We start from the raw sequence: 43501 nt of genomic DNA on the forward strand, positions 1-43501 counted from the left end.
TAAGACTGAAACCGGACCACCCTATGGGGTCAGGCCACATGCACGGCGCATCAGTTCGGCCACGACCGGTGTGATGCCGGCGCGCTTGGCGATGTCCATGGTAGCCAGGGGGTCGCGAAGGTCTGCCAACTGGTAGAGCGGTAGTCCCGAACCCTTATGGGCGAGAAGAACCTGCATCGGCACACGGGGCTGAACGATGCATCCGTCCTCGGCGACCGCCACCAATGCGCGTAGAGGGTGGCCCTCGGGCACCCGCGAAGGGTCGCCGTCACGATGGAAAATGACGGGGACGACGCGATGCGGGTTGGGCATGATGCTCTTCCAGACCTGGAATGTGGCGAGCGCTTCGCTGGCGATATCGGGGCGGGCGGATGCGGGCACGAGCACCAGGCAATGGGATTCCATCGCCGCCACGCGATCAGGAATATTGAGCATGTCGATCACATAGCCCAGACGGTTCAGGCTTGCTGCGGAGGTGTCGTAAACGACGGTTTCGTCCTTATGCTTGGCAAGCCGGCGGAGCGCGGTATCGAGATCCTCATGCACCTCGATGTCGGCCACAGGGTTGTGGACCACCTCTTCGGTGGCGGCGAGCTTGATACGGTTCACCTTTCCGTAGGCTCCCAGGATGTCCTGACGGTCATTCTCGAAGATTTTGAGTGTACGGCCCGCGCGGACGGCCGCATCGATGATCAATGTTGCGGTCCAGGTCTTGGAGGTACCTCCCGAAATCTGGGAGACAATAACCAGTCCCGGTGCAAGGTCGATCTGATTGGGCAGGGGAAAGTGGAGGGCATCCATATTGTTGATCCTTGAGTCGGTTGGAGACCAGGTCGGTCCCTGCTCGAAAGATCGGCGTACAGGGGTGATGGCGCGACAGGCCCAATCCCGGATTTGCTTGCTAGGACCTGATTTTTTCATGGCCGTTGATCTGGCCTAAGGCGCGTCGTCGGCGACGAGACGTTTGCGTGCCGCGCGCGCTTGAATAGAGCGAGATACGTCCTGCAATCCCTTATCGCACGGCTTGTCGGATCCGGCCGGGACGGCAAAAATGGGCGTGGCCGCGGTTGCGGCAGGCGGATTTTCGGCGGTGTTGATCTCTTTGAGTGAAGCCTTGCCGGAATGGCTGCGGCCTGCGGGCTTCAAAGCCGGGATAGCGTCCCCGAGCATCTTGCGGTCCCGATGATGATAGACGCGCAACTTTTCGGTCACCTCGATCGGATCCGAAGACGATTGTCCACGTACGTCGATAAGCACGGTCGCAATGTACTTGAAGGGGACGCCATCCGCGCGCAGGGCCCGGATTTCCGCATAGAGGGCTCTGACATGGTGGGCCAGGGGCCTGATACCAGCTGCGCTGGCCCGTTCGAGTGTCGCGCGCTCGCGAAAATGCTCGTGGGTAATCAAGGTTGGTGCCTCGAATGAAACGAGCCGACAGGGTGCAACTCTCGGGTCCGACGCGCTACTTGGCCAATGCCGGATTTGGTGGTGGCAACATGGCACGACGCTAAATCTTACCTTAACCCGTCAGGGCTAGACACTGGACCGAAGCGGTTGAGAGATTCATGAATCAGTGGTCGGCCTACCTCGTGGCAAGCGTAATGTCAGAGCAGGCGGGGCGCCCTGATGTCGTTCTGGACGTACCTCCGGACTTGCTGGAAAAACAGCGCATGCCGGTATTGAGGCGCTATCTCTCCGAGACACAGGCGCAAGACGTTGAAGATAGGGTTATGACATGCCTGGCCATGGGCTCGTCGCTTCTGGTCAAGAGAGTGGCGCTCAAGTTCATCAGACCCTCGGAGTTGTCCACGACCCACTTGACGACGTCTGCGGCCAGGGTCGACTTTGCCCAAAACCGTCCGATTGTCAGCGTCCAATATCGGCCTAGGTTGGGCAAATCGGGCAGATCAGGCCGCCCCGACCGGACGAGCGCGAAAGGCCAATTGATTGGGGCAATAGCCATGACCGTGGCAAGGCTCGATATGGCCTGGAGCATGGCGCCAGAGCAATTCGAACAGGATGCATTTCTGGCGATCGAGAGAAGACTGGAAGGAGTTCTTGGCACGGTCGCTTCACTCTTCAACATCAATGCGAGCCACTACCGGGCTTCGGCTACGCCCATTGCCGATTACTGCCGAAATCAGGGTCCGGCCCTGCTCGCTGCCCATTACAGGCGGGAGATTTCGGACCTGAACCGTCTCTATGCCGCAGAAGTGGGCAGACGTGGCTTGGAATGGGCCATGGGGGACGAATGGCGGATGTTGCAGGGATTGGTTCATCTTTCATCCGCTCTCGAAACCCAGCGCACGGGCGAGACTTCAAGAACGGACAGCCTGTCCCGCTTTGCGCGCCGGAATGGCACGACAATCGAAAAACTCGAGGGGACTCCGCCACGCATGCACAAGTCGGTCCGCGATAACCTTGTCCTGGAAAGCTGGCGCAACATCGTCAATCCGAGCTTGCTGCTTAAGGCAAGTATGCGTTTCGGTCTGGAAGCGGTTGAGATATTTCCCTCTCGGCAATATCTCTTGCCTCTCTTGCGGGCGGCTGCGGCCGCGGGGCAACTTGCCCTACGCAAGCAGACCGTCACGATCGATACCCTTCTCCTTGCGGGGGGTATTACCGCCTTGTTCGAAAACGCGCCAGTTCGAGATCGGCTGGATGACGATCTGGAGCGAATGTCGTCCTATGTCAGGACTGTTTTTCTATCCGGATTGGACGGGCGAGCGCCGTTTGCAAATGCCTCAAATGTGCTGCACCCGTCTCCGGGCGAACCGGCCCTGTTCGAGCCTCGGCCTGGGGGCGGAAACATCAACATCTCCTGACGCGTCCCGGCGCATCCCGTGTCGTCAATTCCTCAATCTGACCTGTCCGCTCCCAGGGCGCACTCCAGATAGAGGGAAATGTTCCGCGCCGCTTGACAGGAAAGCCCGCATGACTGCCGGGATGTCGATGCGTGAGCGCTCGGAGTCATGGATTCTCAGCCGGTGCGCCGGACGGGGATCGATGGCTTCAGCCCCGCCCGCGCCCGCGGACATATTCGGCCATGGCGGCCAATTGCGCCTGTTCGGCTTGGAAGACGTTTCTGAATGCGGCTAGAACCTTGGCCTCGCTGGCCTGCAGGCCGCTTTCGATGTCGATCACTTCCGCGATCTCCTGGCCCAGCCGGGCCTTTCGCGCCTCGAGCGCGGAATCGAGGTCGGTTGGCGGCACCAGGCCGGCGAAGCGAACCAATAGGCGGAGATGCTGCCCCTCGGGCACTTGCCGGAGCAGGGCGCGCGCCAATTGCGGCGCGAGTTTGCGGCCGGCCGGGGTCGGGGAATAGACGATCTTTGCCGGGCGCCCGTCCTGGGGCAGGCGATGGGGGGACACAGCCCCCCGCGCCTCGAGCCTGCGCAGGGAATCGTAGATCGTCGCCTGGCTAGCCTTGAACGCGAAGCGCAGGCTTCCCGCACGGCTCGCTTTGAAAATATCGTACCCGCTTGCCGGCGATTCGATGACGAAGGCCAGGCAAGCAAGGTCGGTGGCCGGGCTTTTCATCGCGCCGGATCGGTTTCCGGTGCCACCGGATGGGCCTCGACATCGTCGGGCGCCCGGGGCAGGAACCGCCGCGTGAAGCCGCTGAACGCGTCGATATAGGTGAGCAATACCGGCACCACCACCAGTGTCAGGGCGGTCGAGCTGATCAGCCCGCCGATCACCGCATGGGCCATCGGGGCGTTCTCGCCGCTGCCCGCATGCAGGTTCAGCGCCAGCGGCAGCATGCCGAAGATCATGGCCAGCGTGGTCATGATGATCGGGCGGAAGCGGGTGGCGCCGGCTTCGACCAGCGCGTCATAGAGATTCCAGCCTTCGCGCACATGCTGATTGGCATTGTCCACCAGCAGGATGGCGTTCTTCACCACCAGGCCCATCAGCATGATGAAGCCGATGGCGGAGAACATGTTGAGCGTCGAGCCGCCCACCAGCAGGCCGCCCATCACCCCGATCAGGGCCAGCGGCAGCGAACCCATGATGGCGATCGGCTGCAGGAAACTGCCGAACTGGCTGGCCAGAACCAGGTAGATGAAGATCACCGCCAGAAGCAGGGCCGAACCCACGGCGCCCATGGTGTCGGCGATCTGCTCGACATCGCCGCCAAAGGAGCTGCGATAGCCCGTAGGGAAGTCGATATTGTCCACCGCCTGCTGCAATTGGGGCGTGATGGCGCCGAGCTCGACCCCTTCGAGGAAGGCCTCCACGGTAACGCCTCGCTGCAAATCCTGGCGGTTGATCGTGGCCGGGCCGGTGCTCTCGACTACTTCGGCCACCTGGCTCAGGGTGATCATCTGGTTCGACCCCGTCGCGCCGGACTGCGCAATCGGCAGGCTGCCAATGGCGTCGACATCGTTGCGCAGGGATTCGGGCAGGCGCACGACCACCGAATAGACTTGGCCGTTCTGCGCGGTCCAGTCGGCCACCTCTTCGCCGCTGATCAGCGGTCCGAGCGTTGCCGCGATCTGACCCATGGAGACGCCCAGATTGTCGGCGAGATCGCGGTTGATGCGGATGCCAACGACCGGCTGCGCTTCGTCGATGCTCGAGCTGATATTGATCAGCCCCGGAATCCGCGCCAGCTCGGCTTCGAGCTGGTCGGACAGCCGGCTCAGGACTGAGAAGCTGTCTCCATAGAGCGTGATGGAAACCGGTGCGCTGGCTCCACCCAGACCCGATGCGGACGAAACCTGGAAATTGGCACCTGGTATCGCCTGCAAGGCTTGGCGGATGACAGGCATGAATTCCTCGGGCGTCACATCGCGATTGGCCTTGTCCACCATGGTCACCGTCATGCTGCCGGAATTGGCGCCGGAAGCGGCAAGGCCGCCGGCCACGGTGGAATAGGTGCGGTCCACGACGGGATAGGTGCGGATGATGTTTTCCGCCTGACGCAGCTTGGCCGCCGTCGCCTCCTTCGAGGAGCCGGCCGGTGTCTCCACCGAAACGGTGAAAATGCCGTTATCGGTGACCGGAATGAATTCGACGCCCACCCGCCCGAACAGGAAGAAGGATCCCACGAAGGAGAGCAGGGCGATGCACAGTACCGTCTTGCGGTACTTCAATGCCCAGCGGATGAGGCCGCGATAGCCCTGAGTGATCCATTCGAACAGACGGTCGAATTGCTGGACGGCGCGACCGATCGGCCCGCGCTTGGCACCCGGATGGGCCGCCGGATCGTACCACACGCTGGACATCATCGGGTCGAGCGTAAAGGCCACGAAGAGCGAGATCAGCACCGCCACGGATACGGTGACGCCGAATTGCAGGAAGAAACGGCCCATGATGCCGTCCATGAAGGCCACTGGCAGGAATACCGCCACGATGGAGAGCGTCGTGGCCATCACGGCGAGACCGATTTCGTTGGTGCCGTCGAAAGCCGCCTGCCGATGCGATTTGCCCATATGCAGGTGTCGCGTGATGTTCTCGCGCACAACGATGGCGTCGTCGATGAGAATGCCCACGGCCAGCGACAAGGCCAGCAGCGTCATCATGTTGAGGGTGAAGCCGAGGAAATTCAACGCCACCATGGTGCCGATGATCGAAATCGGCAGGGTGAGGCCGGTAATGACTGTCGAGCGCCAGGAATTGAGGAACAGGAACACGATCACCACCGCCAGGATGGCGCCTTCGATGAGCATGTTCTGCACGGCGTGGAACGAGTCCTCCACCGGCTTGGCATTGTCGACCACCACCTCGATATGCACCTGGTCGGCCGGCAATTCATTGGCCAGCAGGTCGGCGATGGTGTGCCTGATCTGTTCGGCCACGCCTACAGTATTGGCGCCCTGGGTCTTGAGAATGTCGATGGCGAGGGCCCGTTCGCCATTGAGGATGGCGAGGCTGCTGGCTTCGCCCGTGCCGTCCACGATGGTCGCGACGTCGCGCAGGGTGACCGGTTGCCCACCCTGATTGCCCACGGTGACGTCGTAAAAATCCTGCTCGTCTTCGAGCCGGCCGAGCACCTGGATGGACTGAACGATGCTGCCCTGCGTGATGGAGCCTGCGGCGAGATCGCGATTGGCGGCCTGGAGGGCCGAGATCACGGCATTGGGGCTGATGTTGAAAGCGGTCAGCCGGTCGGGGTCGATCTCGATATTGAGCTGGCGCGGCACGCCACCCACGACGCTGGCGCTGCCCACGCCGTCGATATTGGAGATGCGCTTGACGATGACGTCTTCGGTGAGGGCAGTCAGGTCGCGTTCGGACAAAGTATCCGAGCTCACCGCCAGAGACATCAACGGCAGGGCGCTGGGATCGAAGCGCAGGATCAGCGGATCGTTGGCGCCCGAGGGAAGCGAGGCGCGGATTGGATCGATCTTGTCGCGCACGTCCTGGAGCTTCTGCTGGGAATTGGCTTCGAGGTTGAAGATCATCAGCACCATCGCCTGGCCGGACTGGGCCGTGGACTGGATGGTATCCAGGCCGGCAATGGTATTGACCGCTTCCTCGATCGGCTCGACCACGTCGGCTTCCACTGCCTCCGGAGAGGCGCCGGGATAGCTGAGGACGACGGCGACCACGGGGAAATCGACGTCCGGCAATTGCTCGACCGGCAGGCGCTGGTACGAATAGATGCCGAAGACCATGATCGCGATCATGACCATGGTAGCGAAAACCGGATGGTTGACGCTGATGCGTGTGAGGAACATGGATTACCCTTCCACGAGCGTATAGGCGTCGCCGGCATCGAGGTCCGGCAGCGGCGCGGAGACGATGACGTCACCATTGGCAATGCCGGTGACCTCGACCATGCGGCCACGATTCCATTCGCGCGCCGGTTCGACGGCCTGGCGCACCAGGGTGTCATCGACCAGCTTCAGCACGAAGCGGCCTTCCGCGTCCTCGCGCAGGGCGGAAGCGGGCACCGCCAGGGCATCGTTCTGCTCGGACACGACGATATAGCCGGTGGCGAACATGCCGCCGCGCAGGGCGCCTTCGGGATTGTCCAGCGCAATATAGATGGGCACGGTGCGGGTGCCGCTCACCGCGACCGGGTTGACCCGGCTCACCTCGCCGGTGAATTCCCGGCCGTCCAGACCGGTCACGCTGACGGTGACGGACTGACCGGCGGCGACGCGGGCGCTCGAATTGACCGAGGCGGCCGCCTCGAACTCCATCTGTTCGAGATTGACGATGTTGAAAAGGGGCGTGCCGGCCTGGATCGTCTGGCCCGGATCGACCGAGCGCGAGGCGACGATGCCGGTGAGCGGGGCTTTCACCGTGGCGTTGGCCAGGGCGAGCTCGGCGCTCGCCACGGCGCTGTCCAGGGCCGCAAGGTTGGCTTCCAGCGCTTCGGTCGAAGAGCGGGCCTGTTCCAGGGCCGAGGGGCTCGCCAGGCCCTGGCGCGCGAGTTCCTCGGTGCGTTCGAGCTGCTGGCGCGAGGAAACGAGCTGCGCCCGCGTAGCGTCAGCCGTGGCACGCTGCTGGTTGAGCTGCAATTCGAGCGGGGCGCGATCGATCTGCGCCAGGACATCGCCTTCATTGACCGCATCGCCCGGCCGCACCATGACGGCCATGACCCTGCCGGAGGCCTGGGAGGCCACGTCGGCCTGATGCCCCGGCACCAGGGTTCCGGTCACCTTGACCGTTTCGCGCAAGGTCTCCGGCGCGATCGTTGTGGTCTCAGACTGGCGGATCTGCTTGGCCACGGCCGCGGTCTCGGCGACTTCCTCCACGGGTTCGGGGGCAGGGCGCAGGAAAACCATCGCGGCCACACCCACCGCGATGATCGCCAGAATGATCCAGGGCCAGATTCGGCGCCTGGGCTTCAGACCCTGGGCGATCCGCTGGGCATTGTCTTTCTCGCGGCGGCTTTGGGCCCATTCCGGCTTTGCGTGTGCCTCGCTCATTGGCGATCCTCTTGTAGTGCTTCCTCATCGCGAAGGGTTTTGGACCAGTCGCGTAGAATGATTGCCGATTTTTCAAAAAAGCTGGTCAGGTCGTCCGCGCGGCCGGCCGCGGCAGGGTCCTCGGCCCGCATCCCCGATACATGCCGACCCAGCGACTGGCCGTGGCGGGCAAAGCGGTCCGCAAGGTCTTCGAGCATGGCGAAAAACGGCATGGCCGCCAGCTCATAATAATCCCGCCGATTGTCGGCATGCGCAGTAAGCCTGATAACGCCCCGCCGGAGCAGCAGCCGTGCATTGGTGCTCACGCTGGCCCGGCTGACGCCGAGTCGCTCGCTGATCTCCGCCAGGCTGAGTTCACGCCCCTCCACGAGCAGCAGACCGACTATGCGGCCGGATATGCGGGAGTCCCCGCCCTCCTGCGAGATCAGTCCCAATTCGTCCACGAAGCGATCGACGGCCGACATCTGCTCTTCCTTTGGCGTTCAGTACATACTGAATGAACAATACGCAGTAAACAGTCTGGATGCGCCGCGGCGGCGGCCATCGTGTCGCAGGGCAGGCCAAAAGAAAAGCGACTTTCGACGACGCGCGATTGGAGCTTTCCACAGTCCGAAAGGCCGCCCCCCGGCTTTCCTGCCCGATTCCCTGGCGGGGCTTGACAGCATCATGCAATCGATTTCATCATCTATGGGATCGGTCCCACAAGAGGCCGGTGGGAGGAACCAGGCGGGATGGTGACCATTACCGACGTATCCAGGCGCGCAGGCGTGTCTCGCTCCACCGTATCGCGGGTAGTGGCGGGCAATGGATATGTCTCGGAAGCCAACCGCAAGGCCATCGAAGCTGCCATTGCCGAACTGGGATACCGTCCCAACACGCTGGCCCAGGCGCTGCGCTCCAATCGGTCCAATGTCATCGGCGCTGTCTTCGTCGACGTCGGCACACCCTATTTCGCCAATATGATCTATGGCCTGCAGCGCGCCGCGCGCCCCGCCGGCAAGGCGCTGATGGTCTCGTCGGGCTATGCGGATCAGGACGAGGAAGCGCGCGCGGTCATCGAGCTGATCGACCGCTCCTGCGATGGCATCATCGTCTATCTCGAACGTCCCATGCGGGCCGATGTCGTGGAAATGCTGCGCCGCTCCCAGATTCCCGTAGTTTCCATCGGCCATAAACCGAGCCCCGTGTCGCGCGGCCAGGTCATTCTCGACAATTTCGGCGGCGCCCGAGCCGCCATGCGCCATTTGCTCGAACAGGGTCACCGGCGCATCGTGCATCTCTCCGGGCAGGCCGATTTCGGCGACACCATCGCCCGCCGCGACGGTATGGTTGCCGCCTTGAACGAGTTCGGCATGAACATGGATGATCTCCATATCGTAGGCGGCGAGTTTCATCAGGAGTTCGGCTACAGCGCCACGCTCGACCTGCTGAATGAAAGGCGCGATTTCACCGCCGTCTTCGCCGGCGACGACGACATCGCCGCCGGCGTGCTGCTGGCCCTGCGGCAACGCGGCATACGCGTCCCCGAGGATATCTCGGTCATCGGCTTCGACGACGCCTTCCACGCCAGGCATATGTGGCCGCCGCTCACCACTGTCCGCCAGCCCATGGATGCCCTTGGCGACGCCGCGGCTCGGCTGCTGCTGGAACTGCTGGCGCGGCCCGATTCCGGCCCTCTGGAAGCGCGCATTGATACCGAATTGGTCGTGCGGTCCAGCGTCGCCGCGCCGGCCATGCAAAGGGAGGACGCCTGAAAGACCTTGGGGCCCTGAGGAGAGCCCCAATCAACGGCACGAGACATGACCCAAACACGAATATGGGATCGTTCTCACAGCATCCGCGAGGAGGAGACGAAAGTGGAGGAGAAACATATGAGCAATCTGAGAACCATGGCCTTGGCTACGGCCGGGCTGACCGCATTGGCATTGGCCATGCCAGCGCTGGCACAGGAGGAGGTGATCCTGCGCCTCCTGCCGCATCACACCGATGCGATGACCGAGAACTACAATCCCAATAATCCCACCGGCCCCCAGCAGCGCATGCGCGACTTCGCCTATGAGCCGCTCTGGATCGACAATCTCTGGCATCCCGGGGAGAACGAAGCGGCCTTGGCCGAAAGTTTCGAGATCGCCGAGGACATGCTCTCGATCACCTACAAGCTGCGCCAGGGCGTCAAGTGGAGCGACGGCGAGGATTTTAACGCCGACGACGTCGTCTTCAGCTTCGACTATGCCAAGGCGCACCCGGACTATCCGATGGGTGTCGACGTCTATAACGGCGAAACCGGCAACGTGGTCAGCGCCGAAAAGATCGATGACCATACCGTCAGGTTCACGCTCAACGAGCCCGATGCGCTGGTCCGTTATGGCTTGGGTGGCCTGTATCCTCTGCCCGAACACATCTGGAAGGATGTCGAGGATCCCAAGAATTTCGCCAATACCAATCCGGTGGCTACCGGGCCCTGGACCGAAGTGCGCAATTTCTCGCGCAACGGCTTCGAACTCTGCCGCAACGAACTCAGCCGCTACAATGCCGACAACGCCATCGACTGCCTGAACTTCCCGCAGATGAACGGCAACGAGCAGACGGTTGCCGCTCTGTCCGCCGGCGATCTCGACTGGCTGGGCGACGGCCTCACCGACCCGGATGTGACCTTCCTGCCGCAATCCGAATTCAACAATTACTGGCTGCCCGCCGGCGCCGACGTCAATCTGCAGCTCAACACCACCAAGGCGCCGTTCGACAATCTCGAGTTCCGCAAGGCCATGTCGGTAGCCATCGACCGCGACACGCTGGTGGATATCGCCACTTTTGGCCTCACCACGCACACCAAGTATCCGATCGGCACCGGTGAATTGTTCAACACCTGGTACGAGCCGGAAGAGCTCGAACCCTATGCCTGGCTGATGCAATATGATCCCGACAAGGCCATGGAAATGCTCGACGAAGCGGGCTTCGTCGATGCCGATGGTGATGGCTGGCGCGACAATCCTGATGGCACCCCGATTGCCTTCGGCATTTCCATGCCTTCCGGCTGGACCGATTGGGTGAATACCGGGCAGACCGTGGCCGAGAACCTGCAGGATATCGGCATCAATGCCAGCCTCAGGACCATGGATCAGGGTGCCTGGTTCGACGCGGCGCCTCAGGGCAATTTCGACGTCTATGTCATGTGGACCAATGCCGGCCCCACGCCGCACAGCCAATACCACCCCATGTTCAACCCCCGCCTTATGGTGCCTGGCCAGATCGATTTCCAGGCCATGCACCAGTTGGCCTTGCCGGAGGCCCATGAGTTGCTGAACGCGTTCCGCGCCTCGCCCAGCCGTGAGGATCAGCAGCGGCTGCTGACCCAGGTGCACAAGCTGGTGGCCGAGAACGTGCCGGTCATCTCGCTGTTTGCGAACCCGACCTGGTACGAATATTCCACCCGCCGCTTCACCGGCTGGGTCACCGAGGAAAATCCCTTCGTGCGTCCCCAGGTCCATGACGGCACGCGTGAGCGCGTTCTGCACGCCCTGGCCCTGAAGCCGATCCAGAACTGATGGCGATTGTCCGGGGGGAGTGTTCAGCGCTTCCTCCGGACTGGTCATCCAGGATTTGGCCTGGCCCGACCGGTCGGCGCTCCGGCGCCGCGGACCAGGCTGAAGCGTCGCGGCGGGGTCTGTGTCTTCCCGGTCCCCGCCCGGCACAGGAGCAAAGCAGAGGACGAAAATGGTATTCCTGCTGAGGCGGCTCGCCTTCTACGTGGCGGCCCTGTTCGTGGCGATCACCCTCAACTTCTTCATACCCCGCCTCATGCCGGGCGATCCGTCCGCGCGCATCATCGCGTCTTTCCAGGGGCGGCTGAATGAGGCGCAGGTCGAGGCCATCCGCAAGTCCTACGGGCTCACGGGCTCGCTCTGGGAGCAATATGTCACCTATCTCGGCAGCGTGGCGCGGCTGGATTTCGGCATCTCGACGGTGCAATTCCCCGAGCCCACGGCCTCGCTGTTGTTCTACGGCGCCACCTGGACTCTGGTTCTGGTCGGGATCGCCATCTTCTTCGCCTTCATCATCGGCTCGATGATGGGCATTCACGCCGCCTGGAACCGCGGGCGCTTCTTCGACAGCGTCTTCACGCCCATCAATGTCATGCTCAATGCCTTCACACCCGCCGTGGTGGCGCTGCTGCTCTTCTATGCCTTTTCCCTGCAGCTCAAATGGTTTCCGTTGGGGCGCGCCCACGATCCGAGCCTGATGCCGGGCTTCGATCTGCAGTTCATCGGCAGCGTGCTCTACCACGCCACCCTGCCGGTGCTGTCCATTTTCCTCGTCAGTTTCGGCGGCTGGCATCTGGGCATGCGCAATGTGATGATCAATCTGCTCAACGAGGACTTCGTCATTCTCGCCCGGGCCAAAGGCCTGAGCGACCGGCGGGTCCGCTATCGCTACGTGGCCCGCAACGCCATCCTGCCGCAGATCACATCCCTGGCCCTCTCGGTCGGTTTCCTCCTGGGTGGAGCGCTGGTGACCGAGCAGGTGTTCAACTATCCGGGCCTGGGAAAATTCACCTTCACCGCCATCCAGAGCCGGGATTTCTCCTTCATCCAGGGCCAGTTGCTGCTGCTCACCATGTCGGTGCTGGTGGCCAATCTGTTGTCCGACATCGCCAATGTCATTCTCGATCCGCGGCTGAGAAAGGGCTGACCCATGAGCGACATCATCCAAGCCAAGCCTTTCAGCCTGACCGAGGCGCTCGACCGCGAAGCCATGGCCTCGATGGCGCCGAGCCAGGCCGAGCTGATGGAAGAATTACGCGTCAAGCCCAAGCCGGGCTGGACCAGCCGACTGCCCCCCAGCCTGGCGGCCTTCGTCACCAATCCCAAGGGTATGGCCGGCGTCGTCATCCTTTTGGCGCTGGTACTGTTCTCGGTCTTCGGGCCGATGATGTCGGACTACAATCCCAATCGCCGGGCCGGAAAACCGCATGTGGCACCGGGCTATGAGCATGTCCTGGGCACGACCCGCATGGGCAAGGACGTCTTCACCCAGCTCGCCTATGGCGGTCGCATCAGCCTGACCGTCGGCTTCGGTGCGGGGATCGCCGCTGCGCTGATCGGCCTCGCCATCGGCATTTCCGCTGGCTATTTCGGCGGCCGCGTCGACGATGTGCTGACCTTTTTCGTCAATGTCATCCTTGTGCTGCCGGGCTTGCCGCTCATTATCGTCATCGCCACGCTGGTGGAGCAGGCCAGCCCCCTTGTCATTGGCGTGGTGCTGGCGCTGACTGGCTGGGGCTGGCCGGCGCGCACGATCCGAACCCAGACCCTGACCTTGCGCACCCGGGAATTCGTGCTTTCCGCCGAACTGATGGGCGAAAGGAAGTGGCGCATCGTTCTCAAGGAAATCTTCCCCAATATGCTGAGCTTCTTCGTCGGTGGCCTGGTGCTCGGCACTATCGCGGCCATCCTCGCCGAAGCAGCGCTGGAATTCATCGGCCTGGGCGATCCCAATGCGGTCACCTGGGGTACGATGCTGTTCTGGGCGCAGAGCAATATGGCGCTGCAAAGCGGCGCCTGGTGGGAGATCTGGCCGCCGGCCTTCGCCATCATGGTGACGGGCGCCGCGCTGGTCCTGGTCAATTTCGCGGTCGACGAAATCACCAATCCGCAATTGAAGGCCGGCCGCAAGATCAGCCTGATCCGCAAATTCCTCAAGCGTCGGGGGAGAAGCGCCGATGTCTTCTGATCGCGCCATGATCGAGGTGCGCAACCTCACCGTCGATTATATCGGCGAAAACTCCGTCGCCCGTGCCGTCAACGGCATCGACTTCGATATCAGGGAGGGCGAGGCCTTCGGGCTCGCCGGAGAAAGCGGCTGCGGCAAGTCCACCGTGGCCTTCGCGCTGGCGCGGCTCACCCGGCTGCCCGGCCTGGTCTCGGGCGGCCAGGTCCGCCTCAATGGCGAGGACGTGCTCAATTTCGACAAGGCGCGCCTCAAGGCCTATCGCTGGAACGAGGTCAGCTTCGTTTTCCAATCGGCGATGAATGCGCTCAACCCGGTCATCCCGGTCTCCGAGCAGATCATGGACGTGATCCAGACGCATAAGCCCGAATTGGGCCAGCAGGGGGCGCGTGAACGCGCTGTGGAATTGTTCGAGCTGGTCGGCATCCCGCCCCGGCGTCTCGATGATTTTCCCCACCAGTTTTCCGGGGGCATGCGCCAGCGCATCTGTATCGCCATTGCCCTGGCGCTCAATCCCAAACTCATCATCATGGACGAGCCGACCACGGCGCTGGATGTCGTGGTGCAACGGGACATCATCGAGCAGATCGTCGAGCTCAAAAGCCGGCTGGGCTTTTCGGTCTTGTTCATCACCCACGACCTTGGCCTGATGATCGAGTTCTGCGACCGCATCGGCGTCATGTATTCGGGGGAATTGGTGGAGGTGGCGCCGGCCGAATCCATCCTCACCAATCCCCAGCACCCCTATACCCGCGCCCTGGGCAACAGCTTCCCGCCCTTGACCGGCCCGCGCGTCCGCCTCGAAGGCATTGCCGGCACGCCGCCCGACCTGCGCGCCCTGCCGCAAGGCTGCCGCTTTGCGCCGCGCTGTCCCCACGCCATGGACCAGTGCCGCGTCCAGCCCCCCGAATTGCGTTATTATCCTCAACATCGAAGCGAGGCCGCATGTCACTTGCTGAACTAGACGCCCCCGCCGTGCGACAGGCCAACGACGCGCCGGTGATCGAGATGGACAATGTCGATAAGGAATTCGTGCTGGGCGGCGCTTTCCTCAACCAGACCTTTCTCAAGGCGCTGTCGGGCATAACGCTGAAGCTGGTGCGGGGCAGGGCGCTCGCACTGGTCGGCGAATCCGGTTCGGGCAAGTCCACCTGTGCCCGCATGATCGCCGGCGCCTACGAGCCGACCGGCGGCGCCATTCGTTTTCAGGGCGACGACATTGCCCATTTCCGCGGGCCCCGCCTCCAGCGCTATCGTTCCGAAGTGCAGATGGTGTTCCAGGATCCCTTCGGCTCGCTCAACCCGACCCAGTCGATCGGTTACCACCTCGAGCGGCCTTTGCGCCTGCATCGTCCTGATCTCAGGGGCCGCGAGATCCAAGCCGAGATGCTGGCCCTTCTGGAAGGGGTCGGCCTCCGCCCGGCTGCCGATTATCTCAAGCGCCGCCCGCATGAATTGTCCGGCGGCCAGCGCCAGCGCGTTGCCATTGCCCGTGCGCTTTCGGTGCGGCCGCAGGTGCTGCTGGCCGACGAACCGACCTCCATGCTCGACGTTTCCGTCCGCCTCGGCATTCTCAACCTGCTCGAGGATCTCAAGCAGCAGCGCAATCTCGCCGCCCTCTATATCACGCATGACATTGCCACGGCCCGCTATTTCGCCGAGGACACGGCGGTGATGTATGCCGGCCATCTGGTGGAACAGGGCCCGAGCCAGGAGATCACCGACAATCCCCGCCACCCCTACACACGGCTCCTCATCGATTCCGTGCCTAATCCCAGCCGCAAGATCGCCACGGCTCATAAGCGCCGGGCGGCGGACATCCCGCTCTGGACCCGCCAGAGCCGTGGCTGCCCCTTCGTATCGCGCTGCCCGCGAGCCCTGCCAATTTGCTCGGAGACCATGCCGGGGCCGACGCCGCTGGGGGCGGGGCATTTCGTGCGCTGCCACAACCTTTAGGACTCCCCCGGCCGCCGAACTGCGCTATGACCGATAGCGGCCGCTCGCGGGGCGCGGTGGCCGCCAGACAGGGAGGCGCGGAGTGCACTTCTTCATCACCGGCACGGCCGGCTTCATCGGCTTCCATCTGGCGCGCCGCCTGCTCGCCGACGGTCATGCGGTGACGGGCTATGACGGCGTCACCGACTATTACGATCCGGCGCTCAAGCGCGCCCGCCTGGCCGAGCTTGCCGCCTTCGGCGGGTTCCGACAGGTCGAGGGGTTGCTGGAGGATGCCGCGCGCCTTGAGGCGGCGCTTCTCGACAGCGGGGCCGAAATCGTCGTGCATCTGGCCGCCCAGGCTGGTGTACGCTACAGCATCGAGGCGCCGCAGAGCTATGTCCAGTCCAACTTGGTCGGCACCGGCAATGTGCTCGAGGCGATCCGCAAGGCGAAGCCGCGCCATTTCCTTTTCGCCTCGACCAGTTCCGTCTATGGCGGCAATACCAGCATGCCCTTCGCCGAGACCGATCGGACAGACGCGCCCCTGTCTCTTTACGCCGCCACCAAGAAGGCGGGGGAGGCGATGGTCCATTCCTACGCCCACCTCTTTGCCATTCCGGCGACCTGTTTCCGCTTCTTCACGGTCTATGGTCCCTGGGGCCGGCCGGACATGGCTCTGTTCAAGTTCACCGACGCGATCCTTTCTGGCCGCGCCATCGACGTCTATGGCCACGGCCGGCTGCGGCGGGACTTCACCTATGTGGACGATCTGATCGAAGCCATTGTCCGGCTCGTCGACCGCGTGCCGGAAAGCGGCAATCCGGTGTCCGGCGATAGCCTTTCGCCGGCCGCGCCGTTCCGCATGGTCAATATTGCCGGCGGCCAGCCTACCGAACTCATGGATTTCATCCGCGCCATCGAAAGTGCGCTGGGTCGAACTGCCCAGCTCAACCTGCTCGACCGCCAGCCCGGCGAAATGGTCTCCACCCAATCCGACGTGTCTTTGTTGCGCGAGCTGATCGGCACCCTGCCGGCAACATCCATCGAAGAGGGGGTGCCCCGTTTCGTAGCCTGGTACAGGCAATATTACGGCCTGTAGGATCGCGGCCCTCCCTGGCGCCGCTTCGACGTCAACGCCCGTCGTCCTCGCAGACGACCACTTCCAGTCCGGCCTCCTTGAGGGCGGTCTTTATGCTCGCGCCGTCGGGCAGGCGGTCGGTGAACAGGCAATTGACCTTGTTGAATGGGACCACGCGCACCGCAGCGTTGCGGGTCCATTTGCTGACATCGGCGACCAGAAAGGTAGTGCGCGAATTGGCGATCAGCGTGGAGGTGGTCTGTGCTTCGCTATAGCTGAAATCGAGCACGCCCTTGGACGCATCGAGCGCGCCGGCGCCGACAATGGCGTAGGAGGCATAGAATTTCTCGAAGAAGCCGAGCGTGTCCGTACCAACCACGTCGCGGTCATTGTGGCGCAATTGGCCGCCGGTCATCAGCACTTCGATCTGCGGCGCCTCGCAGAGCATCAGCGCCACATCGATATTATTGGTGACCACGCGCAATCCGTCGTGATCGCGCAGCGCCTGCGCGACGAATTGCACCGTGCTGCCGATGCCCATGAACACGGTCGAGCCGGGCGCGATCTCGGCTGCCACCCGCCGGGCTATGCGCTGCTTGGCCAGACTGTTGAGCGCGGCGCGGGCATTGATGGAGATATTGCGTGCTTCCACGGGCGCATCGACCCCACCATGGAAGCGGCGGGCATAACCCAGGTCGCACAGGGCATTGATGTCGCGGCGGATCGTCTGGGTCGTCAGGCCATAGCGGGCGGCGAGGGCTTCGATATATTGCGCCCCCTCCGCCTCGATGAGTGTCAGGATGTCGCGTTGCCGGCCAGAGAGCATCTGCGGCCTGTCCTCTCTTTATGCGAGGAAAATCGCGGGATTGTCGGTGATGACGCCAGTGAGGCCTGCATCCCAGAATGAAACGAGCTGCACGGGGTCGTTGCAGGTCCAGGCGCGCACCTTGATGCCGCGCTCGCGCGTCCGCTCGAGCAGGCCGATGCTGAGCGTCTTGTAGTGCATATGAATGGTCGTGGCCGGAATGGCGGCGAGGCGCTGTTCCCAATCCTCGGGCACCATGCCCCAGAGCATGGCCATTTCCAGTTCCGGCTCCAGCGCGTGCATGGCCTTGAGCGCTTCGGCATCGAAGCTGGAGATCATGATGCGAGTGCCCGCCGCCCGGCCGGCAATGTCGGCCTGGACGGCCCGCACCAATTGATCGAGCGACTTGTGGTGCGCGTGCTGCTTGATCTCGACATTGGCGCTGAGCCCGAATTCGCCTAGGGCCGCGATGGTTTCGACCAGCGTGGGGATACGCTCCCCGGCAAAGCGGTCGCCGAACCAGGCGCCGGCGTCGAGGGCGCCGATCTCGGCCTGCGTGAGTGCTCCGAGCGATCCCTTGCCGGACGAGGTGCGGTCGACGCTGTCGTCGTGGATAACCACCAGCCTACCATCGGCGCTGAGCGCCACGTCGAGTTCCACCCATTTCGCTCCGGCCTCGGCGGCGGCGCGAAAGGCGGCAATGGTGTTTTCCGGGGCAATCGCGGAAGCGCCGCGATGGGCCTGGACTTCATCCGGCACCGGGCCGGGCAGGGCAGTGAGCGTCATGATCTGTTCTTTGGTTCGCTCTCAGGGATTGTCGGCGCGCCGGCCGGTCTGCGCACTGAACGGATGCAGGTCGGCGAGGCGGGCATGGACCACGATATCCGATACCTCGGCAATTTCCGGACGTCCGGGCACGCTGAGCACGATCGACTGGCCGGATGAATTCAGGCGCACATGCAGATGGCTCTCGCCCCCGATGGGCTCGAGCAGTTCGACGCTGGCCTCCAGCGCCAGCGACGGTTCGGCCGGCTGTTCCAGAACGAAGGCGTCGGGGCGGATGCCCACGATGTCGGTTCCGCTGGGCAGGCCGGCGGAAACCTCGTTTCCGGACAGCGAAGAAACCGGAATGAGATTCATCGGCGGCGAGCCGATAAAGCCGGCCACGAACAAGGTGGCGGGGCGATCATAAACTTCGGTCGGCGTGCCGATCTGCTCGACGAGCCCGCTATTCATCACCACCAGCCGGTCCGCCAGCGTCATGGCCTCGAGCTGGTCATGGGTGACATAGAGGCTGGTGGTCTTGAGGCGCCGCTGCAGCTTGCGGATTTCGACGCGCATCTGCACGCGCAGCTTGGCATCGAGATTAGAGAGCGGCTCGTCGAAGAGGAAGGCGGCCGGTTCGCGCACGATGGCGCGGCCCATGGCGACGCGCTGGCGCTGACCACCCGAGAGCTGGCGCGGCTTGCGGTCGAGCAGAGCGCCGATTTCGAGGATATCGGCCGCTTCCCGGACGCGGCGATTGATCTCCTCGCGCGGCGTGCCGCGATTCTTGAGGCCATATTCGAGATTCCCCCGCACGGTCATATGCGGATAGAGCGCGTAATTCTGGAACACCATGGCGATGTCGCGCTCGGCCGGCTCGGCCTTGACCACGTTGCGGCCGCCGATCTCGATACTGCCCGAGGTTACGGTCTCAAGGCCGGCGACCATGCGCAGCAGGGTGGACTTGCCGCAGCCGGAGGGACCCACCAGCACGATGAGCTCGCCGTCGGCAACGTCCAGATTGACGCCTTTAACCGCCGGGATGTCGCCGTAGCTCTTCATGAGATCGATGAGGCTGATCGTTGCCATGGCTTATTTCTCCGTTTCCACGAGGCCTTTGACGAACAGGCGCTGCATGAAGATGACGACAAGGACGGGGGGCAGCATGGCCAGGATCACGGCGGCCATGACGAGGTGCCAGAGCGGTTCGGAATCGGCGCTGGCGGCGAGCCGCTTGATGCCCATGACGATGGTGTAATAGCGGCTGTCAGAGGTGACCAGCAGCGGCCACATATATTGCACCCAGCCGAAGATGAAGAGGATGACGAAGAGCGCGGCGATATTGGTGCGGCTGAGCGGCAACAGGATATCGCGGAAGAATTTCATCGGTCCCGCGCCATCGACCCGCGCCGCTTCCATCAATTCGTCCGGGATGGTGAGGAAGAACTGGCGGAACAGGAAGGTGGCCGTCGCCGAGGCGATCAGCGGCAGGATCAGGCCCTGGTAGGAATTGAGCATGCCCAGATTGGCCACCACCGCGAAGGTGGGGATGATGCGCACCTCGACGGGCAGCATCAGCGTGATGAAGATGATCCAGAAGGCCAGCAGGCGGAACGGGAATTTGAAATAGACGATGGCATAGGCCGAGAGTAGCGAGATCGCGATCTTGCCGACCGCGATGGCCACGGCCATCAGCAACGAATTCATCATCATGACCCAGATCGGCGGCGCGCCGGAGCTGGACAGGCCTTCGTTCCAGATCGTGCTGTAGTTCTCGACCAGGTGCGGACCGGGCAGCAGCGGCACAAGGCCACTGACGAACTGCCCCGGGCCATGGGTGGACGCGATGAAGGCCAGATAGACCGGAAAGACGACGATAACGACGCCCGCTATCAGCACCAGGTGGGTGAGGAAGGTGAGAAAGGGTCTGTTTTCAACCATTTCGGATCAGCCCCTAATACTGCACACGGCGTTCCACGAAGCGGAACTGCACGATGGTGAGAGCGATGACAATCAGCATGAGAATGACCGATTGGGCGGCGGACGACCCGATGTTCAGGTTCAGCACGCCGTCGGTATAGACCTTGTAGACCAGGATATTGGTGGCCTGTGCGGGGCCGCCGCTGGTCGTCGCATCGACAATGCCGAAGGTGTCGAACATGGCGTAATTGATGTTGATGATCAGCAGGAAGAAGGTCGTCGGCGAGATCAGCGGGAAGATGATGGTCCAGAACCGCTTGAACGGGCCTGCGCCGTCGATGGCCGCCGCTTCATTGAGCGATTGTGGCACCGATTGCAGTCCAGCGACGAAGAACAGGAAATTGTAGGAAATCTGCTTCCAGGCTGCGGCGATGATGATGAGAATCATGGCCTGGTTGCCGTCGATGCGATGGTTCCAGCTGATCCCCAGACCGCGCAGTATATAGGGCGCAAGACCGATGGACGGATTGAAGATGAACCACCAGAGAATACCCACCACGACCGGGGCCACCGCATAGGGCCAGACCAGGAGCGTGGTATAGACCTTGCCCGAGCGCAGCAGGCGGTTGACCGCCACGGCCAGCAGCAGGGAAATCGCCATGGACAACAGCGTCACCGAGATGGCGAAGATGGCGGTGCGGCCCAGCGAGCTCAGGTAATTGGGATCGGCGAAGATCCGCCGATAATTGTCGAACCAGATGAAGGTGGTGCGGAAGCCGAACGGGTCCTCTCGTTCGAACGAGGATTTTACCGCCTGAAGGGCGGGCCAAATGAAGAAGATCAGCGTGACCGCCAATTGCGGTGCCAGCAGGATATAGGGCAGCAGCTTGCTTGGAAAAATGGTGCGTTTGGTCTGCATGGGTCCTCGCACGGGCGGCCGGTGGAGGACCGGATGGGTCATCCATAGCGCAGCGCATGAAAACGGGGCCGGAAAGTCTTCCGGCCCCGCAGAGCGTGATTATTGATTGGTGGTTTCGAATTCGCGCAGGATCTCGTTACCGCGGACGACCGCGGCGTCGAGGGCCTCCTGGGCGCTCTTCTGGCCTGCGAGCAGTGCTTCGAATTCTTCGTCGATCACGGTGCGGACCTGGCTCAGATTGCCGAAGCGGATGCCCTTGGAATTGGCCGTCGGCGTACCGCGGGTGATCTGCTCGATGGCCACGTCCGAACCCGGATTGGCTTCGTAATAGCCCTGTTCCTTACCCAGTTCGAAGGCGGCATTGGTGATCGGCAGATAGCCGGTGAACTGGTGCCAGTCGGCCTGGACTTCAGGCTGGCTCAGATAGGTGAAGAATTCGGCCACGCCCTTGTATACGTCGTCATTGTGGCCGTTGAGGACCCAGAGGGTGGCGCCGCCGATAATCGAGTTCTTCGGATCGGTGGTTTCGTCGTCGTAATAGGGCAGGGGCGCGAAGCCGACCTCGAAGTCCTTGGAATTGGCGATGACGCCGGCGCGCGAACCCGAGGAGTTCATGTAGATCGCGCATTCGCCCGAATAGAATTTCGGTGCCGCATCAGGACCACCCACCGGGCCGCCATATTGATAGAGGCCTTCGTCCGACCATTTCTTGAGATTTTCCCAGTGCTTAGCCTGGATCGGACCGTTGAAGGTGAACTCTGTGCCGAGGCCGCCGAAGCCGTTTTCCAGCGTGCCATAGGGCTGGTCGTGGATGGCCGAGAGGTTTTCGAGCTGGATCCAGGACACCCAGGCGGTGCTCAGGCCGCAATTGGCAGCGCCCGAATCCACGATCTGGCGCATGGCGGTTTCGACTTCGGCCCAGGTCTTGGGTGGGGTTTCGGGATCAAGGCCGGCTTCCTCGAAGGCGGTCTTGTTGTAGTACATGATCGGCGTGGAGGAGTTGAACGGCAGCGACAGGATATTGCCGTCGGTATCCGAGTAATAGCCCACGACCGGCGCGAGGAACGCGTTCGGATCCCAGGGCTGGTCGTTTTCGGTCATCAGCTCGTAGACCGGCTTAACGGCGCCCTTGGCGGCCATCATCGTGCCGGTGCCGACTTCGAAAACCTGAACGATTGCAGGCTGTTCGTTGGCGCGGAACGCCGCGATGGCGGCGGTCAGGGTCTCGGGGTAGGAGCCCTTGTAGGTGGTGACGACCTTGTATTCCGACTGGCTGTCATTGAAGCCCTGGGCGATCGATTCCAGCTTCTTGCCCAGTTCCGCATCCAGTGCGTGCCACCAGGAAATCTCGGTCTGGGCAAAGGCGGCACCAGCCGACAGCACAGCGGCCAGCCCGACGGACAGGCCCAATACGTTCTTGAACATGCTCACTCCCTTGATATTGCGCCGGGACTTTTTCGTCCCGTGCTTGGCAGCATATGACAGCATCGAATCTTCCTTTGCAAACAGGAAATGTTCATTTGAACATCGGAGGAGAAAAGGCCGACTCTTTAGCGACCCGGAGAGGGTTCTAGATCAGGTACTTAGCAGTTTTGTGACAGTCGCCGCAGCCCGCCGTGCCTGTGCATATTCGCGGTGGAATGTTGTTATCGTTCAAGTGAACACGGGCCTCGCAGCCCTCATGCGCGGGGGATGAAATGACGGCATGCCGTTTCAATGGCTTGGGCGTCGATCTCGAAATGGCGGTAGAGGTCGGGGACCGTGCCGGTCTGACCGAAATGCTCGACGCCCAGGGCGATGGTGCGGTGGCCGAGAACGCTGCCGAGCCAGCCCAGGGTAGCGGGATGGGCGTCGATGGCGGTGACGATGCCGGTACGGTGGGGAATTTCGGAGAGCAAATCCTCTATATGGCTCAAGGACTTGTCGCCATGCAGCCGCGCCCGCTGCGCCGCCTGCCAACCGGCATTGAGCCGATCGGCCGAGGTGATGGCGAGCACGGCGACATTGCGCCGATCGCCCCCGAGGCGGGCCGCGGCCGCGATGGCCTCGCTGGCGAGGACGCCCTGATAGGCGATGACCACGTCGCATTCCGGCGTTGGTTTTTTGAGCCAATAGGCACCACCAATGACCGAATTCGTTAGCAGACTGTTCACCTCACGGGGTACCTGATCGATGCTACGGGTAGACAAACGCAGATAAACCGAGCCGCCGGTGACGTCGCGCGGCCAGTCGGCCAGATCGGGCCGCGCGTCGCCGCTCCGTTGCATGTAGTCAAAGGCCCAATCCACGATGATGGCGAGCTCGTCGGCAAAGGCCGGCTCGAAGCTTGCCAGCCCGTCCTGCGCCATGCCGATCAGCGGGGAGGAGATGGACTGGTGCGCGCCGCCCTCGCCGGCCAGCGATACCCCGGAGGGGGTGGCGACGAGCAGGAAGCGCGCATCCTGGTAGCAGGCATAATTGAGGGCATCGAGGCCGCGGGCGATGAAGGGATCGTAGAGCGTGCCGATCGGCAGGAGCCGCTCGCCGAAGAGGGAATGGGAAAGGCCGGCCGCGCCCAGCATCAGGAACAGGTTCATTTCGGCAATGCCCAGTTCCATATGCTGGCCATCGGGGCCGAAGCGCCATTTCTGGGTCGAAGGAATGGCTTCCTTCTGGAACAGGTCGGCCATCTCCCCCGGCGCGAACAGGTTGCGCCGGTTGACCCAGGCGCCGAGATTAGTCGAGACGGTGACGTCGGGCGAGGTGGTGACGATGCGGCGGGCCAGCTCGCTGTCGGTTTTGGCGATGGCATCGAGAATGCGGCCGAAGGCGGCCTGGGTTGAGGTCGGCCCGGTGCCGAGCAATTGCGGGCCGATCGTGGGCACGACGGGCGAGGTCAGGCGGCGCGAGGCCCTGGTGTTGAACGGCACCCGATCGAGAAAGCCCTGGAGGGCGTCGGGATGGTCCAGCCCTTCGAATAGATCCCATTCGTACCCCGGGCGGATATTGTGGGATCGGCGCAGCTGCTCGATCTGGTCGCCGGTCATCTGGCCGGCATGATTGTCCTTGTGCCCGGCCAAAGGCGTGCCCCAGCCCTTGACGGTATAGGCGATGAAGACGGTCGGCTGCTCGCTGCCGGCCGCCTCGAATTGTTCGAGCAGGCTTTCCACGCAATGGCCGCCGAGATTGGCCATCAGGGCGGCGAGCTCGTCGTCGCTGCGGCGGGCGAGGAGGGCGGAGACCTCGTCCTGATCGCCGATTTCATCGGATAGCCGTTCGCGCCAGGCCGCGCCGCCCCGGAACATCAGCGCCGAATAGAGGGCATTGGGGCAGGCATCGATCCAGGCCTTGAGGCTTTCGCCGCCCGGCTCGGCAAAGGCGGCGCGTTGCAGCGCGCCATATTTGAGGGTGACCACCTTCCAGCCGAAGGCGGCGAAGATGCCTTCGATGCGCTCATATAGCCCTTCGCGCACCACGCCATCGAGGCTCTGGCGATTGTAGTCGATGATCCACCAGCAATTCCTGAGACCATGCTTCCAGCCCTCGAGCAGGCATTCATAGATATTGCCCTCATCGAGCTCGGCATCGCCGGCCAGGGCGATCATCCGCCCCTCCGGCACATCCTTGCGGGACCAGTCCTTGGCACGGACATAGTCCTGCACCAGGGAGGCAAAGGCGGAGAAAGCCACGCCCAGGCCGACCGAGCCGGTGGAGAAATCGACGTCGTCGCTGTCCTTGGTGCGGGAGGGATAGGATTGCGCGCCGCCAAAGGCACGGAAATCGACAAGCTTTTCTTTGGCCTGCCGGCCCATGAGATATTGGATGGCGTGAAAGACCGGCGCCGCATGCGGCTTGACCGCCACGCGGTCCTCGGGCCGGAGCACGCCGAAATAGAGACTGGAGAGCAGGGCGGCCATGGAGGCGGAACTGGCCTGGTGCCCGCCCACTTTGACGCCATCCACATTGGGCCGGATGTGATTGGCATGATGCACCATCCAGCTCGCCAGCCACAGCGACTTCCTGGTCAGCGCCTCGATGGCCTCGATTCGCCCGATACCCGCCTCGTTCATCCCGGTCTCCTCTTCCCTTGCGCCAGACAATGCGGCTTGCGGCGAGACGATTCCCGTCTATGTTGCTCGAAAGAGTCGTGTCTGGCGCAGGTTTCGATAAGCTGAGGGCTTAAAAATAGCAGAAATCGCCAATGTCGGAATCGATCCGGTCGATCGCCGCATCCTGCGTGCCTTGCAGGAGGATGGCCGGATGACCGTGCAGGCCCTGGCCGAAAAGGTGGGGCTGTCGCCCTCGCCGTGTCTGCGCCGTGTCCGGCAACTGGAGCGGGCCGGGGTGATTTCCGGCTACAGCGCCAATATCGAACAGAAGGCGGTGGGCCTGCCGGTTTCGGTGTTCATCTCCATCAAGCTGGAGCGCCAGCGCGCCGACAATCTCGACACGTTCGGGGCGGCGATCAGCCGCTGGCCGGAGGTGATGGAATGCTATCTGATGACCGGCAAGTTCGATTTCCTGCTGCGCGTGGTCTGCGCCGATCTCGAAGCCTATGAGCACTTCCTGCGCGACCGACTGACGCAATTGGAAGGCGTGGCCTCGATCGAGAGCAGCTTTTCACTGGGCGCGGTGAAATTTTCCCGAGTGCTGCCGCTTTAGGGAGGCGCTTCGGTGCCGAATGTCCGGATTGGCTGCTTTCGGGGAGGAGGCAATCAAAACCGACCTGGCGGCGCGTTTTTTTGACAAGTGTGTCGGCCTGGACCTGCTTTGTTCGTCGTTTTGTCGAGATCTATTTGCAGGAGTGGTCAATGACACCAAGAATTTCGATAAGTCTTCCCATCGACAGCCGAAGGGTCGCCCACGATTTTTATCTCAATGCGCTTGGTCTCAGGTTGGTCGGGGAGCCGGATGAGGATGGCATGCCGGAGCCTCTTCAGTTCGCTCTCGGTGCAGAAACGCGCTTGGTGCTCATACCGGCTGGCGGGTTTGAATGGGTAATCGGCGCGAACCGTCTCGCGCCGGATGGTAGGAGCGAGTGCCTGCTCACCCTGGAAGTCGCCAGCGAGGACGAGGTTCATCGTGTGTTTCGAAACTGCGTTGAGGCAGGTGCAACGGCGATCAATGAGCCACGCCAGAAAGACTGGGGCTATGTCGCCATGATTGCCGATCCTGATGGCCATATGTGGATGATCGCCGCAAATCTTGGGTGATTGCCGCAAAAAAAGGGGCGATGCGGCATCGGCTGCCCGCGACCATTTCCGCATCCACCGCTCGTCACCCTCGGGCTTGACCCGAGGGCCGGCTTGGGAGCCCTGTTGAAGGGCCTGTTTTGCCGTGAATGGCTCTCGGTCGAGCTCGAGGGGGGAGGCGGCCTCGATAAGGAAGAGCCCTCGGGTCAGGCCCGAGGGTGACGACTTGTGGTTGTGGCGGAATCGTTCGGCCCAGGCGCTGCGGTCTTAGATGCCCGCGATCATTTCCGCACCCACCGCCATTCCCGCACCCATTGCTCGTCACCCTCGGGCTTGACCCGAGGGCCTGCTTGGGCGCCCTGTTGAAGAGGTGTGTCTTGCCGAAGCTCGGGCCACGGCCTCGTCCTTCGACGGGCTCAGGATGAGGTCTACTGGGGTATTTGGCCCTGCATTATGAGGTCTGCTGCTATGCTCAGGAATGCGCCGGCCTCAATCGCCGCTGCGCCAGTGGAGGACGGGTTCGGCGAGGGTTTGGAGGTTTTCGGCGGGCTCGCCGGCGATGCGGCGGAGCAGGAGATTGGTGAGCTCGACGCCGGCGGCGAAGACGTCTTCCTGGACGCTGTCGAGATGGGGGAAGAAGGTGGGCAGGACGTCCGAGGTCTGCTTGTAGACGAGCTGGATGTCCTGGCCGATGCGGACGCCGCCATCCTGCAGCCCGCCGACCAGCGAAATGGTGCGGGTTTCGGTGTCGCTGATAATGCCGTCGGGGCGGTCGTCGCTCTGCGCCAATTGCTCGCCGATGCGGCGGATTTCGGCGGCGCTGGCGCGGGAGGGCATCTGGTCGAAGAGGCGTCCATCGACGCCGTGCCCGGCCACCGCCCGGCGATAGGCGGTGACGATATTGTGGTAATTGGTGGTGCGGTCATCGCCCACCACCAGCAGCAATTTGCGCGCGCCCTTGGCCACCAGGCGATCGACCGCGGCGGCCACGAAGGCCTCGGCGTGAAAATCGTGATAGGGGTGAGGCGTGAAGAACTCGGTCCGCCCATGCGAGACGAAGGGGAAATCCGCATCCATCAATAATTGCACGCGCCGGTCCCGCGGGCCGGTATGGGTGATGATGACGCCATCGGCGGTGCGGTTGTCGAGAATGTAGCGGATCGTCTCCACCGAGCCGGGATTGTCGAATTCGGGGGCGATGGAGAGGTGATAGCGCGTGCCGCTGATCGCCTGGCCGATGCCCTTGATCATGTGGCGCGCGAAATCGATGGAATCGCCGGCGCTTTCGAGCACCAGCGCGATCACATTGGTCTTGCCGGTGCGCAGGCGCACCCCGGCGCGATCGGGCACATAGCCCAGGCTGCGCGCCGCCTCGGCCACTTTGTCGCGGGTTTCCTGCTTGAGCGTGGTGCCGCCGCGCAGCGACAGCGACACGGTCGACAGGCTGAGCCCGGTAACCTCGGCAATGGTCTTGAGCGTGACGCGGCCTTTGGCGGGCGGCCCGGCCCGGTGCTTCTGCATATCGCCTGTTCCCATGCCCCTGTTTAGCACGATGCAACGGGGTGAGTGTACCGAAGATCGATGCAACGATGCAAACGTTACAGATCGCTTAAGAGGCACGTAGATCATGTAAAATATCTAAGAATATCAATATGATAAAATGAATGAAGCGGGCTGTTGCGTTCCGCTCTCATTCAGAATTGCAACGTTGCATGATGTATGTTTAGCTGCGTCGCATAAGCCGGAAGAGGAGCCGGCCCTGCCGCCGGACCCGGTGGCAGAACCAGAGGGAGGAAGACATGCTCAGAAAAGTGCTTTTGACCGGCGTGGCAGCAATTGCCATGACGGCCGCCATCGCCGCTCCGGCGCGGGCGGAAGTTTCGTTCATGTATGCCGAATGGATCGCCGCCCTGGTCGAGCCGGGCATCGCGGCCTTCGAGGCCGAGACCGGCGAAACGGTCAATGCCATCAAGCTGCCGGGGCAGGGCTATGACCAGCGCATCGCGCTCGACCTCAGCGCCGGCACCGCCGCCGACGTCAACCTGATGGACAGCTTCATGGTCTCCGAGTTGGCCTCGGCGGGCTATTTGCATCCGCTGGACGAACTGCTCGCCGGCTGGGATCAATATCAATATTACCTGCCGGGCCTGCTGGAAGTGGCCTCCTATCAGGACCAGGTCTATGCGCTGCCCACCGATACCGATGTGCGCATGCTCTGGTACGATCTCTCCAATTTCGAAAAGGCGGGCATCGAAACGCCCTGGCAGCCCAAGACCTGGGACGACGTGCTCGACGCGGCGCAGAAGCTCAAGGATGCCGGCGTGCGCTATCCGTTCCAATTGCCGGCCGGCACCAAGCAGGGCGAGGCGGCCACCATGCAGGGCGTCTATATGGCGCTGCTCGGCGCCGACGTGCCCGAGGGCGACCGCAACCGCCTGCTCAACCGCGACACCAATCAATGGATCGGCGACAGCCCCGGCCTGCGCCGCACCTTCGATTTCTTCTATCAGGTCTATGTCGAGCGCGAGCTCAATACGGCCGAACTGAATTACGCCACCGATATCGGCGCGGCGGTGCGCGCGGCCCTGGCGGCGGACGAGCTCGGCATCCTGGCATCGGGTTCCTGGGAAGATGCGTGCCTGTGGGATTGCAACAATCCGCCCAGCCGCGAGGAGCGCGACGCGACGGTGGCCTGGACGCCGTGGCCGGGTTCGGGCGTCGAGGGCGCCAAGACCACGACCAATATTTCGGGCGGCTGGACCATCGGCATCAATGCCAATGCCGCCGACAAGGACCTGGCCTTCAAGCTGATCACCACGATCTTCGATGAGGAGAACTTCAAGGCCTGGACGCTGGCCAATCACCGCATGGCGGTGCGCACCGATATTTCGGAATCGCCCGAATATACGGCCGACCCCTTCCTGGCCGAGGCCACCAAGCTCGCCGCCGACACGACGGGCCGCGACACGGTGCCGGGCTATCAGACGGTCTCCGCGCTGATCCAGCAGGCCACCGCCGATATCCTCGACGGCGTCCCGCCCGATGAGGTGGTCCAGGAATATCACGACGCCCTGGTCGATGAATTCGGCGAAGAGAACGTGATTACATACGAGTGACTTCGAGCCGTCCCGGCGGGCAGATCGCTCCGGTGGAGCGATCTGAGGCGAGAAGGCCATGAGGGCCATGCCCGAATGGCTTACCCGGTCCGGCGGCGCCAATGTCCTCCTGGCGCTGCCGGCTTTTTCCTTCGTGCAAAGGTATCGGTTTTTCGACCCCTCCCTCTTGAGGGGAGGGAGGCGATGAAACCGAAGCAATAGAGAGCGCCCATGAAAAACCAGGCCAATCCGTGGCTGACGAGCAATCTCTGGGTGCTCGGGCTGGGCATGTTGCCGGCCATCCTGCTCATCGGCGTGCTGCTCTATTTCACCGCCTGGGCTTTCGCCTTCAGCTTCACCGACCTGGCCCTGGTGGGGCGCAAGAGCGTCGAATGGGAATGGGTGGGGCTGGAGAATTTCCAGCGCCTGTTCACCCGGCGCGGGTTCCTGGAATCGCTGTGGACCACGGTGATCTTCGTGTTCTTCTCGGCCATTGTCGGCCAATCGGTACTGGGTTTCCTGCTGGCGGCGGCCCTGCGCGGCACGCGCTCGACTTTGCGCAGCGTGGTGGAAGTCTGCATCATGCTGGGCTGGCTCTTGCCCGATATCGTGGCGGCGTTCCTGTGGTCGGCGACGACGGCGCAGACCGGTTTGATCAACCAGTTGATCATCCGCCCGCTGGGCCTGCCGCCGGTCAATTTCATCAATGATTACGCCCTGCCGGTGGTGACCATCGCCAATATCTGGAAGGGCACGGCCTGGTCCTATTTGCTGTTCTCGGCGGCGTTGGACTCGGTGAGCCGCGAGGTGGTGGAGGCGGCCAAGGTCGATGGCGCCACGCCCATGCAGCGCATCTGGCTGGTGCAATTGCCGATCATCAGGCCGCATATCGCGACGAACATGCTGTTCATCACCATCTGGACCTTCACCTATTTCCCGCTGATCTTCGCCATGACCGGCGGCGGGCCGGGGCGGCAGACCGAGACGCTGGCCGTCTTCCTCTACAATCAGAGTTTCGCGCGCGGCAATCTGGGCTTCGGCTCGGCCATTTCGGTGGCCATGCTGGTCATCGTCGGCTGCCTGTCGCTGGTCTATCTGCGCATGCTGCGGGAGCCCAAATAATGGAATCCAATGCGCCCAGCCGCCTCACCGCCATCGCGCTGACCTTCATGGCGGTGATCTGGATCAGCCCCTTTTCCTGGCTCATCCTCAATGCCTTCAACCCGCTCTCGACCGGGCAATTGGAAATTCCCCGCGCCGTGGGGCTCGACAATTTCGCGCAGGCGGTCAGCGGCAATGCGGGACGGCAGTTCATCAATTCCATGATGATCGCGGCGGGCACGGCGACGCTCAGCGTCATTGTCGGCATTTCGGCGGCCTATCCGCTGTCGCGGCTCAAAATCCCGGGGCGCAATGCGTTCCTGTGGACGCTGGTGCTGCTGCGCATGCTGCCGGCGGCGGGCGTCCTGGTACCGCTCTATTTCACCGCCCAGCGCATGGGCCTGCTCAACCAGCTCGGCGTCATCATCGCGCTGACCGTGCTGAACCTGCCCTTCACATTGCTGCTGCTCAAGAACTTCTTCGACACCGTGCCGATCGAGTTGGAAGAGGCGGCCTATGTGGAGGGCGCGAGCCTCTTCCAGATCGTCACCAAGATCGTGCTGCCCATGTCGCGGGCCGGCATCGCGGTGGTCTGGTTCTTCAGCTTTACCGGGGCGTGGAACGAATTCCTCCTGCCCCTGATCTTCGCACGCGTGCAGGACGCCTTCCCCATGTCGGTGGGCCTCTACGCGGCATTCGGGCAGCAGGGCGCCATCAATTACGGGTTCCTCACGGCCTTTTCCATCATCTACGCGGCGCCGGCGGTCGGCGTATATTTTCTGTTGCGGCGAAACATGAACACAGGGTTCGCCGGTGTCGGAGTTAAAGGATGACCTATTCCAATCCCCTCTCGTCCAAACTGGGACTGCTGGACGACGATCTCAAGGCGGAGGGCAAGCTGCTGCGCCTCTGCGCGGATCTGGAAAAGAAAATCCGCACCCCGCTCAAGCATATGCCGTTTCAATGGCATGTGCAGCGCGCCGATGGCTTTTCGGCCGCGGAGGCCCTCAAGGCCGATTGGCGGCAATGGGAAACATTCGGGCGGCACTCGGTCTGGGCCAAGCACCAGGAACACACCTGGTTCGCCGCCGAAATCATCGTGCCGGAGGAGGCGCGCGGCAAGGTTTTCGTCGCCCATTTCACCAGCCAATGGCAGGACCGGCCCGGCACGACCGACCCGCAATGCCTGGCCTATCTCGATGGCAAGATTGCCCAGGCCCTGGACGGCAACCATACCGAGCTGGTGATCGAGCGCGATGCCAAGCCAGGCAATAAGCACATCCTGCTCGTCAACGCCTTCACCTTCTTCGACCGGCCCTTGGTGGGGTTCGAGGTGGATTTCTTCATCCGCAACGAGCGCGCCGAAAAGCTCTATTACGATCTGCAGACGCCGCTGGACGTCGCCGTTCTGCTGCAGCAGAACGACCCGCGCCGCCATGCCATCCTCAATATCGTCAACCGCGCGCTGCGGGCGCTGGACCGGCGCGACGGGCACACCGAGGCCTTCGAGAAGGGCCTGCCCGAAGCCGAGAAGATCGCGGCGGAAATCTACGACCTGGTCGATACCGAAGTGCAGCCGCAGATCACGGCGGTGGGCTCGACCCATCTCGATGTCGGCTGGCTCTGGCGGGTGATGCATACCCGCGACAAGACGGCCCGGAGCTTCGCCACGGTGCTCAACCTGATGGAGGAATATCCGCAATTCGTCTTCATGTATAACCAGTCGGTGCTGTTCGATTTCCTCAAGCAGGATTACCCCGAGCTCTGGGACCGCATGGTCAGCAAGGTCAAATCCGGCCAGTTCGAGATCGAAGGCGCCATGTGGGTGGAGCCCGACGTCAATATCGCCTCGGGCGAGAGCCTGGTGCGCCAGATCATGCGCGGGCGGCGTTTCCATCTCGAGCATTTCGGGGTCGACCCCAAGACGGTCTGGCTGCCGGACACGTTCGGCTATTCGGCCAATCTGCCGCAGATCATGGACAAGTCGGGGCTGAAATATTTCGTCACCAGCAAGCTCTCCTGGAACGACACCGACCGGCACCCCTATGACACCTTCTTCTGGCGCGGCATCGATGGCACCGAGACCAAGGCGCAGCTGATCACCGCCCAGAAATATGGCAGCGAGGCCGTCTATACGACCTATAATGGCGATCTTTCGGTCTCCGAAACCATGGGCGCCTGGAAGCGCTACGAGCCCAAGGCCGCCTACGACCAGGTGGTCATGTCCTATGGCTATGGCGATGGCGGCGGCGGCCCGACCCGGGCGATGATCGAGCGCGGCACGCGTTTGGAGCGGGGCATTCCCGGCGCGCCGAAGGTGAAACTGGAAGGCATCGTGCCGTTCCTCGACCGGCTGGGCAAGGCCATGGATGCGGATCCCGGCCGCTTTCCCACCTGGAATGGCGAGCTCTACCTGCAATATCACCGCGGCACGCTGACCTCGGTGGCCAGGAACAAGGCCAATAACCGCAATGCCGAGCGCCGCCTGCGCGAGCTGGAAATGCTGGGCGCCCTGGCGCTGGCCACGGCGGGCCATGCCTATCCCGGCGAAACGCTGGCCGAATTCTGGGAACTGGTGCTGATCAACCAGTTCCACGACATCCTGCCGGGCACCTCCATTCCCGAGGTCTATACCGACAGCGACGCCGAATATGAGCGCATCTTCTCGACGCTGGATTCGGCCAATGGCCCCTGGCATGCGGCGGCGCAGGCGGCGGCCAAGCCGGGCCCCGACCAATTGCGGCTGCTCAATTTCACCAGCCAGGCCCGCTCGGGCCTGGTGCATCTGGGCGCGGTGCCGGACGGCGCGGCGCTGGCGATTGCCGGCGGCAGCGTGCCGGTGCAGAAGATCACCCGCGCCGATGGTTCCACCGACAGCGTGGCGCGGGTGGACGCCATTGCGCCGCTGGGCTGGACCGGGGCGCAATTGGTGGCCGGCAATGGCGCCGGGCAGAGCGCGGTTTCGGCCTCGGCGACGCATCTCGAAAACGACCTGTTGCGGGTCGAATTCGACGACAAGGGCGAAATCACCTCGATCTTCGACAAGAGCCGCAACCGCGAAACGCTGGCGGCGGGCGAAAAGGCCAATCGGCTGATCGCCTATGAAGACAAGCCGATGAACTGGGACGCCTGGGACATCGAGCGCTATTTCGAGGAGCAGTTCTGGCCCCTGGCGGACGACAAGGCCGATATCGCCGTGGTGGAAACCGGGCCGCATCGCGCCGCGATCCGCATCGAGCGGGCCTATCAGAAGTCAAAGATCGTGCAGGTGATTTCGCTGGCCGCCGGCGAGCGGCAGGTGGAGTTCGACACCTTCATCGACTGGCAGGAGCGGGCACAGGTCATCAAGGCCGTGTTCCCCTTCGATCTCAATACCTCCGAGGTGCGCTCGGAAATCGCCTTCGGCCATGTGAAGAGGCCGACCCATCGCAACACCACCTGGGACCGCGCCCGCTTCGAGGCCTCGATGCATCGCTGGGTGGATATTTCCGAAGCCGATTTCGGCGTCGCGCTGCTCAACGATTGCAAATATGCCTATGATTGCCACGAGCAGGTGGTGCGGCTGACGCTGCTGCGCGGCTCCACCTTCCCCCATCCCGAGGCCGACCTGGGCATGCATCGCCTCCGCTATGGCCTGTTCGTGCATGAGGGGGTGGCGGACCTGGCCGCGGTGCACCAGGCCGCCGAGCGCTTCAACAATCCCGTGGTGGTGATCGGCGCGCGCCAGATCGCGGCGGCGCCGGCGGCGGACCTGGCCAGCTTCAGCCTCGCCGATATCGATGCCCCCAATGTCACGATCGAGACGGTGAAGAAGGCCGAGAAATCGGACGCGCTGGTGCTGCGGGTGTTCGAGCACGCCAATATCCGCGCCGAGGCCAATATCCGCTTCGGCCTCGAGGTGAAATCGGTGCGGGTGGTGAACCTCATGGAGGAGGAGGCGGGCGAGAAACTGGAGCTTACCGACAATGGCGTCACGCTGAAACTGCGGCCGTTCGAGATTGTCACGCTGCTGGTGGAGGTGGCGTGAAAGCCCCCTCATCCGCCCTTCGGGCACCTTCTCCCGCAAGGGGAGAAGGGGGCACCGAGCACTGGTTAGCACCGGCTCACCCCTCTCCCCTTGTGGGAGAGGGTGGATCGGCCGTCAGGCCGAGACGGGCGAGGGGTTTTTCCGGAGGAGAACAACATGTCTGACGTAAGCCTCAAAGCCGTCCGCAAGTCCTATGGTGTGCTGGAGGTCGTCCATGGCGTCGATCTCGACATCAAGGCGGGAGAATTCGTGGTGTTCGTGGGGCCTTCAGGCTGCGGGAAATCCACGCTCCTGCGCATGATCGCCGGGCTGGAGCCGATCAGCGGCGGCGAAATCGCCATCGGGGGCAGGGTGGTCAACGACGTGCCCTCGCCCCAGCGCGGCATCGCCATGGTGTTCCAGTCCTATGCGCTCTATCCGCATATGAGCGTGTTCGACAACATGGCCTTCGGGCTGAAACTGGCCAAGACGCCCAAGGCCGAGGTGGAAGCCCGCGTGCGCGAGGCGGCGCGCATCCTGCAGATCGAGCCCTATCTCGACCGCATGCCCAAGGCGCTTTCCGGTGGGCAGCGCCAGCGCGTCGCCATCGGCCGGGCCATCGTGCGCAATCCCAAGGTGTTCCTGTTCGACGAGCCCTTGTCCAATCTCGACGCGGCGCTGCGCGCCCAGACCAGGGTGGAAATCGCCAAGCTGCATGCCGCGCTCGACGCCACCATGATCTATGTGACCCATGACCAGGTGGAGGCCATGACCCTGGCCGACCGCATCGTGGTGCTCAATGCCGGGCGGATCGAGCAGGTGGGCTCGCCGCTGGAGCTTTATCGCAACCCGGTCAACACCTTCGTCGCCGGCTTCATCGCCAGCCAGCGCATGAACTTCCTCGAGGTGAAGGCGTCCGCCAATGGGCTGGAATTGCCGGGCGGCCGGGTTTTGGCCTTGAACCATGCCGGCATCGCGGCGGTGAAGACGCTGGGCGTGCGGCCCGAACATCTGCTCCTGGCCGATGCGGGCAATGCCGATCTCTCGGGCGTTCTGGCCGTGGTCGAGCAGTTCGGCGAATATGCCCTGGCCTATGCCGAATTGCCGGGCGGCGAAACGGTGACGCTGAAACTCGACGGCGCACCGGCGCTGGAAGTGGGGCAGGACGTGCACATGAAGCTGCCGGGCGAGGGACTGCATCTGTTCGATGCGGATGGCCGGGCGCTGCGGTGACAGGAAAGAGCCCTCGGGTCGAGCCCGAGGATGACGGGCGGTGGCCGGATCGGCCGGCAAACGCGATGCGGCACCCTCCCCCTTGCGGGGAGGGATGAGGTGGGGGGATGGGCGGCCAGGTGATCGAGCCGTGCGCCAGTGCCTGCCGGCACCCCCTCCCAGCTCCGCTAGGCCTATCGGCCAAGCTGCGCTACCTCCCCCATCAAGGGGGAGGTGGGGTTTCGGTGTTTGCCGCGAGATACGGGGTCGGGCCGATATCGTCAGTTCACCCGCATGCCCTGGGCATCAAATCGATGCACTCGCTCCACCGGGTAATCGTAGCTGACCACGTCCCCGACCTGCGGGGTCTCGCTGCGGGTCTGGCGGACGGTCAGCAATTCGTCCTGGCCGATATCGAGGAAGGCGTAGCTGTCGGCGCCCAGATATTCGACATAGGCGACCTTGCCCCGGTGCGGGCCCGATCCGAGGTTGATGTCTTCGGGGCGGATTCCGGTCGTGGTGCCGTCTTCGGCCTTGAGCAGGTTCATCTTGGGCGAGCCGATGAAGCCGGCGACGAACAGCGATTGGGGGCGCTCGTATAACTCTTCGGGGGTGCCGACCTGTTCGACGCGGCCGGCATTGAGCACCACAATGCGGTCGGCCAGGGTCATGGCCTCGACCTGGTCATGGGTGACATAGACCATGGTGGTCTGCGGCAGGCTTTCCTTGAGCCGGGCGATTTCGAGCCGCGTGGCCACGCGCAAGGCGGCGTCGAGATTGGAGAGCGGTTCGTCGAACAGGAAGACCTGCGGATCGCGCACGATAGCGCGGCCGATGGCGACGCGCTGGCGCTGGCCGCCGGAGAGCTCGCGCGGATAGCGGTCGAGATAGGGTGCCAATTGCAGCTTGCGGGCAGCGTCGGCCACGCGGACCTCGATCTCGGTCTTGGGCGCGCGGCGCAGCTTCATCGAATAGGCCATGTTTTCACGCACGCTCATATGCGGATAGAGCGCGTAGGACTGGAACACCATGGCGATGCCGCGCTTGGACGCGGGGACATTGTTGACGACGCGCCCGCCGATCTCCAGCGCGCCGCCGCTGATGCGTTCGAGGCCGGAAATGCAGCGCAGCAGGGTGGACTTGCCGCAGCCCGAAGGGCCGACAAAGATCACGAACTCACCCGACCTGATGTCGAGATTGATGTCCTTGAGGACCTCCACGGCACCAAAATTCTTGCGCAGGTTCGTGACCTTGATGTCGGACATGGATCGTCTCCGGGTCAGGCGGACAGAAGGGCGGCGCGGACCTTGGCCAGCGCTTCGGCGGTGGAGCCATCGGGCCGGTATTCGAGACCGACCGCGCCCTCGTAGCCATTGGCATAGAGCCAGGCCAGGCGCCTGCCGAGGTCGATCTCGCCCAGGCCCGGATCGTTGCGGCCCGGATGGTCGGCGACATGGGCATGGACCACGCGCGATACCTTGCCGGCCAGCACATCCTCGATTTTCTCGCCCATCACATAGGAATGGTAGAGATCGTAGACGATGCCGATTTCCGGGCGGCCGACCTCGTCCACGATATTGAGCGCCTCGCGGGTGGAGGAGAGGTAATAGCCCTTGTGATCGATGAGGGTATTGAGCGGCTCGACGCCGAGCCGGACGCCGCTGCCCTCCAGCACATCGGCGGCGGCACGCAGGCAGGCGACCAGGGCGTCATGCTGTTCCTCGCGCGAACGGCCGGGCAGGTCATTGCCGGCCTGGGCGATCAGCACCCTGGCGCCGAGGCGCTGGGCCTGGCGCATCGAGGTGGCGAGGCCCGCGAGGAACGTGGCGTGATTGGCCGGATCGGTGAGCGCGACCATCGGCTCAGCGACGAAGCCGCTGAGGGCGAGGCCGGTCTCCTTGAGGGCGGCGTCAATGGCGCCGAGATCCTTGTTGGACCAGAGCCAGAATTCGACCGCGTCGAGGCCGGACGCCTTGGCGAGGCGGATGCGCTCGGCAAAGTCGTCGCTGGCATCGGCGAACAGCCATTCGATACAGGCGGAGAGTTTCATTGCGGGCTCCGGTTCAGCGATAATCGATCAGGACCTGCATGACATCGGGCGAGCCCTGGTCGAGCAGGTTATAGCCGCGGCCCGCCTCGGCGAGCGGCACGCGATGGGTGATGAAGCCCTTGAGGTCGGGAGCGAGGCTGTCGAGATATTCGCGGGCGATCCGGCCCCGCCGGCTTACCGACCAGAGCGGCCCCAGAAAGGGGTTCACGCTGCCGACCTGCGAGGAAATGATGCGCGGGCGATTGTGGTGAAACTCCCCCGACAGGCTGAGGCTTTCGAACGTGCCGCCATACCAGGACATGGCAATCACCGTGCCGTTGAAGCCGGCGGTGCGAATGGCCTCGTTGAGGGCGGGGGCGGCGCCGGACACCTCGATGACGGTGTCGGCACCACGGCCTTCGGTAAGATCGCGGACGCGCTCGGCGACCGGGCCTTCGCGCGGATCAAGCACGGTCGTGGCGCCGCCGGCCAGGGCCAGGTCGCGGCGCTGGGCAATGGTGTCGAGGGCGATGATCTGGCGGGCGCCGTTGCGGGCCAGGAGGCGGACGACCATCTGGCCGATGACGCCCAGGCCGGAAACGACCACATCGGCGCCCAGCGGGATATTGGCGTCGAGAATGCCGTTATAGGCGGTGTTGAGATTGGCGAAGAAGACGCCGATTTCCGCGTCTTCGAGTTCGCCCAGCGGCACGACCGCATTGGCGTCGACCAAGGCGTGGCGGCCATGGGGCACATAGGCGAAGACCAGGTCGTCCTTGGCAAGGCTGCGCACATCCCTGCCCAATTCGGCCACGCGCCCGACCGCGGCATAGCCATAGCGGGCCGGCCAGGACCAGTCCGAGCCATGGGCATCGGAGAACAGGCGGGTTTTCGGGTCCATGGACTGGCGCCATTGCGGGGCGAGACCGCGGAAGACGTTGAGCTCGGTGCCGGCGCTGATGCCGGAAACCGTCAGATCGAGCAGGACCTGGCCCGCGCCGGGACCATCCAGGGTCTCGGTGCGGATTTCCACCGCGCGCGGGCCGGTGAAATAGAGCGATTGGGTACTCAGAGACAAGATATCACCCTTTGATGCCGCCGGCGGTCAGCCCGCCGACAAGTTGATTACGGAACAGGAGGAAGAGCACGATCGTGGGCGCGGCGATGACGACGCCACCGGCCATGACCACGCCCCAGGAGAAGGAATAGGGGTCGAACAGCGTCTGCAGCGCCAGGGGCAGGGTCTTGACCTCGGCGCTGGTGATCAGCGCCAGCGCCAGGATGAATTCGCCCCAGGACAGGACGAAGGCGAAGGTGCCCACCGCCACCACGGCCGGCCGGATCAGCGGCAGGGTGATGCGGAACATGGCGCCGATCTGGGAGGAGCCATCGATGATCGAGGCTTCCTCAAGCTCGCGCGGCACCGCGTCGATATAGCCCTTGAGCATCCACACCGCGATGGGCAGGCCCAGCGCCAGATGGGTGAAGGTGAGGGCGGTCAGCGTGTTCGCCATGCCCAGCGAGCGGATGATGACCACGATGGGCACCAGCACCGCCACGGCGGGCAGCATTTGCGTGGCCAGGATCAGGAAGCCGATGAAATCGCGGCCGAGATAGGTGAAGCGGCTGAGCGAATAGGCAGCGGGAATGGCGATCAGCACCGTGCAGATGGCGACGATGGCGCCCACGATCAGGCTGTTGCGAAGCGCGACCAGGAAGTCGGCGCGCGCAAAGATATTGGCGAAATGATCGAAGGTGATCCGCGCCGGGATGAGGCTGCGTGTCATGATATCGGCATCGGGCCGGATCGAGGCGATGAACACCCAGATGATCGGCAGCAGCACCAGCGCCAGCACGGCGATGGTCACGACATCGAGGACGATGCCACGAAGCCTGCTTTCCTCGTTCATTGCCGCCTCCGCAATTTGAGGGAGAGGAAGGACGCGACGGCCAGGATGGCCAGCATGACGACGCTGATGGCGGCGGCATAGGCGGGCCTGAGATCGGTGAACACGGCCTTGTACATGGAAATGCCCAGCACGGTCGTGGCGTCCTGCGGGCCGCCGCGCGTCATGATCCAGGGCAGGTCGAAGCTGTAGAAGGCCAGGATGCCGAGGACGAGCCCGATGATCAGCATGGTGTTTTGGATGGCGGGCAGGGTGATGGTGGTGAAGCGCTGCCAGGGCGAGGCACCGTCGATGGCGGCGGCTTCATAGAGCTCGCCGGGAATGGATTTGAGCGCGGCCAAGAGCGCCAGAACCATGAAGGGCATACCCTTCCAGCCCGAGATGAAGATGATGATGGCCAGCGCCAGGTTCGGATCGTTGAGAATGGAGGAATTGCCGGCCAGGCCGAAGAACTGGAACACCGAATGGAGCGCGCCCACTTCGCTGTCGAGCAGAAACCGCCAGCCATAGCCGAGCACGATGAAGGGCATGACCCAGGGGAGCAGGATCAGCGCCGAGGCCATGCGGGCAATGGTGGTGTCGCGGTTGAGCAGCAGCGCCAGGGGCAGGGCCAGGGCGACTTCGACCGCCACGGTGCCGATCGTCCATATCCAGGTGCGCCAGAAGGCGCGCCACAGGGCGGCATCGGCAAACAGCGCCTGGAAATTGACCAGGCCGCCCCAGACCGGCTGCGGATTGCGCAACAGGTACCAGTCCTGAAAGGACAACCAGAGCGCATAGAGCAGGGGGATGACGGCAATGGCCAGGGCAACCAGCACGGCCGGCGCCACCAGGGCATAGGGCAGGGCGATATCACCGAATGGCCTTCGCTCTGTATCTGCTGTGGGAACGGTCATGGGCTGAGCCTGCACTTATGCAAAACTTTGTCCGAGGTACGGAGCTGGCAATTGCCGCCCCTCCCGCAGAGGGGAGGGGAGCAAAGAAGCCGAAGCTTCTGCTGCGTGAGGGAGCCCCCGGACGGCGGGAGGGTGCCGCCCGGGTGCTTCGCCCTTAGCGGGCGAGGACGGAATTGATGTCCGTGCAGAGATCGGCGGTGGCCTGATCGATATCCTTCTGGCCCAGGGCCACGGCCTGCACGGCCTTCTGGATCGTGTCGACCTCGAGCTGGCCCATCTGCGGGATGGCTTCGCTCGGATATTGATAGGGCCGCGCGTCCTGCAATTGCTCGACGAAGAGCGGATAGGGGAACTCGGTCCAGGGCTCGCCCTGCGCCAGCGAGATGGAGCCCGGGATGAAGCCGCCGGCCACGGCCAGCTCCTTGAAGGCCTCGCCATGGGTGGCGAACATGATGAACTGCCCGGCCGCCTCCTTGGCGTCGGAGGCATTCCACATCACCAGCGGCCAGCCGCCCAGGAAGCCGGACCGGTTGACCGGGCCCGAGGGCACCATGGCGATATCGACGGCATCGAGCCATTCCGGCTGCTCGGTCACGAGGTCGCGATAGAGGCTGGGATGCATGAGGATCATGGCATAGCGGCCATCAAGGAAACCGCGCTGGAAGGCGTCGCCATTCATGCTGGCCGCGTCCGGATGGGTGGAGCCATCCAGCGCGATGCCGGTATAGACATCGAGCGCGGCGCGGAATTCGGGGCTGTCGAAGCCGCAGGTGCCGTCCTCGTTGAGCATGCGCGCGCCATAGCCGAGATAGGCGCTCATGAAATTGTGGACGGTGAAATAATCGAGGCTGGTGGCCAGGCCGATGCCATAGACGCCGTCCGGGGTGCCCTCGGTCAGGGTCTTGGCGGCGCTGCGCAGCTCTTCCCAGGTCTCGGGTGGGCTTTCGGGATCGAGGCCGGCCTGTTCGAACAGGTCCTTGCGGTAGTAAAGCGCGCGGGTTTCCACCGCGATGGGTGAGGCCCACCACTGGCCGCCCAGATTGTAATAGCCCTTGTCGCCCGGCCAGATGTCGGAGGCCACATCGGTGCCGTTGGCGGCATCATAGGCCGCGAAGGCGTCGTCGAGCGGAGCCAGGGCGCCGATGGCCTGGAACTGGGCGACGACATTGTTGCCCAGCATGGACACGTCGGGCAGGCCGCCGGTGGTCAGCGCGGTGACCAGGCGCTGCTGCTGCTCCGACCAGGGCACGATTTCCATGACCACGTCGATGCCTTCATGGCTGGCCTCGAAGGCCTCGATGATGCCGTTCCAGGCGGCGATGTCGTTCGGATTGGTCGAGAACTGCCAGAAGGTCACCGTCTCGGCAAAGGCCGGAGCGGTGAGCAGGGTAGAGGCGAGCGCCGTCGCCGCGAGCAATGAATGCCGCATTATAAATCCTCCCAATGAACTCGTGCGTTGCGAGTAGCGCGCTTTTCCCGAAAAGCGCATGTGTCATCGTTGACATATAGATCGTTAACACAGGCCCGCGAGGGAGTCAAACGGGTGGCCGAGCGCGGGAATGGCGTGCGTCTAGCCGGGTGCGGGGCCGGTGGACTGGCGGATGACCAGGCCCGCATCGAGTACCACTTCGCCCTGCATGTCGCGCTTGTCGATGGCCGCCCGGGCCATTTCGAAGCCCTGGCGGCCCAGTTCGGCGATCGGCTGCGCCACGGTGGTCAATTGCGGGGCGAGATAGGGCGCCAGCGTATCGTCGAAGCCGACGACCGACAGATCATGCGGCACCTTTTTGCCGGCCTTGTACAGCGCCTGCAACACCCCGACGGCGAGGATGTCGCAGGTGGCGAAGATGGCCGTCGGCGGCGTTGGCAGGGACAGCAGGGCTTCGGCATGCGCGCGGCCCTCCGCGCCGGACCCGTCGCTGGCAAGGTCGTAATACTGGCCCAGCCGGACATAATCGGCCTGCAGGTCCAGGCCATGGGCCGCCATGCCGTCGCGATAGGCGGCGAGCCGGTCTTCCTCCACCGAGCGCCGGCGGGCCGCATCCTGCGGATAGAGCGCCGGATCGCCGCCGACAAAGGCGATGCGCCGATGGCCCAGCCCGACCAGATGATCGATGGCGGCGCGGGCGCCGACATAATTGTTGACGCGCACGAAGCGGGCCGTCTCGGTCAGCGAGCGCTCGATCTCGATAGCCGGAATGCCGGCGCCGGCCAGCAATTCGACATTGGCGGGGTTGGCCGCGGTGCAGAACAGAACGGCGTCGACGCGCTGGGCGATGAAGGTTTCGACGCCATGGCGCTCATAGCTGTCGCTGCCCCCGTGATTGAAGATGACGACGCGATAGCCCGCCGCGATGGCGGCTGCCTCCACCGCATGGGCCACCCCGACGAAGAAGGGATTGACGGTGATGGCGGTGAGCATCAGCCCGATGGTCTGGCTGCGCTGCGTGCGCAGATTGCGCGCCACCACATTGGGCCGGTAATTGGTGGCTGCGACCGCCGCCAGGACCTTTTCGCGGGCCTCCTCGGAAATATAGCCCTGCTGCTTGAGCACGCGGTTGACCGTGGCCGTGGAGACCCCGGCCAGTTTCGCCACTTCGATCAATGTTGCGCTTTTGCTTGCCACCGGCACCTCTCTGGCCCGCGATTTAGGCCGAGCAGGGGGGCGGGGGCAAGGGCGTGCCGCGCCGCGCCCTCGTGGTTCGACAGGCACGGAACGCCCGGAGACCTCATCCTGAGCCTGTCGAAGGACGAGGTCGCCCGAATACGGGACTAGGCCGTCCAGCCGCCATCGATGATGTGGATTTGTCCGGTCGTATAGGTGGCGCCGGCGAGATAGAGAGCGAGGTCGGCGACTTCCTCGGGCCGGGCGATGCGGCCGATGGGCTGGCGGGCGATGAAGGCTTTGCGGGCGCCCTCGAAATCGCCGGTGGCGTGCCAGCGCTCGTGCAGGCTGGGGCTGTCCACCGTGCCGGGACAGATGGCGTTCACCCGGATATTGGAGGTCGTGTAATCGGCGGCGATGGATTTGGTGAGCCCGATCACG

General features: G+C 63.5%; 37 protein-coding genes. 15 read left to right on the forward strand and 22 right to left on the reverse strand.

The genetic code is table 11. From position 1 onward, the window contains the following. Nucleotides 1-21: 21 nt before the first annotated feature. Entirely contained in the window at nt 22-801 is a 780-nt protein-coding gene (locus tag A3840_RS07930; protein WP_067454508.1) for a hypothetical protein, read from the reverse strand. A gap of 135 nt (nt 802-936) precedes the next feature. After that, nucleotides 937-1407 (reverse strand): hypothetical protein, encoded by a 471-nt coding sequence (locus A3840_RS07935; RefSeq protein WP_067454511.1) that lies wholly within the window; start codon nt 1405-1407, stop codon nt 937-939. 158 nt (nt 1408-1565) lie between these two features. On the opposite strand from A3840_RS07935, the gene A3840_RS07940 reads away from it, so the two are divergent. Next, nucleotides 1566-2825: a hypothetical protein gene (locus A3840_RS07940; protein WP_067454514.1), complete on the forward strand. Its 1260-nt coding sequence runs from the start codon at nt 1566-1568 to the stop codon at nt 2823-2825. A 187-nt stretch (nt 2826-3012) separates the two neighbouring features. On the opposite strand, the gene A3840_RS07945 is transcribed toward A3840_RS07940, so the two are convergent. Genes A3840_RS07945 through A3840_RS07960 form a run of 4 tightly spaced genes read right to left on the reverse strand, consistent with a single transcriptional unit; the run spans nt 3013 to nt 8350 of the window. Then, nucleotides 3013-3540 (reverse strand): PadR family transcriptional regulator, encoded by a 528-nt coding sequence (locus tag A3840_RS07945; protein WP_067454517.1) that lies wholly within the window; start codon nt 3538-3540, stop codon nt 3013-3015. Continuing rightward, nucleotides 3537-6686 (reverse strand): efflux RND transporter permease subunit, encoded by a 3150-nt coding sequence (locus A3840_RS07950; RefSeq protein ID WP_067454520.1) that lies wholly within the window; start codon nt 6684-6686, stop codon nt 3537-3539. Before A3840_RS07950 ends, A3840_RS07945 begins: the two co-directional genes overlap by 4 nt. 3 nt (nt 6687-6689) lie before the next feature. Further along, nucleotides 6690-7886: an efflux RND transporter periplasmic adaptor subunit gene (locus tag A3840_RS07955; RefSeq protein WP_067454523.1), complete on the reverse strand. Its 1197-nt coding sequence runs from the start codon at nt 7884-7886 to the stop codon at nt 6690-6692. Next, nucleotides 7883-8350: a GbsR/MarR family transcriptional regulator gene (locus A3840_RS07960; RefSeq protein ID WP_067454526.1), complete on the reverse strand. Its 468-nt coding sequence runs from the start codon at nt 8348-8350 to the stop codon at nt 7883-7885. The genes A3840_RS07955 and A3840_RS07960 overlap by 4 nt, the downstream gene beginning before the upstream one ends. 267 nt (nt 8351-8617) lie before the next feature. Between A3840_RS07960 and A3840_RS07965 the strand changes: the two genes are divergently transcribed. From A3840_RS07965 to A3840_RS07995, 7 genes are all read left to right on the forward strand, one after another. After that, a complete protein-coding gene (locus tag A3840_RS07965; RefSeq protein ID WP_067454529.1) occupies nt 8618-9640 on the forward strand; it encodes a LacI family DNA-binding transcriptional regulator in 1023 nt (340 codons plus the stop codon). Between the two features lie 117 nt (nt 9641-9757). Further along, the gene (locus tag A3840_RS07970) at nt 9758-11431 is read left to right on the forward strand and encodes an ABC transporter substrate-binding protein (RefSeq protein ID WP_165603146.1); all 1674 of its coding nucleotides are present in this window, start codon (nt 9758-9760) and stop codon (nt 11429-11431) included. A 169-nt stretch (nt 11432-11600) separates the two neighbouring features. Beyond that, nucleotides 11601-12575, forward strand: coding sequence for an ABC transporter permease (locus A3840_RS07975; protein ID WP_067454532.1), 975 nt, complete (start codon nt 11601-11603; stop codon nt 12573-12575). Between the two features lie 3 nt (nt 12576-12578). After that, a complete protein-coding gene (locus tag A3840_RS07980) occupies nt 12579-13616 on the forward strand; it encodes an ABC transporter permease (protein WP_245676572.1) in 1038 nt (345 codons plus the stop codon). Then, complete coding sequence (locus A3840_RS07985; protein WP_082903733.1) at nt 13606-14577, forward strand: ABC transporter ATP-binding protein; 972 nt, start codon at nt 13606-13608, stop codon at nt 14575-14577. The genes A3840_RS07980 and A3840_RS07985 overlap by 11 nt, the downstream gene beginning before the upstream one ends. Then, entirely contained in the window at nt 14559-15569 is a 1011-nt protein-coding gene (locus A3840_RS07990; protein ID WP_067454605.1) for an ABC transporter ATP-binding protein, read from the forward strand. The genes A3840_RS07985 and A3840_RS07990 overlap by 19 nt, the downstream gene beginning before the upstream one ends. A gap of 82 nt (nt 15570-15651) precedes the next feature. Beyond that, nucleotides 15652-16650: an NAD-dependent epimerase/dehydratase family protein gene (locus A3840_RS07995; RefSeq protein WP_067454538.1), complete on the forward strand. Its 999-nt coding sequence runs from the start codon at nt 15652-15654 to the stop codon at nt 16648-16650. A 31-nt stretch (nt 16651-16681) separates the two neighbouring features. On the opposite strand, the gene A3840_RS08000 is transcribed toward A3840_RS07995, so the two are convergent. From A3840_RS08000 to A3840_RS08030, 7 genes are all read right to left on the reverse strand, one after another. Then, nucleotides 16682-17455 (reverse strand): DeoR/GlpR family DNA-binding transcription regulator, encoded by a 774-nt coding sequence (locus tag A3840_RS08000; RefSeq protein ID WP_067454541.1) that lies wholly within the window; start codon nt 17453-17455, stop codon nt 16682-16684. A gap of 18 nt (nt 17456-17473) precedes the next feature. Then, a complete protein-coding gene (locus tag A3840_RS08005) occupies nt 17474-18223 on the reverse strand; it encodes a glycerophosphodiester phosphodiesterase family protein (protein WP_425388842.1) in 750 nt (249 codons plus the stop codon). Between the two features lie 18 nt (nt 18224-18241). Continuing rightward, on the reverse strand, nt 18242-19288 hold the full coding sequence (locus tag A3840_RS08010) for a sn-glycerol-3-phosphate import ATP-binding protein UgpC (protein WP_067454547.1): 1047 nt from the start codon (nt 19286-19288) through the stop codon (nt 18242-18244). A gap of 3 nt (nt 19289-19291) precedes the next feature. Next, nucleotides 19292-20140, reverse strand: coding sequence for a sn-glycerol-3-phosphate ABC transporter permease UgpE (gene ugpE, locus A3840_RS08015; RefSeq protein WP_067454552.1), 849 nt, complete (start codon nt 20138-20140; stop codon nt 19292-19294). Nucleotides 20141-20153: 13 nt separating this feature from the next. Further along, a complete protein-coding gene (gene ugpA, locus A3840_RS08020; protein ID WP_067454555.1) occupies nt 20154-21038 on the reverse strand; it encodes a sn-glycerol-3-phosphate ABC transporter permease UgpA in 885 nt (294 codons plus the stop codon). Between the two features lie 99 nt (nt 21039-21137). Further along, the gene (ugpB, locus tag A3840_RS08025; RefSeq protein ID WP_067454608.1) at nt 21138-22463 is read right to left on the reverse strand and encodes a sn-glycerol-3-phosphate ABC transporter substrate-binding protein UgpB; all 1326 of its coding nucleotides are present in this window, start codon (nt 22461-22463) and stop codon (nt 21138-21140) included. A 254-nt stretch (nt 22464-22717) separates the two neighbouring features. Next, nucleotides 22718-25087: a transketolase-like TK C-terminal-containing protein gene (locus A3840_RS08030; protein ID WP_067454557.1), complete on the reverse strand. Its 2370-nt coding sequence runs from the start codon at nt 25085-25087 to the stop codon at nt 22718-22720. Nucleotides 25088-25211: 124 nt separating this feature from the next. Between A3840_RS08030 and A3840_RS08035 the strand changes: the two genes are divergently transcribed. Together A3840_RS08035 and A3840_RS18990 are read left to right on the forward strand one after the other, a co-directional pair. Next, nucleotides 25212-25679, forward strand: a complete 468-nt coding sequence (locus A3840_RS08035; RefSeq protein WP_067454560.1) for an Lrp/AsnC family transcriptional regulator — start codon at nt 25212-25214, stop codon at nt 25677-25679. A gap of 149 nt (nt 25680-25828) precedes the next feature. After that, entirely contained in the window at nt 25829-26230 is a 402-nt protein-coding gene (locus A3840_RS18990) for a VOC family protein (protein ID WP_082903741.1), read from the forward strand. Between the two features lie 468 nt (nt 26231-26698). On the opposite strand, the gene A3840_RS08045 is transcribed toward A3840_RS18990, so the two are convergent. Continuing rightward, complete coding sequence (locus tag A3840_RS08045) at nt 26699-27730, reverse strand: LacI family transcriptional regulator (RefSeq protein ID WP_165603147.1); 1032 nt, start codon at nt 27728-27730, stop codon at nt 26699-26701. Between the two features lie 278 nt (nt 27731-28008). Between A3840_RS08045 and A3840_RS08050 the strand changes: the two genes are divergently transcribed. The 5 genes from A3840_RS08050 (at nt 28009) to A3840_RS08070 (ending at nt 35644) form a co-directional block, all read left to right on the forward strand. Next, complete coding sequence (locus A3840_RS08050) at nt 28009-29325, forward strand: extracellular solute-binding protein (protein ID WP_082903735.1); 1317 nt, start codon at nt 28009-28011, stop codon at nt 29323-29325. Between the two features lie 210 nt (nt 29326-29535). Next, nucleotides 29536-30426, forward strand: coding sequence for a carbohydrate ABC transporter permease (locus tag A3840_RS08055; RefSeq protein ID WP_067454572.1), 891 nt, complete (start codon nt 29536-29538; stop codon nt 30424-30426). Continuing rightward, a complete protein-coding gene (locus A3840_RS08060; RefSeq protein ID WP_067454575.1) occupies nt 30426-31238 on the forward strand; it encodes a carbohydrate ABC transporter permease in 813 nt (270 codons plus the stop codon). The genes A3840_RS08055 and A3840_RS08060 overlap by 1 nt, the downstream gene beginning before the upstream one ends. After that, nucleotides 31235-34432: an alpha-mannosidase gene (locus tag A3840_RS08065; protein ID WP_082903736.1), complete on the forward strand. Its 3198-nt coding sequence runs from the start codon at nt 31235-31237 to the stop codon at nt 34430-34432. Before A3840_RS08060 ends, A3840_RS08065 begins: the two co-directional genes overlap by 4 nt. Before the next feature lie 156 nt (nt 34433-34588). Next, a complete protein-coding gene (locus tag A3840_RS08070) occupies nt 34589-35644 on the forward strand; it encodes an ABC transporter ATP-binding protein (RefSeq protein WP_067454578.1) in 1056 nt (351 codons plus the stop codon). 260 nt (nt 35645-35904) lie between these two features. Here A3840_RS08070 and A3840_RS08075 read toward each other — a convergent pair whose 3' ends face one another. The 8 genes from A3840_RS08075 to A3840_RS19670 form a co-directional block, all read right to left on the reverse strand. Next, a complete protein-coding gene (locus A3840_RS08075; RefSeq protein ID WP_067454582.1) occupies nt 35905-36888 on the reverse strand; it encodes an ABC transporter ATP-binding protein in 984 nt (327 codons plus the stop codon). A 14-nt stretch (nt 36889-36902) separates the two neighbouring features. Next, entirely contained in the window at nt 36903-37673 is a 771-nt protein-coding gene (locus A3840_RS08080; protein ID WP_067454585.1) for a TIM barrel protein, read from the reverse strand. A 13-nt stretch (nt 37674-37686) separates the two neighbouring features. Continuing rightward, entirely contained in the window at nt 37687-38730 is a 1044-nt protein-coding gene (locus A3840_RS08085) for a zinc-dependent alcohol dehydrogenase (RefSeq protein ID WP_082903737.1), read from the reverse strand. Nucleotides 38731-38734: 4 nt separating this feature from the next. Next, nucleotides 38735-39562 (reverse strand): carbohydrate ABC transporter permease, encoded by an 828-nt coding sequence (locus tag A3840_RS08090; RefSeq protein WP_067454589.1) that lies wholly within the window; start codon nt 39560-39562, stop codon nt 38735-38737. Beyond that, entirely contained in the window at nt 39559-40455 is an 897-nt protein-coding gene (locus A3840_RS08095; protein ID WP_067454592.1) for a carbohydrate ABC transporter permease, read from the reverse strand. The genes A3840_RS08090 and A3840_RS08095 overlap by 4 nt, the downstream gene beginning before the upstream one ends. Before the next feature lie 154 nt (nt 40456-40609). Beyond that, nucleotides 40610-41884: an ABC transporter substrate-binding protein gene (locus A3840_RS08100; RefSeq protein ID WP_067454595.1), complete on the reverse strand. Its 1275-nt coding sequence runs from the start codon at nt 41882-41884 to the stop codon at nt 40610-40612. A gap of 141 nt (nt 41885-42025) precedes the next feature. Further along, nucleotides 42026-43081, reverse strand: a complete 1056-nt coding sequence (locus tag A3840_RS08105; protein WP_165603148.1) for a LacI family DNA-binding transcriptional regulator — start codon at nt 43079-43081, stop codon at nt 42026-42028. A 146-nt stretch (nt 43082-43227) separates the two neighbouring features. Continuing rightward, nucleotides 43228-43501, reverse strand: a 274-nt coding sequence (locus A3840_RS19670) for an SDR family oxidoreductase (RefSeq protein ID WP_165603149.1), incomplete at its 5' end; no start/stop codon positions are given.

It is taken from the genome of Devosia elaeis (assembly GCF_001650025.1).
Lineage (GTDB): Bacteria > Pseudomonadota > Alphaproteobacteria > Rhizobiales > Devosiaceae > Devosia > Devosia elaeis.

What these genes read in the sequence shown, in the direction of transcription:
- A3840_RS08060 (WP_067454575.1), top strand. Translation starts at nt 30,426, where the DNA reads ATGGAATCCAATGCGCCCAGCCGCCTCACCGCCATCGCGCTGACCTTC.
- A3840_RS07940 (WP_067454514.1), top strand. Translation starts at nt 1,566, where the DNA reads ATGAATCAGTGGTCGGCCTACCTCGTGGCAAGCGTAATGTCAGAGCAG.
- ugpB (WP_067454608.1), bottom strand. Translation starts at nt 22,463, where the DNA reads ATGTTCAAGAACGTATTGGGCCTGTCCGTCGGGCTGGCCGCTGTGCTG.
- A3840_RS08065 (WP_082903736.1), top strand. Translation starts at nt 31,235, where the DNA reads ATGACCTATTCCAATCCCCTCTCGTCCAAACTGGGACTGCTGGACGAC.
- A3840_RS08090 (WP_067454589.1), bottom strand. Translation starts at nt 39,562, where the DNA reads ATGAACGAGGAAAGCAGGCTTCGTGGCATCGTCCTCGATGTCGTGACC.
- A3840_RS07970 (WP_165603146.1), top strand. Translation starts at nt 9,758, where the DNA reads ATGAGCAATCTGAGAACCATGGCCTTGGCTACGGCCGGGCTGACCGCA.
- ugpA (WP_067454555.1), bottom strand. Translation starts at nt 21,038, where the DNA reads ATGCAGACCAAACGCACCATTTTTCCAAGCAAGCTGCTGCCCTATATC.
- A3840_RS18990 (WP_082903741.1), top strand. Translation starts at nt 25,829, where the DNA reads ATGACACCAAGAATTTCGATAAGTCTTCCCATCGACAGCCGAAGGGTC.
- A3840_RS07990 (WP_067454605.1), top strand. Translation starts at nt 14,559, where the DNA reads ATGTCACTTGCTGAACTAGACGCCCCCGCCGTGCGACAGGCCAACGAC.
- A3840_RS08095 (WP_067454592.1), bottom strand. Translation starts at nt 40,455, where the DNA reads ATGACCGTTCCCACAGCAGATACAGAGCGAAGGCCATTCGGTGATATC.
- A3840_RS07960 (WP_067454526.1), bottom strand. Translation starts at nt 8,350, where the DNA reads ATGTCGGCCGTCGATCGCTTCGTGGACGAATTGGGACTGATCTCGCAG.
- A3840_RS07950 (WP_067454520.1), bottom strand. Translation starts at nt 6,686, where the DNA reads ATGTTCCTCACACGCATCAGCGTCAACCATCCGGTTTTCGCTACCATG.
- A3840_RS08050 (WP_082903735.1), top strand. Translation starts at nt 28,009, where the DNA reads ATGCTCAGAAAAGTGCTTTTGACCGGCGTGGCAGCAATTGCCATGACG.
- A3840_RS08055 (WP_067454572.1), top strand. Translation starts at nt 29,536, where the DNA reads ATGAAAAACCAGGCCAATCCGTGGCTGACGAGCAATCTCTGGGTGCTC.
- A3840_RS07930 (WP_067454508.1), bottom strand. Translation starts at nt 801, where the DNA reads ATGGATGCCCTCCACTTTCCCCTGCCCAATCAGATCGACCTTGCACCG.
- A3840_RS07985 (WP_082903733.1), top strand. Translation starts at nt 13,606, where the DNA reads ATGTCTTCTGATCGCGCCATGATCGAGGTGCGCAACCTCACCGTCGAT.
- ugpE (WP_067454552.1), bottom strand. Translation starts at nt 20,140, where the DNA reads ATGGTTGAAAACAGACCCTTTCTCACCTTCCTCACCCACCTGGTGCTG.
- A3840_RS07965 (WP_067454529.1), top strand. Translation starts at nt 8,618, where the DNA reads ATGGTGACCATTACCGACGTATCCAGGCGCGCAGGCGTGTCTCGCTCC.
- A3840_RS08080 (WP_067454585.1), bottom strand. Translation starts at nt 37,673, where the DNA reads ATGAAACTCTCCGCCTGTATCGAATGGCTGTTCGCCGATGCCAGCGAC.
- A3840_RS08075 (WP_067454582.1), bottom strand. Translation starts at nt 36,888, where the DNA reads ATGTCCGACATCAAGGTCACGAACCTGCGCAAGAATTTTGGTGCCGTG.
- A3840_RS08010 (WP_067454547.1), bottom strand. Translation starts at nt 19,288, where the DNA reads ATGGCAACGATCAGCCTCATCGATCTCATGAAGAGCTACGGCGACATC.
- A3840_RS08045 (WP_165603147.1), bottom strand. Translation starts at nt 27,730, where the DNA reads ATGCAGAAGCACCGGGCCGGGCCGCCCGCCAAAGGCCGCGTCACGCTC.
- A3840_RS07980 (WP_245676572.1), top strand. Translation starts at nt 12,579, where the DNA reads ATGAGCGACATCATCCAAGCCAAGCCTTTCAGCCTGACCGAGGCGCTC.
- A3840_RS08070 (WP_067454578.1), top strand. Translation starts at nt 34,589, where the DNA reads ATGTCTGACGTAAGCCTCAAAGCCGTCCGCAAGTCCTATGGTGTGCTG.
- A3840_RS07975 (WP_067454532.1), top strand. Translation starts at nt 11,601, where the DNA reads ATGGTATTCCTGCTGAGGCGGCTCGCCTTCTACGTGGCGGCCCTGTTC.
- A3840_RS08100 (WP_067454595.1), bottom strand. Translation starts at nt 41,884, where the DNA reads ATGCGGCATTCATTGCTCGCGGCGACGGCGCTCGCCTCTACCCTGCTC.
- A3840_RS07955 (WP_067454523.1), bottom strand. Translation starts at nt 7,886, where the DNA reads ATGAGCGAGGCACACGCAAAGCCGGAATGGGCCCAAAGCCGCCGCGAG.
- A3840_RS07945 (WP_067454517.1), bottom strand. Translation starts at nt 3,540, where the DNA reads ATGAAAAGCCCGGCCACCGACCTTGCTTGCCTGGCCTTCGTCATCGAA.
- A3840_RS08000 (WP_067454541.1), bottom strand. Translation starts at nt 17,455, where the DNA reads ATGCTCTCTGGCCGGCAACGCGACATCCTGACACTCATCGAGGCGGAG.
- A3840_RS08030 (WP_067454557.1), bottom strand. Translation starts at nt 25,087, where the DNA reads ATGAACGAGGCGGGTATCGGGCGAATCGAGGCCATCGAGGCGCTGACC.